59 protein-coding genes (2 of these 59 only partly in view) are annotated in these 55,469 nt (G+C 64.7%); 15 read left to right on the top strand and 44 right to left on the bottom strand.

What is annotated here, in order from left to right:
• Positions 1–650, top strand: partial view of an MBL fold metallo-hydrolase gene (locus LB564_RS15905; protein WP_224539071.1) — the 3' portion only. It extends 97 nt beyond the left edge of the window; only the last 650 of its 747 coding nucleotides appear in the window; its start codon lies beyond the left edge, outside the window; its stop codon occupies positions 648–650.
• Between the two features lie 3 nt (positions 651–653).
• On the opposite strand, the gene LB564_RS15900 is transcribed toward LB564_RS15905, so the two are convergent.
• A complete protein-coding gene (locus tag LB564_RS15900) occupies positions 654–1,838 on the bottom strand; it encodes a pyridoxal phosphate-dependent aminotransferase (RefSeq protein WP_224539069.1) in 1,185 nt (394 codons plus the stop codon).
• 83 nt (positions 1,839–1,921) lie between these two features.
• Here LB564_RS15900 and LB564_RS15895 point away from each other — a divergent pair, with 83 nt between their 5' ends.
• From LB564_RS15895 to denD, 4 genes are all read left to right on the top strand, one after another.
• On the top strand, positions 1,922–2,608 hold the full coding sequence (locus tag LB564_RS15895; protein WP_224539067.1) for a GNAT family N-acetyltransferase: 687 nt from the start codon (positions 1,922–1,924) through the stop codon (positions 2,606–2,608).
• Positions 2,609–2,622: 14 nt separating this feature from the next.
• A complete protein-coding gene (locus tag LB564_RS15890) occupies positions 2,623–3,597 on the top strand; it encodes a cation diffusion facilitator family transporter (RefSeq protein WP_224539065.1) in 975 nt (324 codons plus the stop codon).
• Positions 3,598–3,686: 89 nt separating this feature from the next.
• Positions 3,687–3,899: a hypothetical protein gene (locus LB564_RS15885; RefSeq protein ID WP_027043097.1), complete on the top strand. Its 213-nt coding sequence runs from the start codon at positions 3,687–3,689 to the stop codon at positions 3,897–3,899.
• Between the two features lie 12 nt (positions 3,900–3,911).
• Positions 3,912–4,889: a D-erythronate dehydrogenase gene (gene denD / locus LB564_RS15880; RefSeq protein ID WP_224539063.1), complete on the top strand. Its 978-nt coding sequence runs from the start codon at positions 3,912–3,914 to the stop codon at positions 4,887–4,889.
• A gap of 35 nt (positions 4,890–4,924) precedes the next feature.
• On the opposite strand, the gene LB564_RS15875 is transcribed toward denD, so the two are convergent.
• The 4 genes from LB564_RS15875 to LB564_RS15860 form a co-directional block, all read right to left on the bottom strand.
• Positions 4,925–6,109, bottom strand: a complete 1,185-nt coding sequence (locus LB564_RS15875) for a nickel/cobalt transporter (RefSeq protein ID WP_224539061.1) — start codon at positions 6,107–6,109, stop codon at positions 4,925–4,927.
• Entirely contained in the window at positions 6,106–6,774 is a 669-nt protein-coding gene (locus tag LB564_RS15870) for a DUF1007 family protein (RefSeq protein WP_140704446.1), read from the bottom strand. The genes LB564_RS15875 and LB564_RS15870 overlap by 4 nt, the downstream gene beginning before the upstream one ends.
• A gap of 178 nt (positions 6,775–6,952) precedes the next feature.
• Complete coding sequence (locus LB564_RS15865) at positions 6,953–7,852, bottom strand: LysR family transcriptional regulator (RefSeq protein ID WP_015315874.1); 900 nt, start codon at positions 7,850–7,852, stop codon at positions 6,953–6,955.
• Between the two features lie 104 nt (positions 7,853–7,956).
• A complete protein-coding gene (locus tag LB564_RS15860; RefSeq protein WP_224539059.1) occupies positions 7,957–9,153 on the bottom strand; it encodes an amidase in 1,197 nt (398 codons plus the stop codon).
• 542 nt (positions 9,154–9,695) lie between these two features.
• Here LB564_RS15860 and odc2 point away from each other — a divergent pair.
• Both odc2 and LB564_RS15850 read left to right on the top strand, forming a co-directional pair.
• A complete protein-coding gene (gene odc2, locus LB564_RS15855; RefSeq protein ID WP_140704449.1) occupies positions 9,696–10,829 on the top strand; it encodes an ornithine/lysine decarboxylase in 1,134 nt (377 codons plus the stop codon).
• A 140-nt stretch (positions 10,830–10,969) separates the two neighbouring features.
• A complete protein-coding gene (locus tag LB564_RS15850) occupies positions 10,970–11,539 on the top strand; it encodes a GNAT family N-acetyltransferase (RefSeq protein WP_140704451.1) in 570 nt (189 codons plus the stop codon).
• Positions 11,540–11,630: 91 nt separating this feature from the next.
• Here LB564_RS15850 and LB564_RS15845 read toward each other — a convergent pair whose 3' ends face one another.
• The 4 genes from LB564_RS15845 to LB564_RS15830 form a co-directional block, all read right to left on the bottom strand.
• Positions 11,631–11,915 carry an SCP2 sterol-binding domain-containing protein gene (locus LB564_RS15845; protein WP_140704453.1) on the bottom strand — a complete coding sequence of 95 codons (285 nt, stop codon included), beginning with the start codon at positions 11,913–11,915 and terminating at the stop codon, positions 11,631–11,633.
• A 197-nt stretch (positions 11,916–12,112) separates the two neighbouring features.
• Positions 12,113–12,634, bottom strand: a complete 522-nt coding sequence (locus LB564_RS15840) for a hypothetical protein (RefSeq protein ID WP_140704455.1) — start codon at positions 12,632–12,634, stop codon at positions 12,113–12,115.
• A gap of 29 nt (positions 12,635–12,663) precedes the next feature.
• Complete coding sequence (locus LB564_RS15835) at positions 12,664–13,089, bottom strand: hypothetical protein (RefSeq protein WP_140704457.1); 426 nt, start codon at positions 13,087–13,089, stop codon at positions 12,664–12,666.
• Between the two features lie 13 nt (positions 13,090–13,102).
• Positions 13,103–13,645 (bottom strand): rod-binding protein, encoded by a 543-nt coding sequence (locus LB564_RS15830; RefSeq protein WP_140705028.1) that lies wholly within the window; start codon positions 13,643–13,645, stop codon positions 13,103–13,105.
• 417 nt (positions 13,646–14,062) lie between these two features.
• On the opposite strand from LB564_RS15830, the gene LB564_RS15825 reads away from it, so the two are divergent.
• The gene (locus LB564_RS15825) at positions 14,063–15,079 is read left to right on the top strand and encodes a glycosyltransferase family 8 protein (RefSeq protein ID WP_224539057.1); all 1,017 of its coding nucleotides are present in this window, start codon (positions 14,063–14,065) and stop codon (positions 15,077–15,079) included.
• A 98-nt stretch (positions 15,080–15,177) separates the two neighbouring features.
• On the opposite strand, the gene LB564_RS15820 is transcribed toward LB564_RS15825, so the two are convergent.
• From LB564_RS15820 to flhA, 3 genes are read right to left on the bottom strand one after another with little or no spacing between them, the layout of a single operon-like run.
• A complete protein-coding gene (locus LB564_RS15820; RefSeq protein ID WP_224539055.1) occupies positions 15,178–15,558 on the bottom strand; it encodes a hypothetical protein in 381 nt (126 codons plus the stop codon).
• Between the two features lies 1 nt (position 15,559).
• A complete protein-coding gene (gene fliR, locus LB564_RS15815; RefSeq protein ID WP_224539054.1) occupies positions 15,560–16,312 on the bottom strand; it encodes a flagellar biosynthetic protein FliR in 753 nt (250 codons plus the stop codon).
• A complete protein-coding gene (gene flhA / locus LB564_RS15810) occupies positions 16,309–18,396 on the bottom strand; it encodes a flagellar biosynthesis protein FlhA (protein ID WP_224539052.1) in 2,088 nt (695 codons plus the stop codon). The genes fliR and flhA overlap by 4 nt, the downstream gene beginning before the upstream one ends.
• A gap of 114 nt (positions 18,397–18,510) precedes the next feature.
• Between flhA and LB564_RS15805 the strand changes: the two genes are divergently transcribed.
• Both LB564_RS15805 and LB564_RS15800 read left to right on the top strand, forming a co-directional pair.
• Complete coding sequence (locus LB564_RS15805; RefSeq protein ID WP_224539050.1) at positions 18,511–18,810, top strand: putative quinol monooxygenase; 300 nt, start codon at positions 18,511–18,513, stop codon at positions 18,808–18,810.
• A gap of 195 nt (positions 18,811–19,005) precedes the next feature.
• Positions 19,006–20,787, top strand: coding sequence for a chloride channel protein (locus LB564_RS15800; protein ID WP_140704469.1), 1,782 nt, complete (start codon positions 19,006–19,008; stop codon positions 20,785–20,787).
• 23 nt (positions 20,788–20,810) lie between these two features.
• On the opposite strand, the gene LB564_RS15795 is transcribed toward LB564_RS15800, so the two are convergent.
• From LB564_RS15795 to LB564_RS15640, 32 genes are all read right to left on the bottom strand, one after another.
• Positions 20,811–22,454 carry an MFS transporter gene (locus LB564_RS15795; protein WP_224539047.1) on the bottom strand — a complete coding sequence of 548 codons (1,644 nt, stop codon included), beginning with the start codon at positions 22,452–22,454 and terminating at the stop codon, positions 20,811–20,813.
• A 197-nt stretch (positions 22,455–22,651) separates the two neighbouring features.
• Complete coding sequence (asnB, locus tag LB564_RS15790; protein WP_224539045.1) at positions 22,652–24,520, bottom strand: asparagine synthase (glutamine-hydrolyzing); 1,869 nt, start codon at positions 24,518–24,520, stop codon at positions 22,652–22,654.
• 188 nt (positions 24,521–24,708) lie between these two features.
• Positions 24,709–24,975 (bottom strand): flagellar biosynthesis protein FliQ, encoded by a 267-nt coding sequence (gene fliQ / locus LB564_RS15785; RefSeq protein ID WP_224539043.1) that lies wholly within the window; start codon positions 24,973–24,975, stop codon positions 24,709–24,711.
• A 13-nt stretch (positions 24,976–24,988) separates the two neighbouring features.
• Positions 24,989–25,396 (bottom strand): flagellar hook assembly protein FlgD, encoded by a 408-nt coding sequence (flgD, locus tag LB564_RS15780; RefSeq protein ID WP_224539042.1) that lies wholly within the window; start codon positions 25,394–25,396, stop codon positions 24,989–24,991.
• Positions 25,396–25,839, bottom strand: coding sequence for a flagellar biosynthesis repressor FlbT (gene flbT, locus LB564_RS15775; protein WP_224539039.1), 444 nt, complete (start codon positions 25,837–25,839; stop codon positions 25,396–25,398). Before flbT ends, flgD begins: the two co-directional genes overlap by 1 nt.
• Positions 25,836–26,183, bottom strand: a complete 348-nt coding sequence (gene flaF, locus LB564_RS15770; protein ID WP_140704481.1) for a flagellar biosynthesis regulator FlaF — start codon at positions 26,181–26,183, stop codon at positions 25,836–25,838. Before flaF ends, flbT begins: the two co-directional genes overlap by 4 nt.
• Before the next feature lie 32 nt (positions 26,184–26,215).
• Positions 26,216–27,259, bottom strand: a complete 1,044-nt coding sequence (locus LB564_RS15765) for a flagellar hook-associated family protein (protein WP_224539037.1) — start codon at positions 27,257–27,259, stop codon at positions 26,216–26,218.
• A 3-nt stretch (positions 27,260–27,262) separates the two neighbouring features.
• On the bottom strand, positions 27,263–28,717 hold the full coding sequence (flgK, locus tag LB564_RS15760; protein ID WP_224539036.1) for a flagellar hook-associated protein FlgK: 1,455 nt from the start codon (positions 28,715–28,717) through the stop codon (positions 27,263–27,265).
• A 27-nt stretch (positions 28,718–28,744) separates the two neighbouring features.
• The gene (locus tag LB564_RS15755) at positions 28,745–30,004 is read right to left on the bottom strand and encodes a flagellar hook protein FlgE (protein ID WP_224539033.1); all 1,260 of its coding nucleotides are present in this window, start codon (positions 30,002–30,004) and stop codon (positions 28,745–28,747) included.
• 79 nt (positions 30,005–30,083) lie between these two features.
• On the bottom strand, positions 30,084–30,752 hold the full coding sequence (locus LB564_RS15750; protein ID WP_140704489.1) for a response regulator transcription factor: 669 nt from the start codon (positions 30,750–30,752) through the stop codon (positions 30,084–30,086).
• 224 nt (positions 30,753–30,976) lie between these two features.
• Complete coding sequence (locus LB564_RS15745) at positions 30,977–31,564, bottom strand: transglycosylase SLT domain-containing protein (protein WP_224539229.1); 588 nt, start codon at positions 31,562–31,564, stop codon at positions 30,977–30,979.
• Positions 31,494–32,858: a flagellar hook-length control protein FliK gene (locus LB564_RS15740; RefSeq protein WP_224539031.1), complete on the bottom strand. Its 1,365-nt coding sequence runs from the start codon at positions 32,856–32,858 to the stop codon at positions 31,494–31,496. Before LB564_RS15740 ends, LB564_RS15745 begins: the two co-directional genes overlap by 71 nt.
• Positions 32,855–34,225, bottom strand: a complete 1,371-nt coding sequence (locus LB564_RS15735; protein WP_224539028.1) for a chemotaxis protein MotC — start codon at positions 34,223–34,225, stop codon at positions 32,855–32,857. Before LB564_RS15735 ends, LB564_RS15740 begins: the two co-directional genes overlap by 4 nt.
• A complete protein-coding gene (locus tag LB564_RS15730; protein WP_224539027.1) occupies positions 34,222–35,601 on the bottom strand; it encodes a MotB family protein in 1,380 nt (459 codons plus the stop codon). The genes LB564_RS15735 and LB564_RS15730 overlap by 4 nt, the downstream gene beginning before the upstream one ends.
• Positions 35,598–36,215, bottom strand: a complete 618-nt coding sequence (locus LB564_RS15725; protein ID WP_224539024.1) for a hypothetical protein — start codon at positions 36,213–36,215, stop codon at positions 35,598–35,600. Before LB564_RS15725 ends, LB564_RS15730 begins: the two co-directional genes overlap by 4 nt.
• Positions 36,216–36,218: 3 nt before the next feature.
• Entirely contained in the window at positions 36,219–37,868 is a 1,650-nt protein-coding gene (gene fliF / locus LB564_RS15720) for a flagellar basal-body MS-ring/collar protein FliF (RefSeq protein WP_140704499.1), read from the bottom strand.
• A 130-nt stretch (positions 37,869–37,998) separates the two neighbouring features.
• The gene (locus LB564_RS15715; RefSeq protein ID WP_140704501.1) at positions 37,999–39,072 is read right to left on the bottom strand and encodes a flagellin; all 1,074 of its coding nucleotides are present in this window, start codon (positions 39,070–39,072) and stop codon (positions 37,999–38,001) included.
• Between the two features lie 274 nt (positions 39,073–39,346).
• Positions 39,347–40,342: a flagellin gene (locus LB564_RS15710; RefSeq protein ID WP_140704503.1), complete on the bottom strand. Its 996-nt coding sequence runs from the start codon at positions 40,340–40,342 to the stop codon at positions 39,347–39,349.
• 243 nt (positions 40,343–40,585) lie between these two features.
• A complete protein-coding gene (gene fliP / locus LB564_RS15705; protein WP_023770451.1) occupies positions 40,586–41,317 on the bottom strand; it encodes a flagellar type III secretion system pore protein FliP in 732 nt (243 codons plus the stop codon).
• Positions 41,314–41,808, bottom strand: coding sequence for a flagellar basal body-associated FliL family protein (locus LB564_RS15700; RefSeq protein WP_140704505.1), 495 nt, complete (start codon positions 41,806–41,808; stop codon positions 41,314–41,316). Before LB564_RS15700 ends, fliP begins: the two co-directional genes overlap by 4 nt.
• A 36-nt stretch (positions 41,809–41,844) precedes the next feature.
• Positions 41,845–42,549, bottom strand: coding sequence for a flagellar basal body L-ring protein FlgH (gene flgH / locus LB564_RS15695; RefSeq protein ID WP_140704507.1), 705 nt, complete (start codon positions 42,547–42,549; stop codon positions 41,845–41,847).
• Positions 42,546–43,127 (bottom strand): MotE family protein, encoded by a 582-nt coding sequence (locus tag LB564_RS15690; RefSeq protein ID WP_140704509.1) that lies wholly within the window; start codon positions 43,125–43,127, stop codon positions 42,546–42,548. Before LB564_RS15690 ends, flgH begins: the two co-directional genes overlap by 4 nt.
• 2 nt (positions 43,128–43,129) lie before the next feature.
• Positions 43,130–44,371 (bottom strand): flagellar basal body P-ring protein FlgI, encoded by a 1,242-nt coding sequence (locus LB564_RS15685; protein WP_140704511.1) that lies wholly within the window; start codon positions 44,369–44,371, stop codon positions 43,130–43,132.
• Positions 44,368–44,904 carry a flagellar basal body P-ring formation chaperone FlgA gene (gene flgA / locus LB564_RS15680; RefSeq protein WP_224539022.1) on the bottom strand — a complete coding sequence of 179 codons (537 nt, stop codon included), beginning with the start codon at positions 44,902–44,904 and terminating at the stop codon, positions 44,368–44,370. The genes LB564_RS15685 and flgA overlap by 4 nt, the downstream gene beginning before the upstream one ends.
• Positions 44,905–44,910: 6 nt before the next feature.
• Positions 44,911–45,699, bottom strand: coding sequence for a flagellar basal-body rod protein FlgG (gene flgG / locus LB564_RS15675; protein ID WP_140704515.1), 789 nt, complete (start codon positions 45,697–45,699; stop codon positions 44,911–44,913).
• Positions 45,700–45,709: 10 nt separating this feature from the next.
• Positions 45,710–46,033, bottom strand: a complete 324-nt coding sequence (locus LB564_RS15670) for a flagellar hook-basal body complex protein FliE (RefSeq protein ID WP_181173643.1) — start codon at positions 46,031–46,033, stop codon at positions 45,710–45,712.
• Positions 46,030–46,446, bottom strand: coding sequence for a flagellar basal body rod protein FlgC (gene flgC / locus LB564_RS15665; RefSeq protein WP_140704517.1), 417 nt, complete (start codon positions 46,444–46,446; stop codon positions 46,030–46,032). Before flgC ends, LB564_RS15670 begins: the two co-directional genes overlap by 4 nt.
• 2 nt (positions 46,447–46,448) lie before the next feature.
• A complete protein-coding gene (gene flgB, locus LB564_RS15660; RefSeq protein ID WP_224539020.1) occupies positions 46,449–46,829 on the bottom strand; it encodes a flagellar basal body rod protein FlgB in 381 nt (126 codons plus the stop codon).
• A gap of 68 nt (positions 46,830–46,897) precedes the next feature.
• Positions 46,898–47,731 carry a hypothetical protein gene (locus tag LB564_RS15655; protein WP_224539018.1) on the bottom strand — a complete coding sequence of 278 codons (834 nt, stop codon included), beginning with the start codon at positions 47,729–47,731 and terminating at the stop codon, positions 46,898–46,900.
• A complete protein-coding gene (gene fliI / locus LB564_RS15650) occupies positions 47,712–49,112 on the bottom strand; it encodes a flagellar protein export ATPase FliI (RefSeq protein ID WP_224539017.1) in 1,401 nt (466 codons plus the stop codon). The genes LB564_RS15655 and fliI overlap by 20 nt, the downstream gene beginning before the upstream one ends.
• 1 nt (position 49,113) lies before the next feature.
• The gene (flgF, locus tag LB564_RS15645; protein WP_140704525.1) at positions 49,114–49,839 is read right to left on the bottom strand and encodes a flagellar basal-body rod protein FlgF; all 726 of its coding nucleotides are present in this window, start codon (positions 49,837–49,839) and stop codon (positions 49,114–49,116) included.
• A gap of 2 nt (positions 49,840–49,841) precedes the next feature.
• Positions 49,842–51,659 (bottom strand): DUF1217 domain-containing protein, encoded by a 1,818-nt coding sequence (locus tag LB564_RS15640; protein WP_224539015.1) that lies wholly within the window; start codon positions 51,657–51,659, stop codon positions 49,842–49,844.
• Between the two features lie 138 nt (positions 51,660–51,797).
• On the opposite strand from LB564_RS15640, the gene motA reads away from it, so the two are divergent.
• The 5 genes in view from motA to flhB are tightly spaced (at most 43 nt apart) and all read left to right on the top strand, a layout consistent with a single transcriptional unit that may run on beyond the window.
• A complete protein-coding gene (gene motA / locus LB564_RS15635; RefSeq protein ID WP_224539013.1) occupies positions 51,798–52,673 on the top strand; it encodes a flagellar motor stator protein MotA in 876 nt (291 codons plus the stop codon).
• A gap of 32 nt (positions 52,674–52,705) precedes the next feature.
• Positions 52,706–53,653 carry a FliM/FliN family flagellar motor switch protein gene (locus tag LB564_RS15630; protein ID WP_318012809.1) on the top strand — a complete coding sequence of 316 codons (948 nt, stop codon included), beginning with the start codon at positions 52,706–52,708 and terminating at the stop codon, positions 53,651–53,653.
• A gap of 17 nt (positions 53,654–53,670) precedes the next feature.
• Entirely contained in the window at positions 53,671–54,057 is a 387-nt protein-coding gene (gene fliN, locus LB564_RS15625; protein WP_140704531.1) for a flagellar motor switch protein FliN, read from the top strand.
• A gap of 43 nt (positions 54,058–54,100) precedes the next feature.
• Positions 54,101–55,114: a flagellar motor switch protein FliG gene (locus LB564_RS15620; protein ID WP_224539009.1), complete on the top strand. Its 1,014-nt coding sequence runs from the start codon at positions 54,101–54,103 to the stop codon at positions 55,112–55,114.
• Between the two features lie 3 nt (positions 55,115–55,117).
• Positions 55,118–55,469, top strand: the start of a protein-coding gene (gene flhB, locus LB564_RS15615) for a flagellar biosynthesis protein FlhB (protein WP_224539007.1). It continues 731 nt past the right edge of the window; the window shows 352 of its 1,083 coding nt (coding positions 1–352); its start codon is at positions 55,118–55,120; the stop codon falls past the right edge of the window.

Below are 55,469 nucleotides of genomic sequence, written 5' to 3'. Positions count from 1 at the left end.
TCCATTCCTTTTTCAGGAGCAACATCTTTCATCTCCGCGGGCGCGACGTCGATCTCGTCATCGACGCCGGCATGGGGCTGGTGCCTCTCAAACCGCTGTTGAACCTGTCGCGTGGCAAGCCGGCCCTGGCCGTTGCAACGCACATCCATGTCGATCATGTCGGCGCGTTGAGCGAATTCGAGACGAGAGCCGGCCACCGCGCGGAGGCTGCTTTTTTCGCGGACATGGCCGATGAACACACACTGGCTCACCTTTTTCGCGCGCAACCGGAGGCCGTCGGCAGGTCACCAGGCGTGACATGGTCGCCGCTGCGTTTCCGGATCAAGCCGGCGCCGCTAAGCAGGATTCTGGACGAGGGCGACAGGATCGAGACCGGGGACAGGTCGCTTCGCATCCTGCATCTGCCGGGTCATTCGCCTGGATCGATCGGGCTTCTCGACGAAGAAAATGGCGACTTCTTCGCCGGAGATGCGATTTATCGCGGACGGCTGATCGACGATCTTCCAGGATCGGACGTGCAGTCCTACCGCAACACGATGCGGCGGCTTTTGCAGATCGAATTCAGCCGTGCCTATTGTGGACATGGCGAGGCGATCGACCAGGAGGAGCTGCGGTCGATCGCGAGAGCCTATCTCGATGGGACGAGCTGAAGCTCATTTCGCCAGAAACGCTCCGATCCGCTCCAGCGCGCGCAGGATGTTCTCCTCGGAATTGGCGTAGGAGAGCCGGATGTAACCTTCGCCGAGAATGCCGAAATCGGGGCCGCCGATCAGCGCCACGCCGGCCTCGTCAAGCAGAGCCGAGGCGAGTTTCTTCGCCTTCCAGCCGGTCTTCGACACGTTGGGGAAGGCATAGAAGGCGCCCTTGGGCGTGATGCAGGAGATGTTTGGCAAGGCATTCAGGCCCTCGACCACGATCTTGCGGCGGTTGTCGAAGGCGCGCATCATCCTGTCGACATCGTCCTGCGGGCCGTCGATCGCCGCGATGCCGGCGAACTGGCTCGGCGCGTTGACGCAGGACCAGCAATTGACCGCCAGCTTGCGCACCTTGTCGTAGAGATGGGCGCCCTTTTCGCCGTTCGGCCAGATCGACCAGCCCATGCGCCAGCCGGTCATCGCCCAGGTCTTGGACCAGCCATTGAGCACGATCAGCCGGTCGCGGATCTCGGGAAAGCCGAGCAGCGAGCAATGGGTCTCGCCGTCATAGGTCATGACATCGTAGATCTCGTCGGACATGATGGCGACATCGGGATGCTTCTCTAGCCCCTTGACCAGCTTCTCGATCTCGGCGCGCGGGGTGACGCCACCAGTCGGGTTGGCCGGCGAGTTGAGGATGAGGAGCCTGGTTTTCGGGGTGATCAGGGCCAGCGTTTCCTCGGCCGAGAAGGCAAAGCCGTTTTCCTCGCGCATCGGCACGGGAATGGGTGCCGCACCCGTGAATTCGATCATCGAGCGATAGATGGGAAAGCCCGGATCGGGGTAGAGGATCTCGGCGCCCGGCTCGCCGAACATCAGGATGGCGGCGAACATGGTCGGCTTGCCGCCGGGCATGATCATCACCGCCTCCGGCGAGACCTCGACGCCGGTGGTGGTCAGCGTGCGGCGCACCACTGCCTCGCGCGTCGCCAGCAGGCCGTTGGCCGGCGTGTAGCCATGGTGGCCGTCACGCAAGGCCTTGATCGCGGCTTCCACGATGTGCTGCGGCGTCTTGAAGTCGGGCTGGCCGATGCCGAGGTTGACGATGTCGCGGCCCTGGCTCGCCAGCGCCGTCGCCCGCGCCAATACCGCGAAGGCATTTTCCTCGCCGAGACGGTCGAAGGCCGAAATCGTGTGGAGCATTTTTCCCGTCCGTGTGGTTCTTGCTGTTGGGTCGCGTTTTTGTGAGCCTTGGCCCGCAAAAGTCAAACGGATTGGAGCTTTCGGTGTCGGAAAATCTTGCGAATTGGCAGCCACGCCCGCGACCCGAGCGCAAGGCGATCGACGGCCGCCATGTCAGGCTCGAGCCGCTGAGCGCGGCAAAGCACGGCGACGGCCTCTATGAAGCGTCTTCCGTATCCGATGTCGGTGGTCGCTTCGCCTGGCTGCCCGACTATCCGCCGGAGACGCGCGCCGCCTTCCAGCCCTGGCTGGACAAGGTCGAGGCCAGCGAGGATCCGTTGTTCTTTGCCATCATCGACAAGGCCAGCGGCAAGGTCGCCGGACGCCAGACGCTGATGCGCATCGATCCCGCTTATGGGGTCATCGAGATCGGCAACATCTATTGGGGACCGCTGATCTCGCGCAAGCCGGCGGCGACGGAAGCGCAGTTCCTGTTCATGAAATATATCTTCGACGAACTCGGCTATCGCCGCTACGAATGGAAGTGCAACAACCGCAACGAGCCGTCGAAGCGTGCCGCGGAGCGGTTCGGCTTCAAGTTCGAGGGCATCTTCCGCCAGCATCTCATCGTCAAGGGTGAAAACCGCGACACCGCGTGGTATTCGATCATCGACAAGGAATGGCCGGCTCTGCGCCAAGCCTATGAAGCCTGGCTCGATCCGGCCAACTTCGACGCCAATGGCCAGCAGAAACGCCGCCTGGAAGATTTTCGCGCGGAATTGGGCGCGTAACAGGAGTTTACCATTTGGCCCATAGCCACGATCACAGCGGGCACGACCATGGCGCTGGTCATGTGCATGGCTCGACCGACAAGAAACGCGTCCTGATCGCGGCCTGCCTGACCGCCGGCTTCATGGTTGCCGAGGCGCTCGGCGGCTTGCTGACCGGATCGCTGGCGCTGTTGGCCGACGCCGGCCACATGCTCGCCGACGCCATCGCGCTCGGCCTGGCCTGGTATGCCTTCCATCTGGCGGACCGGCCGGCGACAGGCCAGCTCACCTACGGCTTCGGCCGGGTCAAGACGCTGGTGGCCTACACCAACGGCATCGCCATTTTCGTCATCGCGCTGTGGATCGTCTACGAAGCGTGGGATCGCCTGCTGACACCGGCGCCGGTGCTGGGCGGACCGATGCTGGTGGTGGCGATCCTCGGCCTGCTGGTCAATATCGGCTCCTTCCTGGTGCTGCATGGCGGAGATCGCGACAACCTCAACATGCGCGGCGCCATCCTCCATGTGCTTGGCGACCTGCTCGGCTCCGCCGCCGCGATCGTGGCCGCGCTGGTCATCCTGACGACCGGCTGGACGCCGATCGACCCGATCCTGTCCGTGCTGGTCTCGCTGCTGATCCTGTCGACCGCCTGGTCACTGATGCGCGCCGCGGCCCACGTCCTGCTCGAAGGCGTGCCGCCAAGCCTTGATCGCGACCTGATCGCCAGTGACATCCAGGGGGCGGTCCAGGGCGTGCGCGAAGTGCATCATATGCATATCTGGTCGCTCGACGGGACAAGCAGCATGGCGACGCTGCATGCCTGTCTCAACGAGGGCGTCGATGCGCATCAGGCGGTCAGCGCCATCAAGAAGCGGCTTGCCAGCGAACACGGCATCAGCCATGCCACCGTGGAACCGGAATTCGGCCGGTGCGCCGACGAGGGCGACGACCACGAGCATGAGCATGAGCATGAGCATGGTGCGGCCCCGCATCATGGCCACTATCACTAGGCCCGATCGATGCCCATTGACCGGATCTGCCCCAGGAGTTCTCCAGCGTTGAAACTCAGCCCGATGAATGACCGCCGCTCCGGTGCGGCATGATGGACCGTGACACACGCAACGCGGCCATCGCGGCGGTCTGGATCATGCTTCTGTTCGGCATTGCCGCTTTCTACCTGCCGACCGTGATGTTGGCGCTCGGCAGTTTTTCGACCGTGCTGGCGGGTATATTCGGCACCGTCTTCGTGCTGGCATTTTTCTTGGTGTTCTGGCTGCGCGCGCGCACCCAGCGCAAAAATCAGGGCAAGTAAGGGATATCGGACATGCGCATTCTGATCACCGGCGCCGCGGGCATGGTCGGCCGCAAGCTCATCGCCCGGCTGGCCAAGGACGGCACGCTGCGCGGCAAGAAGATCACCGCGCTCGACCTGCACGACATCGTGCCGCCGCAGGCGCCTGAGATAGACGGCGTCAGCGTCGCACTGCACACCGGCGACTTGGCCGAAGCCGGCGCCGCCGAGAGCCTGGTCGCGTCGCGCCCCGACGTCGTCTTTCACCTCGCCGGCATCGTCTCGGGCGAGGCGGAAGCGAATTTCGACCTCGGCTACCGCGTCAACCTCGACGGCACGCGCGCGCTGTTCGACGCCATCCGCCTGGCCGGTTTTGCGCCGCGCGTTGTCTTCACTTCGTCGATCGCGGTGTTCGGCGCACCGTTCCCGGATGTCATTCCCGACGAATTCCATCCGACGCCGCTGACCTCCTACGGCACGCAGAAGCAGATGAGCGAGGCGCTGTTATCAGACTATTCCAGGCGGGGCTTTTTCGACGGCATCGGGATCAGGCTGCCGACGATCTGCGTGCGGCCCGGCAAGCCGAACAAGGCGGCCTCCGGCTTCTTCTCCGGCATCATCCGCGAACCGTTGAGCGGGCAGGAGGCGATCCTGCCGGTGCCGCGCTCGGTCGTGCACACCCATGCCAGCCCGCGCTCGGCGGTCAATTTCCTGATCCATGCGGCCGGCATCGGCGGTGCCGCCGTCGGGCCGCGCCGCAATCTGACGATGCCGGGTGTCGCCGTCAGCGTCGGCGAGCAGATCGAGGCGCTTGAACGCATCGCCGGATCGAAGACGGCAAGCCTGATCCGCGAAGTTCCGGACGAGACGATCTGGGCGATCGTCCAGGGCTGGCCGACCCGGTTCGAGGCGCGGCGCTCACGCGAACTCGGCTTCAGCGCCGAGGCGAGCTTCGACGAAATCATCCGCGCCCATATCGAGGATGAGCTCGGCGGCAAGATTCCCGGTTAGAGGTCCGCAGCCATCCGTTCGATCGTGGTGCAGGTCTAGACGCTGCCTGTCAGGCTCGCCGACAACAGCAGCAATCCGAACAGGAACACGAAGGCGGCGCCGCCGATCTCGACGATCGAGTGGATACGGTTGCCCATGCGGCCGTCGCCGGCGAAATAGACCGCCCAGTTCTTGGCGGTCACCGCCAGCGTCGCCAGCGCCGAGACGGTGATGGCGGTGCCGATCGACATGGCCAGCACCGACAGCAGGCCGCCAAGCCAGAGCCCGTTGAGCAGCGCGAAGCTGAGTACGATCAGCGCGCCGGAGCAGGGGCGGATGCCGACCGCCGCCACCGCCGACCATGCGGTGCGCCAATCGAAGCGGTCGCCCGACAGCAGCGCCGGATCGGGCGCATGCGAGTGGCCGCAGGTGTCGCAGACCTCGCCCGCATGGTCGTGATGCGCATGGTCATGGGCGCCGTGATCATGATGATGGTCATGCGCGCTGTGGTCATCGTGCGAATGATCATGGGCATGGTCGTGGTCGTCATGCACGTGAAGCGCGTGCGAATGGGCATGCGCCGAGTGGGCTGCGTGCGAATGGCCTGCATGGGAATGCCCGGCGTGAGAATGCCCGGCATGAGCCGCCGACAGGCTATAGGCCGGCCCCTTGCCAAACAGGCGCAGGACGGCGGGGCCGAGCTTGCGCCACAAAAGCCAGGCGCCGAAGAGGGTGACCAGGGCAAAGCTCATGATCTCCATGAACCAGGCCGCATCGGTCATCGAGATGGTGGTGCCGCGCAGGACGAAATAGGCAAGCAGCATCACCAGGATCGCCGTCAGGCCCTGCAGCAGCGCCGAGACGAAGGACAACAGGATGCCGCGCTTGAGCGCCACTTCGTTGGCCACCATGTAGGACGAAATGACGGCCTTGCCGTGGCCGGGGCCGGCGGCGTGGAAAATGCCATAGGCGAAGGACAGGCCGATGAGCACCCAGAGCTTGCTGTTGTCCTGGCGCATCGCCTTCATCGCCGTCGCCAGCGCGCGGTAGAATTCCTGCTGGCGCAAGTTGATCCACATCAGGATGTGGGCGAACGGACCGGTGGTGGGCGCCATGCCGTCATTGACGCCGATGCCGAGCGAACTCTGGGCGTGCGCCATGCTGGCGAAATGCATCGTGACAAAGGCGACGGCCAAAAGGCTGAACGCCAAGCGCAGGGATGGTTTCGTCACCGGATTCATCCTTCTGGCTGACAGGTCAGTTCGAGCTTGGTGGCAAAGATCTTGCTCATGTCGGTGCCTGTCGGGTCGTTGAAGAAGGCATCCGTCAGGGTCTTCTGGTTTTCCTTGATAGCTTCGTCCGGGTCCGGCCGAACGACCTTGCTGGTGCAGTTCGACGGCAGGCCTGCGACCGTGATGTTGGAGTCCTCGGTGAAGTCGATCGCCGTGTAGAAGGTGGGGTCGTAGACGCCTATGTCGATGGTGCCGGTCAGCTTGATCGGCACCTTGGGTTCGGATTCGAACAGGATGATCAACTGATCGTTGTCGAAATTGGCCATCAGATGCGGCGGCGGCACCATCGTCACGTCCTTGCCGTTCTGCGTGACGAGCTGGAAGTAATTGAACTCGGCCAGCGAGGCATGGACGGTGTCGGCGACCTCCTTCAGCTCCTTGTCGTCAAGCTTCAGGTCGGAGTTCTTGTCGAACTCCATCATCACCGTACTCGAAAACAGGTCGTCGAAGCGCCAGAGATGGCGCAGCGCTTTCACACTTTGGTGATCCGGTGACAGGATCACGTCGAGGCGTGCCTCGGCGAAGACGTGCGGATGCACCTCGGCCGGTCCCGTCGCGGCGAAAGTCGCCGCCAAGGCCGAAGCCAGCGTGATTGCGTGCCGTTTCAAATGCATTCGCGGTCGCGATTCCCTTGGCTTTCGAGAGCGTTGTCGAAGGTTACCAGAAAGGGGGCGAAATTGGGACTGTCGGCACATGTCACCCAAAAGTGCGCGGCTGTTCCGATGCAACGACCGGACGCTACCAGAATTCAAAGCGCATCGCGGCGCGACGCACCTCCAGGGCTGAGGCAGTTCAGGCGCTTTCGCGCGTCCTGAACCACTGCACCAGGAAGTCGACGAAAACGCGCACCTTCGCCGGCAGGTAACGGCGATGCGGATAGACGGCGAAGATGCCGCCGCCCGACAGGATGCGGTCGTCGAGCACCGCCACCAATTGGCCGCTCTTGAGGTCGGGCGCGGCGATGAAATCCGGCAGGATGCAAAATCCCAGCCCCGACAAGGCCGCGGCGCGCGCCGCCATCGGGCTGTTGACCTCGATCGGGCCCGACACGGCAATACTCACCGGATCGCCATTGTCGCCCTTGAACGGCCAGTTGTTCAGGCCGCGGCCATTGGTGTCGACGATGCAGGGCATGTGGCCGAGATCCTGCGGCCGCGTCGGCATGCCATGCTTGGCGATCAGTTCGGGAGAGCCGCACAGCTTGATCGAAAACGGCGCCAGCCTTCTGGCGATCAGCGACGAGTTCTCCAGGCGCGAGATGCGCACGGCGAGGTCGAAGCCTTCCTCGACCAGATCGACGAAGCGGTCGTCGAGCTGGATGTCGAGCACGATGTCGGGATACTGCTTGGCGAAGTCGATCAGCGACTGGCCGATCGGCGCGTCGGCGAAGGTGCGTGGCGCCGACAGCTTGATCCGGCCGCGCACGTCGCCGGAGGATTCGCGCACGGCGTCGGCCAGGCTGTCGACTTCGCGCACGATCTCCGAGGCGCGGCGGTAGTAGGTGTGACCGGCCTCGGTCATCGAGAACTGCCGGGTGGTGCGGTTCAAGAGCAGCGCGCCGAGCTCGTCCTCCAGTTCGCGCACATATTTCGACAGCAGCGCCTTGGAGCGGCCGATCTTGCGCGCCGCCGCCGAAAAGCCCTCGGCCTCGACGACGTCGATGAAGGCACGCATGCGGGTCAATGTGTCCATGGTTCAGGCCTTTTGTGCTGCGTCCAAAGCGCGGCGCGTCGAAACGAATTCATGCGACGCGCTTTGGGTGTTGTTTGATGCATGTCGTTGTCGCAAAACCGAGGTCACTTTTGCGCGACATGCATTAGAAGTTTCCGGCCGAGCCGTATCAGGGCAATGTCGCTGCCGGAAGGGCCAAGCAGCGACAGGCCGAACGGAGCGCCGGCGACCGAGCCGATCGGCAAGGTGATTTGCGGGAAGCCGGAGAGCCCGGCCAGGCACAGGAGATGCAAGGCGCGCTCGCGATAGGCCTGGAACTGCTCCGGCGTGCTGTCGACGTAGGGCGCGGGGCCCGGCACCGTCGGCAGGACCAGGAAGCCGTCCTTGCCGAGCAAGGCGTTCAGTTCGCCGCGGAACGTCAGCCGACGCACTTTCTCGGCCTGGGCCGTGCGGTCGTCGACGGCGCGGCCGAAGCCGAAACGCTCCTCGACGCCGGGTCCGAGGTCGCGCTCGCCGCTGGTGATCCAATCGCCATGCACCGCCCAGGCTTCCCTGGCCTGCAGCCGGCGAAAGCACCAGTAGAGTTCGTCCGGGGAGGAGCTGAAGCGCGTCGTCGGCATCGCCGGCACGCCGAACACCGCGCTCGCCAGCGCCTTCATTTCCGCATATTTGGCGAGCGCCGGGCGGGCGACCATTTCGTCCAGCCAGGCGAGCGAGAGCGGGCGGTCCAGGGAATGTTGGTGCGGGTCGCGGCCAAGCAGCAGCTTGCCGACGGTCTCGTAGGTCTCGATGTCGTCGGCGAACCAGCCGAACGTGTCGAAGCTCGGCGCCAGCCGCATGGTGCCGTCGAGGGAGATGCGGCCATGCGTGGTGCGCAGCCCAATCAGCCCGCAGAAACTCGCCGGCGCGCGGATCGAACCCCCGGTGTCGGACCCCGTGGCGATGTCGGCCAGCCTGCCCGCTACCGCCGCCGCCGACCCCGACGACGAACCGCCGGTGACACGGTCGGGTGCCGCGGGATTCACCGGAAACGGAAAATGCGCGTTCTGGCCGAACAAAGCGAAGGCGAGCTCGTCGGTCTGGGTCTTGCCGATGAAACGCGCACCGGCGTCGAGAATCGTCTGCACGGTGGGTGCCGTGCGCGAAGCGGCATGGCTTCCGGCGAATTTCTGCAAATTGCCGCAACCGGTGCGGTAGCCGGCAACGTCGTAAATGTCCTTGACCGCCAGCCGCAGCCCGGCCAGCGGGCCAAGTTCTGCATGCGCCACCGGCATCCGGCGAAGGTCGAGGAAGGCGTGGAGGGGGCCGTGCGTGCCTGTCATCGTTCGATATCCGGATACGGTCGCGCCAACATTGTTCGATGCCAGAAATTTTACAACCTGGGATACGATTTTTATTGATTGTGAAATGCTTCGCCCCTATATCGCGCTTGCCCAAAGTCGCACGTGCCTGTGGGTGTCCGCCGATCCTCGAATGGTGAGGGAAATCGGTAAGGTAACTGGAGCCAACCCCTCCAGTCGGTTTAGCGGCCAACCGCCAGACCGAGGACACCTTGAAGCAACGACGGTGCGGGCCTTTCTGGTTCTCTGCCGGTTGTCCAAAGACCGGGGTTACTGAAGAGGCACACCTTCATTGCCGGCAGTGCGGAACGGGGTTCTCCCAATCCAAGCCAAGGCAGACAAAGCGAACCGAAGCCGGGCAAGGCCAAGGTTCATCGCCGCGAGACGGCGTTTCATGGTTCCGGGGTCTCCACCGGCTGGTTCCATTGATTTTCCGTCCCGCCTTTGTTTGACCGCGTGTTCGCGAGGCCGACAGCCCGCGTCCGCACCCTTGCGCGCGCCGAAAGGCGTGATGGAGAAACCCGATGGCCACCCAGCGTATCCTCGACTTCCTCGCCACCCGACGTCCGTCCGGCCCCTGCCTCGTCGTCGACCTCGATGTCGTGCGCGACAATTTCCGCGCCTTCGAGAAGGCTCTGCCCGATTCCAAGATCTACTACGCGGTGAAAGCAAACCCGGCGCCGGAGATCCTGCGCCTCCTTGCTGCGATGGGCTCGTCCTTCGACACCGCTTCCGTTGCCGAAGTCGAGATGGCGATGGACGCCGGTGCGCCGGCGGACCGCATCTCCTTCGGCAACACCATCAAGAAGGAGCGTGACATCGCACGCGCCTACCAGCTCGGCATCAGGCTGTTCGCGGTCGATTGCGTCGAGGAGGTCGAGAAGATCGCCCGCGTCGCTCCAGGCTCCCGCGTGTTCTGCCGCGTTTTGACCGATGGCGAAGGCGCCGAATGGCCGCTGTCGCGCAAGTTCGGCTGCGTGCCCGCGATGGCCGTCGACGTGCTGCGCCATGCCAAGGGCCTCGGCCTCGACGCCTATGGCGTGTCGTTCCATGTCGGCTCGCAGCAGACGGACCTGACCGCCTGGGACCGCGCGCTGGGCGATGCCAAGAAGGTGTTCGCGACGCTGGCCGAGGAAGGCATCGTGCTCAAGATGGTCAATATGGGCGGCGGCTTCCCGACCCGTTACCTGAAGGACGTGCCGGTGGCGCAGGCCTACGGCCAGGCGATCTTCTCGGCGCTGCGCAAGCATTTCGGCAATGCGCTGCCCGAGACCATCATCGAGCCGGGCCGCGGCATGGTCGGCAATGCCGGCGTCATCAAGTCGGAAGTCGTGCTGATCTCGAAGAAGGCCGACAACGACAATGTGCGCTGGGTGTTCCTCGACATCGGCAAGTTCGGCGGTCTCGCCGAGACGATGGACGAGGCGATCCGCTACCCGCTGGTCACTCGCCATGACGGCTCGGAGACGGCACCTTGCGTGCTCGCCGGCCCGACCTGCGATTCGGCCGACGTGATGTACGAGAAGACGCCCTATCCGCTGCCTTTGTCGCTGACCATCGGCGACGAAGTGCTGATCGAAGGCACCGGAGCCTACACGACCACCTACTCGGCGGTCGCCTTCAACGGCTTCGAGCCTCTCCGATCCTACGTGATCTGACGGTTCTTTTTTCCGCGCGTTTTCGGCCACCACTTCGCCTGAAAATGCGCTGAGAACCGGTCAGGTCATCCGGCGCGGGCGCTTGTCGTCCGCCCGGCTTCGCTTGTGGAACAGATCTCCGCTCGCCAGGGATTGCGGAAATGGAAATGTCAGTTGAAATCGTAGCTCATGCGCCGGCTTTCGCCATGGTCGCCGAAGCCGTTGCCGACGTGGCGGCGCGCGAAGCCTTGCTCGATCGCGCCATGGGGCCGAAGCGCAAGACCAAGTCCTCGGAGAAGCTACGGCGCGGCCGTAGGCCCTCGGAAGGCCTTGCCTTCGTCGCGCGCGATGGGTCGGGCGGCGTGGCCGGCACGGTGCGGCTATGGGACGTCACGCTGGGCGAGGGCGGTTCGGCGGCGCTGCTGCTCGGCCCGCTCGCCGTCGATCCCTCGCTCAAGAGCGCCGGCATCGGCTCGGCGCTGATGCGTCATGCGATCGCGGAGGCCGGGCGCCTCGGCCACGCCGCGATCCTGCTGGTCGGCGACGCGCCTTACTATGGGCGCTTCGGGTTTTCGGCCGCCAGGACCGGTGCGCTCGCCATGCCTGGACCTTACGAGCGGCACCGCCTGCTGGCGCTGGAACTGGTGGAAGGCGCCCTCGACGGCGCCAAGGGCACGCTGAAGGCGTCCGGCCGCAAGCTCAAGGGGCAGGCGCCGACGCTGGCTGCGTGAGGCTTCAAGCTCGACCGCCATGCAAACAAAACGCCGCCTCGGAAAGGCGGCGTTTTGTCATCTCAAAGCCGCTTCTGGCGGCGACGTCCGTTCAGCCGATCAACTGGCTCAGAGCCATGGCGACAGTCATGTCGCCTTCGACCTTTATCTTGCCGGTCATGAACGCCATGGTCGGGTTCAGGTCGCCCGCGATCAGCGACTCCAGATCGTCGAGCGACAGCTTGATGGTGCAGTCGGTGGGAGCGTCCGTGGTCGAGACGGTCGCGCCGTCGATGACGATGACGCCGTCGCTGCCGGTGTCGAACTTCACGGAACGGTCGAAGCCGCTGCTGGCCACGCGCGACTTGATCTTCTCGGCAATATCCTGAACGCTCACGCTGTTCTCCCTGTCTGGTTGCATCTGCTGCATCGGTCACGCGACGGTACTTCGGCCCAGCCGAAGTCCATGCGACATCACTGGCGATCATGATCGCTGCCGCATATAGCTTTGGATTGACGTTTACGTCAACGCGAATTGCAGGAATTGTCTCGGACGCCGGCTGCCATCGGGACCACCAGCGCCGGGCCGATGGCTCAATGCGCGCTGACCGGCTTTGGCGTCTCGGGCGCCGTGGCGGCGGACTCCTGCCGGCGGCGCAGCCAATTGTCGCGGATCTCATCCTTGCTCAGGAAATTGATCTGATCGATCAGCACTTCATGCACCAGGGTTGCGCCGACGCGGGTGTTGACGGTGTCGCGGATCGCCGCGCGAAAGGCATCGAGGTCGACCGTTGCCTTCTTGGTGAAGTCGATCTGGGGATGGGCGTAGAGATAGCTGTAGACCTCGTCCGTAATCAGCGCCTCGGCGGGGATCGACAGCTTCTTTATCTGTTCCGGCTCGACGGTGTAGACGAGCTTGGCCAGGAAGTAGCCGTCGATCTTCGAATCGTGGATCAGCGGCACCGAAATGATGTCGGTCTTGACGTAGTCCAGCCCGCCCAGCATCGGCTTGGGTTTCTCGCCGACGCCCTGTTCACCGGCGGCCTGGAACGAATAGAACACCGCGCCGAGCGTGGCGGCGCAGATCCAGACCGCTATGGCGATGACTTTGATCATTTTGAACCCGAGCCCGGCATCGCCGCGCCCTAACCCTTCATCCTGCCGAACTCGCCGGCGGAGTAGGTGCCATCGGTCTCGGCGCGCTGGATGGCGCTGCGCAGCAGGCTGGCGACCTCGTTGACGGCGCTCAGGTGCGCCAGGATCGCGGCCTCGTTCTTCGCCAGCTTCTGGCGCAGCCGGGTCAGGCCCTCGCGGTGCTGCTCGAGGAATTCCGCTTCGCTGCCGCCCTTCATGGCCCGGGTCAGCTCGTAGAGATAGCGGCTCTTGCGGGCGTTCGACGCCTTGAGGTCATAGCTGGTGTCGTTGCGGATGCCGGCGGTTTCTTCCTCGACCACCTCCTCGATGCGGCCGATGATGGCGGCAAGGTTTCCAGGCCGCGCGAAAGGGGTCGGAGCGTCCGACGCGGTCGTGCGCGCGGGCAGCTTGGCGGTGAATTCCGAAGAGTCGGCCATGTGTTTCCCAGTCCTAGATCTTGATGTCTGTTTTTATGGTTGTCTCGTCGCCGGTCATCGACCTGGCGGCCTTGCGCTGCAGTTCCTGGACGAGCGAGGTGGACAGACGGGTCTGCTGATCGATCTCGGTCTTTTCCGGCCCATTCGAAACCGGGCCGATCGGAACCTTGCGCTTGCCGTCCATGTAGTGGTCGGCGAGCAGCGACTTGGCGATGCCGATGCCGCCGCGGTCGGCCATGACGTCGGCGACGCGCTCGGCGAGCTGCGATTTCCACATGTCGCCGGCGAGACCCGTGCCGTAGACGCCCTCGGTATCCTTGGGCAGCATGTTCTGGATGAAGGTCTGAAGGACCATCGCCTCGAACTTCTTGAACTTCTTGGCCGGGTCGGCCGTCGCGGCGGCCTTGTCAGCCGTCGCCCGCGACAGGATCGAGCCGGCATCGACCGAAGCCGCGCTGTCGACCGAAAACGTGCCGGCAACGCCGCCCGCACGCCTGGTCAGCGCGGCGCGCGCAGCCTCGATATCAGCCGGTTCCGCGGCTCGGGCGACATCCATCACGATGTCGCTGGGTGGAGAAATCGCCAAGAAAGTCCGCCTTTTGCCGGTTTTCCTTAGCTAGGACCATGCCTCAACAAGCTTGTGGCAGGCTTGCGGGGGGTGGGCTGCTTGACTCAAGCCAGACGCGGGGAACCAGCGACGCGGCCCGCTTCCCGTTGCGCTGTTGGCCTGGCTGATGCTGGTCTCGGCCGCCTTGCCGGTGACCTCGGCAGCTTTTGCGCCCACGGCGCAAATAAATTGGCGCCTCTGTCGATTAGGCTTGCGGCGCTTCCAATGTCACCAGTAGAGATCGCGGCATATGCTGCTCGCGCGCATATGCCGTCGGCACGCTCGCCGGTGGTAAGAAGCGCTATCTAACCGCTCCCGATCGACCGTAAGGGCGGCGGTGTCTGTCAGGAAATGAGGCGGATCAAGATGACCACCTGTCTCAGCGTCGCCCCCACCTGTCTCAGCGTCGCCCCCACCTGTCTCAGCGTCGCCCTTTGTGTCGACGGCGGAAATGTCGACCAAGCGGCCGTAACGATTGCTTCGGTGCTGGAGCATCTCTCGCCCGGGCCACCCCTGACGTTTCACGTATTTCATGACGCGCCACCCAGCCGTCGCTCCCGGCGCCTGGAAAGGCTGCGAGTGGACCCACATCGTGTGTTCGTGCGTTACGTCGAGAACCGGTTTCGCGACATGGCGCGCTTCGATCACGTCACGCCCGCGGCGTTGCTGCGGCTGCAACTCGGCGAGTTCCTTCCCGACCTGGATCGCGTTCTCTATCTCGACGCGGATATCCTGGCGGTGGCCGACATCCGGCCGTTGCTCGCTACCGATCTTGGTGGCGCGGTGGCCGGTGCCGTCCGGGATTTGGGCCTGCATGCGGCGCTGGCCGAGGAGGCGGCAACCGGCCGCCCCGACCATGTGCTCCATGTCCGCGACGCGCTCGGCTGGGACCCTGACGACTTCACCTATGTCAATTCCGGGATGCTGTTGCTGAACCTTGCCGCCCTTCGCCGCGAACGGTTCGGCGAGCGAGCGGGCCAACTCGTGCTCGACCATCCGCACAGGTTCCGCTGGCGTGACCAGGACGCCATAAATCTGCTGCTCCGAGGCCGCGTTGCCCTGCTGGATCCGCGCTGGAACACCATGGTCTGGCTCCTGGAGCGGGAGCCACGCCGGCACTATGTCGATATGGCCGCCGCGGCACTGCAGCGCCGCGATCCCTGGCTGTTGCATTTCTCCGGCGCCACCAAACCATGGGACAGTCTTGTCGACATTCCCGATTACCGTCGCTGGTGGCGCGCGGCGATCCGTACCTCGCCGCTCTGGGGCCTGAGCTGGGTCAGGCTGCTGCTCGCGACAGCGGTCGCGTCGGCGTGTGGGGCGATCCGGAGAGAACGCAGGCGCCTGCGCGCAAGGCTGCTCTCATCGAGTTCCACTCGATAAAGGCGCGGGGTCGTTCCACCGCGTGGTGGTCGTCCTGTCGATGCATGGCGGCAGCGACCTTTGAGGACATTTGCGGGGCCTGGGCTCAATCGCCGCGGCTATTCCTGCCGCTTCTGCGCGATCAGGTCCAGCCGCTCGCGGTCCGATCTCTCGCGCTCGTCGCGGTTGCGCACGTCCTTGTAGGCACGCTCCACCATGTTGGTGCGGGCGGTGGCGGCGGCGATAAGGCCGGCTTCCTGCCTGGCGCTTTCCAGGCTTGCCTCCTGGCGCAGAGCAGCCTGGGCGATGCGGCGATGATACAGGTCGGGGAACAGGCCGGAGAGGGAATCGTCCTGGTCGAAATAGCCGATCAATTCGCGGGCTTCGGTCTCGGCGGCGCTTGCCGCCGCCACGAAGGTGGCGTGGCGGGTCTCGTGCAGGGCCTTCAGCTGTTCCTGCACCTTGACCAGTTTCTTCAGGCGATCCTTGCGCGTGCTCATCTCACCTCGCCAGCGTGAGGTTGACGAAGCCGTCAACGAACAGCGACAGCATGGTGCCGACGGCGAAATAGAAGATCAGCATGCCGCCGGCCATCACGAAAGGCTGGGAAATGAAATAGATCGGGATCTGCGGCGTCAGCTTGTTGACGAAGCCGATCGTCAGATTGACCAGAATGGCATAGGCGACGAACGGGCTGCCGAGGCGGATGACCAGGAAGAACGTATCCGACACGGTGTCGGTGATGTCGACGAGGGCTGCCTGCGGATTGAAGAAGACGTTGACCGGCGCGACCGTGTAGGACGTCACCAGGGCCCTCACGATCTCGTGGTCGAAGTCGAAGACGAACAGCATCAGCAGCGCCGAGAACGAGATGATGGCGGCGAGCGCCGCTTGCGGTTCCGGCTCCTCGATCGCCGGTCCGCCGGAGCCGCCATAACCGACCAGCATGGCGATGGCCGAGCCCATGAAGCGCAGCCCTTCCATGTAGAGCCTGGTCATGGCGCCGATCAGCCCGCCGACCAGCAGCTCCGAGATGATCATCGGCACCAGGACCTGTGGACGCGGATCGACGAAGGGAAAGATCTTGTCCCACAGGAAGGCGAGCAGGCCCCCGGTGGCGGCGACCGCGACGAACAGCCTGACCTGCACCGGCACGCGGGCGCTGGACAGGCCTGGCATCAGCATGAAGCAAGCGCCGATGCGGCAGAAGGCAAGGAACGCCGCGATGACGACCGCCTGCGAGAGAATGTTCACGATATCGTCCCGAGCACCCTGATCTCGACGCCCTTGGCGATTTCGACATGGGAGAGCACCGGCAGCGTGGTGAACAGGCGCTCGATGATCATGCGCACATAGGGGCGCGCGTCGGGCGCGGTCACGAGCACGAAACGCTCGCCGGCTTCGAGGTGCTTCTTGATCGCCTTGGTGGCGTCCTGGCCGAACTCTTCCAGCTGGCGCGGATCGATGTCGAATTCGCGCACCTCGCCCTTGGCGTCGCGCTTGAGGCTCTGGTGGAAGGCGAGGTCCCAGCGGTTGCCGAGGCGCAGCACCTTGAGCACGCCGCCTTCCGAGAGGTCGCCGCAGATCTGCTGGGCCATGCGGATGCGCACATGCTCGACGATCTGCTCGGTGCGGCGCACATGCGGCGCGATCTCGGCGATGGCCTCGATGATCAGATGCAGGTTGCGGATCGAGACGCGTTCGGCCAGCAGCAGCTTCAGCACCGCCTGCAGGCCGGGATAAGAGATGTGGGTGGTGCAGATCTCGTCGGCGAGCTTGCGGTATTCCTGGTCCTGGCGTTCGAGCAGCGCCTTCATGTCCTTGTAGGACAGGAGCTGCGGCAGGTTGTTGCGGATGACTTCCGAGAGATGGGTGAGCAGCACCGACATGTTGTCGGCGAAGGTGAAGTTCTCGCGCTTCAGATCCTCGGCGAAGGTTTCCATAACGGAATAGGCGCGCATGCCGAAGGCCGGCTCGCGAATTTCCTCGCCGGGGATCTCGGGTATGTCGCGGTTGCCGAGCAGCACCATGATCTCGCCGACGCGCATCGAATATTCGGCGACCACGGTGCCGTGCACCTTGATCTGGTAGCTTTTCGGCGGGATGGCGAAGTCGTCGGCGACGCGGACTTCCGGCACGACGAAGCCGTATTGCTGGGCGAATTTCTTGCGCATCTTGGACATGCGGAAGACCAGTTCCTGATGCGAGACCAGGAGCCGGGTGGAAAGCTGCTTGCCGATCAGAAGTTCGATCTCGGCGGTGGCGAGCGAGGCCTTGACCGAATTCTTCTCCTCCTCGGCCTTGGTCGCCTTCTCCTGGTGCTTCAGCGCCTCGGCCTCGGCGACGGCGCGGTTGTGGCGCATCGGGATGACGTAGCCGAGTCCGGCCATGCCAGCGGCGAGCGCGAAGAACGGGAACAGTGGCAGGCCGGGCATCAGGCCGAGCAGCACCAGCAGTGCGGCCGCCACGTAGAGCGCGCGCGGGTGGGCGCCGAGCTGGCCGAACACGGCCTGGTTGGTCGAGCCGCGCGTGCCACCCTTGGATACCAGCAGGCCGGCGGCGAGCGAGACGATGAGTGCCGGGATCTGGGTGACGAGACCGTCGCCGACCGACAGCTTGATGAACACGTCGGCGGCTTCGCCCATGCCCATATTGTGCCTGATGTAGCCGATGGCGATGCCGCCGACGATGTTGATGGCGGTGATGATCAGGCCGGCGATGGCGTCGCCGCGGACGAATTTCGAGGCGCCGTCCATCGAGCCGAAGAAAGAGGATTCCTCTTCCAGTTCGCGCCGGCGCAACTGCGCGGTCTTGTCGTCGATCATGCCGGCCGAGAGGTCGGCGTCGATCGACATCTGCTTTCCGGGGATGGCGTCGAGGGTGAACCGTGCGCCGACTTCGGCGATACGCGTGGCGCCCTTGGTGATGACGATGAAGTTCACCACGATCAGGATCATGAAGACGATGAGGCCGATGACGAAGTCCGAGGCCATGACCAGCTTGGAGAAACCGGCGATGACATAGCCGGCGGCGTGCGTGCCCTCATTGCCATGCGACAGGATCATGCGCGTGGTGGCGATGTTGAGCGACAGGCGCAGCATGGTGGCGATGAGCAGCACGGTCGGGAACGACGAGAAATCGAGCGGCCGCTGGATCCACAGCGCCACCATCAGGATCAGCACCGACAGCGCGATCGAGAAGGCCAGCCCGACGTCGATGAGAAAGGCCGGGATCGGCAGGAACAGCACGGCCAGGATGACGACGATGCCGAGCGCGAAGAAGACGTCGCGACCGTTCTTGGCCACCGCGCCGGGCTGGATGCTTTCGCTGATCGCCATTCTCGTCCTCGAACCCATGCACTGCCGAGCATGCGACAGCCCGGCGAGGGTAGCTGGCCAAGCTTGCGCGAGGGTGGGAGAGTGCGGGCTCGATTCTCTGGCGAAGGATACTCCATGCTCCTGATCATCGGCACGATCCGCCTGCCGCCCGACAGGCTCGACGAGGCAAGGCCCGTGATGGAACGCATGGCCTCGGCCAGTCGCGCCGAGGACGGCTGCCTCGAATATTCCTATGCGCAGGATGTCTTCGAACCTGGCTTGATCCGGGTCACCGAAGTGTGGAGCGACAGGATTGCGCTCGATGCGCATTTCCGCGCGCCGCATCTTGCCGACTGGCGCGCGAGCTGGCCGGGGCTCGGCATCGGCGAGCGCAATCTGGTGCTCTACGAGGCTGGCGAGCCCATGCCGACCTGAGTGGGCCACGTCGGCGCCGGATCGGTGGGCGTACGCAACTGGCGGGCAGCCGTCGGCACTGGAGGCGGAGAAAGCCGGATCGAACGGTTCGCGGCCATATTGCGCCTTCGATGTCGGCATTGTGGTTGTCACGCCGTGCCGCCCGGCGTATCAGGCGGGTCTACCGTTGCCTTTTGATATCGGCGAGCCGCCCCGGTGCTTTCCAGGACCCAACCGCAAGTTTACGCCCGCCGGCTACGCGCGGTGCTTCTGAGATCAGTCCCTCTGCTCGAGGCGCGCGGCATCGCCGTGGTGATCCTGGCGGGCATTGTCGGCGTCGCGGCGGGTATACTGGTCACAGCGATGAGCCAGATCGTACAGGACCTGCACGGATTGCTGTTCGGCGTCCAGCCAGGCGGCCGGCTGTCGGGCATGTTCTCGCTCGCCAATCCGATGCAGGCGCTGGTCCCGGCGATCGGCGGCGTCCTGCTCGGGATATCGGTGGTCTGGCTGAGGATCCGCAAATTCCGCACGCCGGTCGACCCGATCGAGGCCAATGCCCTCTATGGCGGGCGCATGTCGCTGACCGATACCTTCATCATCGTCGTCCAGACGATGATCTCCAGCGGCTTCGGCGCCTCGGTCGGCCTGGAGGCCGGCTATACGCAGGTCGGCTCCGGCGTCGCCTCACGGCTGGCGCGCGCCTTCCGGTTGCGCCGCAACGATGTCCGCATCCTGGTCGGCTGCGGCGCCGCCGGCGCCATCGCGGCGGCCTTCGACGCGCCGCTGACCGGCGCCTTCTATGGTTTCGAACTTGTCATCGGAATCTACTCGGTCGCCAATGTCGCGCCCGTCATGACCGCGGCCATCTCGGCGTCGCTGACTGCCGAGGTTTTCGGCGGCGTGCCGTTCCCGCTCGAGCTTGCAGGGCTGCCGCAGCTCACCGCCAGCCAGTATGTGCCGTTCCTGCTGCTCGGTCTGCTGGGCGGAGCGGCCTCGATCGCCATCATGCAACTGGTGACGTTGATCGAACGCGGTTTCAACAGGCTGTCGGTCGATGCCTCGCTGCGCCCCGTCATAGGCGGTGTCCTGGTCGGGCTGCTGGGGCTGATCACGCCGCAGGTCCTGTCCAGCGGCCATGGCGCGCTGCATCGCGAGTTCGCCATGAATTATGGGCTGGCGGTGGTGGCGAGCGTGTTCGTGTTGAAGCTGGCGGCGTCCGCCATCTCGCTGGGCTCGGGCTTTCGCGGCGGACTGTTCTTCGCCTCGCTGTTTCTCGGCGCGCTGCTTGGCAAGGCGTTTGCCGGCGTCATGGCGCTGGTCTCGCCGGCGACCGGCATCGACCCTTCCGTCGCCGCCGTCGTCGGCATGACGTCGCTCGCTGTCGGCGTCGTCGGCGGTCCGCTGACCATGACCTTCCTGGCGCTGGAATCGACCCGCGACCTGACGCTCACCGGCGTGGTGCTGGCGGCCTCGATCATGGCGGCGATCCTGGTGCGCGAGACCTTCGGCTATTCGTTCTCGACCTGGCGCTTCCATCTGCGCGGCGAGACCATCCGCAGCGCCCACGACGTCGGCTGGATGCGCAGCCTTACCGTCGGCTCGATGATGCGCGAGGACATCAAGACCGTCGATGCCTCGACGACGCTGGCCGCCTTCCGCAAGGAGTTCCCGCTGGGTTCGGCCCAGCGCGTGATCGCGGTCGACCCGGGGGATGAGTATGTCGGCGTGCTGATCGTGGCCGAACTGCACAGCGATCCCTCCGGAGGCGAGGTGCCGGTGCGCGATCTTGCCCAGTACAAGGATGCGGTCCTGGTGCCCAGCATGAACGTGCAGGCGGCCGCCGAGACCTTCCAGCGCGCCGGGGCGGAGGAACTGGCCGTGGTCGAGGATTTCGCCGACCACATCGTGCTCGGGCTGCTGACCGAGGGCCATTTGATGCGGCGCTATGCCGAGGAACTCGAAAAGGCGCGCCGGGATCTGTCGGGCGAGGGGTAGGGCGCCCGCGGTCTCCGAACGCGTCAGTGCTCGATCGGTCCCTTCGCCGGCACCAGCGCCGTGCCGGCGGTCGTCGGGCGCTCGATCACGCGGCGCACGCGCGGCGGCTCGTCGCCAGAGTGCAGCGCCCGCAAGCGTTCGCCGACCATGGCATCGGCCTGGGTGATACGGCCATTGTGCCTGACATATTCGAGCCAGGTCGGCGTGTGGTAGTGCTCGATCCATATCGTGGGATTTTCGAGATCGCGCGCCAACGTCCAGTTGCGGGCTCCGTCACGGCGGCGGATGCGGCCGCGTTCGGCCATGGTGGCAAGGAATTCCGTCTCGTCCTCGTGCCGGATCACATATTCGATCATGATGGCGATCGGACCGCTGCGCGGCTTCAGGTCGAGCGCCAGGTGCGGTTCCTTGAAGCGATTGAGCGGGTCGAGGTTGAGGATCTGCTGCTGCGGTAGCGGCAGAACGAAGCCGATGGCGCCGCCGGCCAGCATGGCGACGGCAGCCGCGATCAGCGCGGTCTCGGCGCCATGCGCGTCGGCGACGACACCCCAGATCCAGCTGCCCAGCGCGATGCCGCCGAAGGTGGCGGTCTGGTAGACCGACAGAACCCGGCCGACCACCCAGCGCGGGGTCGCCATCTGGACGGTGACGTTGAAATGGGATAGCGCGATCACCCAGCAGGTGCCGCCGATGAGCAGGCCGAGCGAGGTCTGCCAGGCATGCTGGCTGATCGCGGCATTGAAGGCGCAGAGGGCGAAGCCGGCGAAGGCGCAGCGAACCATCGTCTCGCTGGAGAGCAGTTGCCGCAGCCGCACGCTGATCAACGCGCCGCCGACGGCGCCGATGCCGAAGGCGCCCAGCATGACGCCGTAGGTGAGCGCGTCGCCCTTGACGACGTCGCGGGCCACCAGCGGCAGCAGCGCCAGCACCGCGCCGGCGCTGAAGCCGAAGGCGGCCCCCCTGACCAGCACCTTGCCGATGTTGGGCGACATGGCGACGTAACGCAGGCCAGCACCCATGGCCGCCCCCAGCGACTCGCGCGGCAAGGTCGAGACCGGCACCTCCCGCTTCCAGCGCGCCATCACCACGATCAGGCCGATATAGCTGATGGCGTTCGCCGCAAAGGCGGCCGCCGCGCCGGCGGCCGCGACGATGATGCCGCCGATCGCCGGGCCGACGCTGCGCGTCAGGTTGAAGCCCATCGAGTTCAACGCGACGGCGGCGGGCACCTTGTCGCGCGGAACCATGTCGCCGACGGAAGCCTGCCAGGACGGGCTGTTGAGCGCCGTGCCGCTGTCGATCAGGAAAGTGAAGGCCAGAAGCGTCCAGGGCGTGAGCAAGTCGTAGTAGGTGAATACCGTCAGCAGCACCGAGACGACCAGCATGAAGGTCTGCGCGACCAGCATCACCTTGCGGCGGTCGAAACTGTCGGCGATGGCGCCGGCCACGAGCGCGAACAGCATGATCGGCAAGGTGGTCGAGGCCTGGACCAGGGCGACCTGATAGGGCGAGGTGGCGATGGTGGTCATCATCCAGGCGGCGCCGACGCCCTGGATCAGGCCGCCGAAATTGGAGACGAGACTCGCGCCCCAGACCGCGCGGAAGATGCCATGCCGGAATGGCGCCAGCGCCGAGACGCTTTCGCTATCCGGCTTTTCGTCAATCATGGGTGGATTCCTGCCACGGCGTGCTGATCCTTGCGGGGATCGGTTTCCCCGCATGATCTGCCGAAACTATGGCATCGCCGCACAAAGGGCGAATGCCCTTGCAGGGAAGATCATGGTCCAACAAAGGGATAGCGAAGGGCCACGCTTTCACCGCCATCGCAAAACCGCTTTGCCGCCCTGGCGCCCAGCGTGTCGTTTCACCGCGTCTTGGCGACGGCCGCATGCAGTGCTTCGGTCAGATGCCCGGTGGATTGACCGCCGGCATGGAGACGCAGGAAAAGCTCCATTCCTACCAACCGAAGCCGCGAGGCCTGGTCGCGCCTGGCCAGGTCGATGAGGTCCGCTACCGAAGATGCCGGCCACTTCATCGCATCGCGCAGATAGCCGCCATGCAACAGGGTCTCCGTGCCGGCGGTGAAGTTCGCCGATACCTGGAAACCATTCTTCCTGGCCTTCACGTTCTGAAGTGGAATGTGTTTTTCCGCTACCTTCTTCAAAAGCCACTTTCCCTGCTTCTGGCGGAATTTGTGTCGCCGGGGCAGATGGATCGCGAAGTCGATCAGCCGGTTCTCGAGGAACGGCACCCTGAGTTCCACCGAGGCCGCCATGCTCAGCCGGTCATGCCGGTTCAGTAAGTCCTGCAGATGCGAATACATGTCGTGAAGGCAGCATCCCAGAAAGGCGCGGTCGCCAAGCGGCGTGACTGGCTCCAGCCGGTCGAAGATCCTTGCCTGAAGGAAATTCAATTCCGGCGAAAGCGCCCTGAGCACGATGTTGCGATCCCAGGCATGGCCACCTGCGATCGATGTGCGGAAGGGGGCATGACGCTGGCGCTCGAATTTTCGGATCAGGTTGCGCTTCGAAACAAACAGCCGCCTCGGCCAGGACCAGGCCCGCCACACTTTCAGGCTGGCTTCCTGCCAGTCGTAGCCGCCAAACAGTTCGTCGGCGCCTTCACCGGTCAACAGCACCTTGATGCCGTCGGCCCGGCACTGCTCGGCGAGCGCGAGCAGGCAGACATGGCTTGCATGCCAACCATCGCTTTCCAAATGCCAGATGGTCTTCGGCCAGAGGTCGAGGAACCGGTCCTTGTCGACCGGCACCCTGTTCAGCGGCACCTGGGCGTGGCTGGCGGTGCGCTGGGCGTCATTAGCCTCGCTGTGGCCAATGCCGGGATCGACGACATAGGCTGTCATCTCCGGCCTGAACCGTTTGGCCAGCGTGGTGACGAGGCCGGAATCGACGCCGCCGCTGCAAGCGGCGGCAAGGCTGGTATCGGCGATGCAGTGGAGCCCGACGCTGTCCTCGATCAGCGTTTCCAGCGTCGCCATATGGTCGGCGTCGCTGGCCGTGTCGCCGACGATGCGGGCGGCGTCGAGTACATCGAGGACATGCCAGAAACAGTGCTTCTCAATGCCGGCATCGCTGATCTTCCACAGGCCGGCCGGCGGCAGCCGCTCGATGCCCTGGAACAGGCTGGAGCAGGAGTCACGGCTCTGCCAGGCCAGGCGCAAGGTGATCTCGCGCGCATCGACGCTCCGCGCGACGCCGTCGCAGGCGAGGATCGCCTTGTCCTCGGAGGCGAACAGGATCCGCTCATCCATCTCGGCCACCGACATCGGCTTGATGCCGAGACGGTCGCGCGCGAGCCACAGGGCGCCGGCACGGGCGTCGAAATAGGCGATGGCGAACATGCCGTCGAACATCGGGATGGCCTTGTCCGGGCCCCAGTGGTGCAGTGCTTCGAGAACCACCTCGGTATCCGAGACCGTCCGGAACCGTCGGCCTTCGGCTTCCAGCGCGTCCCGCAGCGAGCGATAATTGTAGACCTCGCCATTGTAGACCAGCACGCCTTGGCCACAGGCGGTGAGCATCGGCTCGCGCGCCTGCGCGGACAGATCGATGATCGAGAGCCGCCGGTGACCGAGCGCCAGCCGGCTGTCGTTCCAGCTGGCATGGTCGTCGGGCCCGCGATGGGCCAGCGCCTGCATCATGCGGGCGACGTCGGCTATGTCGCCGCCGCTGATCGGATCGCGCTTGCGCCAAACGCCGGCTATGCCGCACATGGCGTGCCGGCCGGTCCGGCGTGGTCCAGAAATCCGTGAGACGTCATCGAGACAACACCGCTATGCCCGCTTGGTAATTCGCCGGATCATGGAGCGGCACTCTAGCCGCAACGCGGCCGCCCGCAAGCTGCATTCCATCCGGGCGCGAGACTGGACGGAAGGCCGTCGCGCAGTTTTTCTGGACTTGCTCAGAAGCCGTTCTGGATACGCTCGAAGATGACATTGGTGAAGGCCGATATCTGGCCGCCGATGAAGGGACCCGTAAGCGCCACCACCAGCATGATGGCGACGATCTTGGGCACGAAAGTCAAGGTGATTTCCTGGACCTGCGTCAACGCCTGGAGCAAGGCGATGCCGATGCCGACCGCCATGGCGACCATCACCACCGGAGCGGACGCGGTCAGCACCGTCCACACCGCGTACTGGACGATGTCGAGAGCGTCGGCCTCATTCATGTGGGCGGTTGGCCTAGCTCGCCGGCTTGATCGATACGCCCGCGCCGACGGGGACCGTGGTGCCATCCTGCAGCACTGCGATCAATCCGTTGCTGCCAAGCGTGACCGACGCCACCGTGCCGGTGGTTTTGCCGTCGGCCGAGGTGATGTTGCGGCCTATGAGAGCGTCGGCCTGCGACAATGCCGAAGACTGCATGATCTGGTCGAGCTTGGTGTTGGTCTGCACCGACTGCTCGACCTGCGAGAAGGTGGCGAGCTGGGCGACGTACTGCGTCGAATCCATCGGCTTGGTCGGATCCTGGTTCTTCATCTCGGCGATCAGAAGTTTCAGGAACGAATTGTAGTCGACAGCGGTCTTGGCGGTCTGCGTGGTGGTCTGGTTGGTGCCAGCCGGTATCGTCGTCGTCATGTCCACGGTCATCAGTATCGTGCTCCCACGGCCAGCGGGCGCGCGGCGCCCGGAACTTCGTCATTGCCGCCAAGCGCGCGGCGCTCGAGAGGGTAAAGCGCGCGGATCGCCTTCAGGGCCTCGTAGATGTGATCCTCGCCCACCATGCGGTCGATCTGTTTCAGCGCGCCGCCGATCTCGGCGTCCTCGAAACTTGCAATCAGCAGCGGTAGCGAGCGGCGGAACATCTCGCGCGCTTCATCGGCGCCGGCAGGGTTCATCAGCATGACCTGGACGATGAAATAGAGTTGCCGCAACGGCGTCGACGCTTCGTCGGCCTGGATGACATGGTTCTCGAGCAGGAATTGCACGTCGTTCATCAGCTCGATGGTGACCTTGCGATCGACGCGAATGACCGCGCCGTTGATGTAGATCTTTTCGTTGGGCTTCAGCGATATCTTCAGCGTGTTAGTCATTGAATGCCGTCGCGGATGATCTGGGATACTTCGATCAGCCCCTCGAAATTGTCGGTGCGGCCCTGGCGGATGTCCTCGGCCTCGCGCAGCAGCCACAGGCCGATGGAAATCAGGTTGGCACGCAATTCCTTGGGCAGCGCATTGTCGCTGGAGCCAAGATCCTCGACGAAGACCGTCCAGACGCGGTTGGTGAAATGCAGTGCTTCCACGGCCTCCATCGAATCCTGCCCGGCCGCCGCGGCGGCCGACAGCATGTCGATCGAGCGCGTCAGGAGCTCGCGCTCACGGTCCTTGGCGTCCGTGACGGAGGTGCTTTGGACGTCGGCGTAGGAGAATTGGTACATCGTTGGCTCTACCGTTCCGGTTCAGAGTGCTTTCAGGTCAGGTAATTCAACAGGCTGAGCTGCTGCAGGCGCGCCGTCAGAGCGAAGGACGTCTCGATATGCTGCGTCAGATCGGCGACGCGGGTCGCGGCTTCCGCCGGATCCACGGCCTCGAGATCGAGGATGTGGCGCTCGAACAGGTCGACCTGCGTCTTCATGCGGTCGTTGGCGTCGGAGACGCGCTTCTGGACGATGCCGGTTTCGGATTGGACCTGGCCGATGCCGCTCAGCGCCTCGCCGACCAGCAATTGTGAACGGCTGACGATCGTGTCTTTCGCCGCCTGGCTTATGTTGGTGGACATCAGGCTCGAAACCATTGCCGCCGCCATCGCGAGTTTCTTGATACCATCGCTGTTGGCGCTGGTCGAGGTCGCGGTGGTTTCGTTGAGCGCGATGCGGCTGACAATCTGCTGGTCGGTCGCGTTCGACATGTTGGCCTGCCAGCCCGCGCCGAGGAACTGCGGCGTGACATCGTTGGTGATGAAGTCGTCCATCTGGGCGGCGGTGATGTTGGCCGCGGCCGGGTCGGCTGGCGTGAAGCCGAATTTGGCGACGAAGGAAGCGTCGAAGGCGGCCTTGGCCGGGGAGCCGGCCGCCGTGAAATCGTTGATCGGCTTGACGTCGGTGTTGGTGCCGGCGAACAGATATTCGCCGTTGACGCTCGTGTTGAGGATCGAGGCAAGCTGCTGGATCGCGGTCTGGCCGGTCGATTGGGTCAGGCTGTCGGAGTTGTCACCAGACGATGCGGTTGTGAGGCTGGACAGGAAAGTCTGCGCGACATTGGAGAGCTGGCCGAGCGAGGTCTGGGTCGATGAAAGCCGGGCGGCGACCAGCCCGTTGGAATCGATGACCACGTTCAGCCGGTCGAGATCACGCGAGAAGGTGACCGACTGGGCCGTGCGGCCGCCCAGTGCCAGGCCGACATCGGCGACCTTGCCGGTCGAGGATTCCTTGGTGGCTTTGACGAGGTCTGCCTGCATGCGCATCTGCTGGTAGCGCATGGCGTTGGTAAGGGCGGCCGAGGAAACTGAGGTCATGGATTATCCCACCGCGTTCAACAGGGCCGTCATCATATCGTCAACGGTCTTCATCATCCGGGCCGATGCCTGGTATGTGTGTTCGAGATCGAGCATCAGCGACATTTCCTGATCGACATTGACGCCGGTGGCATTGGACAGCGCCTCGGCACTGCGCTGCGCCAGCGCTTCCTTGGCATCCGACGCGGTCGACGCCTGCTGGCGCATGGCCTGGAGCCAGCCGATGGAATTGGCGGCATAGTCGGAAACGCTGGACGTCGCCGAAATCCCGGCGGCGGAATCGAACGTCATTGGCTGGTCGAGTCGGTCGCCATAGGCAACCAGAAGGCTGGAATAGGATGCCCCGCCACCGGTGTTGGCGACATAGGCAACACCGTTGGCGCCGCCGTCGCGCAGCAATGTCGGATTGCCGCCAACGCTGGGGTCCATCGCCGCGTTGATGCTGATCGAACCGGCAAGGCCGTTGACCAGCGTGCCCGCGGCCGGAACGGCCGGCGCGCCGGACCATGTGAACAGGCCGGCGGCGTTGGGCAGCGAAGGCGCGGTCTCGGCAAAGGCCGTGATCAGGCCGCGCGCGGTCTCGTCGAGTTGGCCCTGCATGGTCGAGGCGACGCCGTCGCGCAGTTGCAGCAGGCCGGCAAGCTTGCCGCTGGCGCTGGTGTTGCCGCCGGCACCCGCCGAGACGGGCACGTTGTCGATGTAGACGGTGTTGCCGGCCGCTCCGGCGGCATAGCCGGCCGACGGCGTGAAGCTCACCGTGCGCGGGATGGTCTCGAACAATGTGGTGCCGTCACCCGTGGTGATGACCATGTCATTGTCGCCGCGCGTGAAAGTCGAGATCGGAACATAGTCGGCGATCTTCTTCAGCAGCGCGTCGCGTTGATCGAGCGCGTCGGAAACATCCGTGCCTGAACGGGTTCCGGACATGACGGCCTGGTTGGCATCCTGGAACCGGCCGAGCAGTGAGTTCAGGTCCTTGACCGCGGTGTCGATCTGACCGTCGGTCTGGGTGCGGAAAGCCTGAATGGCCTGGGAGCCTTCGTTCAGGGAGCGCACGACCTGCCTGGCGGCGTCGATGACGGTAGAGCCGAGATTCTGGTTGGACGGCGAGGTGGCGTAGAGCTGCAGCTGCTGCTGCAGATTGGCGATGGCGGTCGAGGGCGAAGACGCATTGTCGACGCCATTGACCGCGACGTCCAGCTGATCCATGCCGCTGAAGAGCGCGTTCTGGCCGCTATAGGCCGACAACGCGCCGAGGTTCTGGCGAAACAGCAGGTCGTTGGTCACGCGCTGGATATCGACCACCCGGGCGCCCGGCGTCGTACTGGAGACGACGGCGATGCGGCGCGCATAGTCCGGATTGGCGGCGTCCGAGACGTTGCGCGTGACAACGCTTGTCTGCCGCGAGGTGGCCAGAAGCGCCGATTGGGCGATACTCAATGCGGAGGAAAGCGACATGCTGGTCTTTCACGGGCGAAGCCCGGTTTATCTCTTCAGGTTGACAAGGACGTCCATCAGGTCGGAACCGGTCTGGAAGACTTTCGAATTGGCGGTGTAGCTGCGCTGTGCCGCGATCATGTCGGTCAATTCCTCGGCGATATCGACGTTGGAATTTTCGAGCGCTCCCGAGATGATCGAACCGGCCTTGCCTTCATTGGCAAAGCCGACACGGATCGCACCGGAATCGGTGCCTTGCGCGTATACGTTGCCGGGCAGCGCCTTGAGCTGGTCGGGGCTCTGCACGTCGGCCAGCGGAATCTTGTAGAGGGGCTTGGAGGTGCCGTCCTTGTACTGGGCGTAGATCGTGCCATCCTTGCTGATCTGGATCTTGTCGATGGTGCTCGGCGCATTGCCGTTGACCTGGGCGTCGGAAACGGTGAATCCGGTCCCGAGCTGGGTCAGCTTCGACAGGTCGAGATCGAGGCTGGCGCCGCCCGGCACGGTGAATGTGACGCCGGTGGGGGTGCCGCTGAGCTTGCCGGTGGTGGTGTCGAAGGTCAGGTTGGCCGAGCCGAGCGCGCCGCCGGCGGCATAGGGGAAACCAGTTCCAGGCGTTGCCTTCGACTGATCGAAGACTGCTACCTCCCAGGTGCCGGCACCGGTATTGGTGAAATAGACGTCGAGCAGCTTCTTGTTGCCGAGGTTGTCATAGGCGACCATCGACGTTTTCTGCGTGTACTGAGCGGTGGCGGCGTTGGCGCTGGGCAGGTTGGCGGCGACGACCGGTGTCGCACCCGCTGGCAGATTGCCGCTGAAAGTACCCGCGGTGCTCGGGGTTGCGGTCAATCCCTGGTCGGAGATGACAACCGGCTCCAGACCTTCGAAGCCGTTCACCGTCGCTGCCGGCGTGCCGTTTGCGTAGCTGTAGGCCATCAACTGGAAGCCCGCGGCATTGACCAGCCTGCCTTGCGCGTCGGGAACGAAGGCGCCGGCGCGGGTCAGGAAAGGCGTGCCGCTCGGATCCTGGACGACAAAGAAGCCGTCGCCGCTGACGGCAAGGTCGGAAACCGAGGTCGTGTATTGCAGCACGCCCGGATCGCTGACCGCCTGGCGGATCGTCGTGGTGACGCCGCCGGAGTTATAGGCACCGCCGGTCGACGGCATGATCAGGGTTGAGAACTCGGCCGAGGACCGCTTGTAGCCGGTGGTGTCGGAGTTCGCGATGTTGTCGGCGGTTGTCGACAGGCGGTTGGCCTGGGCGTTCATGCCGGAAACGCCGGTCCGCATCATTCCGTAGAGGCTCATCGAGATGTCTCCGCAATATCCATGCCACTGGCTTCGAGGCTACGCGTCCTGTCTTGCGCGAGGCTGGCGCGGGACCGCATCAGAACACGAGCCGGTAGCCGAGGAAGCGCTTGGAATCGATCGGGTCGGTCCCCAGCTTCTCGCGCAGCTTCTTGCGCAGTTTGCTGATGTGGCTTTCCACCACGTTCTCCTCGACCTCCTCGTCGAAGATCCCGTAGATGGCGTTGAACACCTGGGTCTTGGTGACGCGGCGGCCGCGGTTGCTCGCCAGATACTCCAGGATACGGCGTTCGCGGCGCGGCAAGGGCAGCGGCTGGCCGTCGATTTCGGGATCGCGGCCGTCCATGAAGATGCGCATGGCGCCGATCTCGGTATAGGCGACGTCCTCGCTGGCGCGGCGGCGGATGGCGGTGATGCGGGCCAGGATTTCTCGGATGTGCACTGGCTTGCGAATGACGTCGTCGACGCCGCTCTCGAACAACCGCAGCGTGTTTTCCAGCGAATGTTGCTCGCTGAGCGCAATGACCGGAGCTCCGGTACGGTCGCGGATCTGGCGTGGCGAGATCGCGCCGTCACGACAGTCGCCGATCAGGAAGGCTCGCACCGACCGCAGATCGGTATCGGCGGCCGAGTTGACCCACTCGCCGAATTCGCCCGGAGCGAAACCGGCGCAGGCGATCCCCTCGCGGTCGAAAAGTGAATTATAGCCCGCTGTTACGAGCTCTCGCTCATCAACGATAACGATCATCGGCCCCGCCTTCCGAATCAGCTCATCTGCCCCGTGGGGAAAGGCGTAACCGCTGGCGGGAATCCTGAACAACCGTCATTTCTTGTAACTAGTTTCTTGGGAGTCTGGAATCGTGTCGGTTGCATTAGCGTGCAGCCAGATATGCTTGCGGCTCCAAGTCTTGACCAAGTCGTGCCGGCAGCTTCGCAGCCAGGGGATTGATGTATTAGAAGCAGAAAATGCGCTTACGGGTTGCAGAAGGTACGAGCGTTCGTCGTCCATTTGCCAAAGCCGGTGGCGACCATGTTGGCGATGACCCTGCAGACATAGACCTTCTGCGCCGGATCGTTGTCGGGACCGGCATGATAGCGGGCGACGGCCATAGACCAGGTCTCGTGGCGGGCATGGAGGCTGGCCAGGAAGCGCGCCGCATAGTCGACATTCTGGCGTGGGTCGAGCATGTCCTCGACGCTGCGGAAATGCGAGGCGTGGTAGTGATGGTTGATCTGCATGCAGCCGAGATCGATCAGCGTCTTGCCCTCGCGCTGGGCGTTGGCGAAGGCGGCAAGCGCTTCGGTCCGGCTTCTCGGGAAGACTGCTTTTCCCTCTATATTCAAGGCGTTAGGTTGGAGGCTGCCCTTGTTGCCGGTTTCCGTCAACCCGACGGCGTAGAGGATGCCGGCGGGCACGCCATAACGGTCGGCGGCACGCAAGATCTCGGGCTCGCAAGGATTGGTGGCGGCGCCGGCGTTGTTGGCGAGGCTAGATAAATATATCGCCGCCAGCGCGCTCGCGAGAAGGCGAAGCGGCGCGGCCGTGTGCTTGCGCTTCATCATGGCTACCCCTTGCGGATTGCTGACCGGACTGCTGGCCGCCGGCTCCACCATTGCCGCCGCCGGGATTTCCGGGCTGGAAGGATGACGGATCGCGGCCGGGCGCCGCGCTCAGGGACGCTGCGGTTTCCGGGCGGGTTGTAGAGAGAACTGCTATCGAGGGTTGCATGATGGTCACCTTATCAACCTCGAAGCCCAGCCCGCGCAGCGACTTGACGATCGCCTCGCTGTCGCTCGAAAGCCGGCGATAGGCATCGTGTGTTTCAGGCTTCAACTCAATCGACAGTTGTTCTCCGGAGAGCCGCAGATGGGCCGTGACCATGCCCAGTTCGGCCGGGTGAAGTTCGATCTTCAACACATGTGTCGGAACGGCAACAGAGCCCGTCAGTTGAGCGCTCGCGGAAGCCGTCGAGAGCGTCTGGCCCGGGCCGCCATCGGCTGAAATCGCGCCGATCACGTTGAGGGCCGCCTGGCTCATCGGTGCCTGCGGCGGCGCGGGGAAGCTGCGCTCGGAAACGACGTCGACGCGTGTCGCCCCCGACAACTGTTTTCCTGGCTCGGATCGCAATGAGGACTGAAGGTCGGCGATGGATTTCAAGTGCGGCGCGGCCTGTTTCGTCTCCACGCCCGGCACCTCCGTTGGCGCCGTCTCGGGCAGCGGGCCGGCCGCGATCATGCTGTCGTGCCTTGGCGCGCTGGCGGCATCGCGGACGAGCTTGCCGTCGAGCTTGGTCAACGGCCCGTCGACGAGCGATACGCGTTCGGATTTGGACATGGATTCGAGATCGCCAAGCCCGGCGGCGGATTTCTGCCGATCCGGCGGAAGCTGTCCATCGATAGCGGCGTCCTGTCCTGTTCCAACCGCGCTCGGGTCGGCCGATTTGGCCGATGTCGAGAAATGGCGCAGGTCATGAAACGCCATCAGCAGGGGCAGATGCTCGTCGAGCGGCGTCGCGCCGGTGTCGGTTGCCAACGCATCGGCATCCTTTTCCGTCGCGGCGTCCTTGCCGTCCTTCGTGTATTTCGCGGTCTGCGATCCGGTCGGCCTTGTCTTGGCGGTAGGCGTCGGCTCGTCCTCGCCCGCCTTTGCCGCAAGTTCCGCGGCAAGCCTGTTCCAACGCGGATCGCGCGAGCTTGCCTCGGACGGTGGCTGCTTTTCCGAATGGGCCGGACTTGCGTTGCCATGCACCATTTTGCCGAATCCGGAATCGTCCATCTTTGCGGACGCGGCCGGCTGCTCGGCCGTGCGCGCGGCGGTAAATCCTGGCTGGGCCGGGCCGAGGCTGGGGGTCATTTTGGGGCGGCTCCAAGCATCTGGTCGATCAGGTCGAGCTGTCGACGGGTTTTCGTCATGGCGGCGTCGGTCGGGTCGGCCGTGTCGGTGCTTGCCGCAGCCGCCGGCGCCGATGCGGGCAGGACGGTTGCCGCCTCGGTTGCGGGTGCCGATGCGCTCGGCGTTGCCGCTGCCGCGTCCAGGGATGGCGCAGCCGCCGGCTGTTCGGAAACGGCACCCTCGACGGGCGGCAAGCCGGCGGCATCGGTGGTCGACGCTGCGGCAGTCTCGGATTCGGGCGATGGGACGGCCGGGGCGAGCGCCGGACTCGGGGTCGGAAGCGAAGCGGGTGGCGCCACCACTTCGCCGGCGATGGCCTGGGCCGCGTCGAGCAAGGCGCGATCGCCGTCCGACAATTTGGCGCGGTCGATCTTGCCCAGTTTGGCGCGCACGTCCTCGATCGTGTCGGAGGTCACGGTGGACAGGCTGGAATAGAGCAGGGCGCGCGGATCGCCCTGATTGGTGTTGCCGTCGCGGCCCTGTTCGGCCCGAGCCGCGGCGAAGGCCGACAAGTCGCTCATGCCGTCGATCGCGGCACGGCGAGCGATGCGCAGATAGATCACCTTCTCACGCTCGGCATCCATCATCGAGGTGATGTCCGCCAGCTTGTCCTGGCTGATCGACATGTGCAGCGCGATGACGCCGGAGACAAAGGAGTCGGCGAACTGGCTGGCGTAAGGCGAATAGAGGTAGCGCTCGACATATTGGGTGGAGGCCCGCGCGAACCGTGCCGCGTCGCCTTGCGTGACGGCGATGCCGACCGAGCGCCGTAGCGCCGCTTCCTCGACCAGCGTGCCGGGGCTGAGCAGCTTGGCCTCATCGAGCAATGTGAGTGCGGCCGCCGGCTGGTCCGTGGCAAGCAGCGACCCTTTGACCAGAGCGAGGAATGCGCCGAGATCGCCGGGCAGAGTCATCGGGTCGATCGGCTTCAAGGCTTCGATCGCCTCGCCGGGCCGGCCGTTCAGATAGTCGATCACACCCTTGGCGATGGCAAGGTTCCGTGGGTCGGAGGCGGCCCGCGACACGGCCGCCTCGACGGTCACCGGATTGCCGCCGCTCATGCCGTAGACGAGGAGCGCGCGAAAATTCCTGGCATCCTTGAAATCCTCGGCGTCCGCCGCGCGCAGCCGCGCATCGGTCATCTCGAGCAGCTTGGCCTGCATCGGCATCGCGGCATGATCGCCGGCCGCGATACGGTCCTGGACGAGCTGCAACGAGCGTACCAGCTGATAAGGCTGCAGCGTGTCCTGGGCGAGGCCCGCCGACGGACAAGCCGTGGCCAGCAGCAACAGGCCCATCAGGCGGCTGGTGAGCGCCGCCCGCTTCATCCGCCGGTCGCCATCAGGATCTCGATGCGGCGGTTGGCCGCCGACAGCGGATCAGCGGCATCCTTGGGCTGGCGATCCGCGAAGCCGGCAACCTCGGTGATGCGGCGTTCATCGACGCCGCCACGCACGAGCATGTAATAGGCGGAGTGTGCGCGCGCCGTCGACAGCCGCCAATTGTCGTAGCTGGCACTGCGGAAGGGACGCGCATCGGTGTGGCCGTTGATGCTGATGGTGCCTTTCTGGCTGTTGACGATCCGGCCGATCTTTTCCATCGCCAGTACCAGCTCGCGGCTCGGCACCGCCGAGCCGACCTCGAACATGCCGAAGTCGAGCTGATCGGTGATGGAGATGACGACACCCTTGTCGGTGGCTTCGACCGAGACACCATCATGCAGCTTGTCGCCGGGCTTGAAGGCATCGGCGAGCTGCTGCTTGACGTTGGCGGCCGCCTTCAGCGCGGCGGCGGTCGGAGCCTTGTCCGTCGCCTCCGATTTCGCGGCCTCCTGTTTCGCGGCGTCCGTGCTCGCCTTGGCCACATCCGCGGCCTTGCCGTCTGCGGCCTTGGTGTTGCCCGCCTTGTGATCGCCAGCCTTGCCGTTGTCGGCCGTGACCATAGTCGTGGCGGCGTCCTTGACCTCTCCTGCCAAGGGCTCGAGCGGTGCATCCTTGACGGGCGGCGCCGGCGGCACGGCCTTGACCTTGGCGGCCTCAGTCTCGGCCTGCTTGTCGCCGGGCTTCAGCGGGTCGCCCTCGATGCTGGGACGCTGGGCGCTCGCCTCGGCGCCGGGCGCGGCGACCTGCTGCGACCAGAAGTCCGGTTCGAAGGGATCGCGGTAGGAAGCGCCGCCGGAGGCGCCGGTCGCCGGGCCGGAATTTTGCGCGCCGCCATCGCCCTTCTGGCTGACATTCTGCATGACGCCGGTATCAGTGGCGATCTCCGAGAGAACCGCATAGGGGTCGGCGAACAGATGCTCGTCGGACTGTAGCGACTGTTGCGGCTCCTGCTTGTCCTGTTTGCGGTTGGATGAACCGGCCGCGCCAATGCCGTCCTGTCCCGCCTTGGTTGTCGCTTCCTGCGCGTCGTCGGCCGTCAGCCCGGCCGTGCGCGGTCCATTGCCGAGATCCTTGAGGCCCTTGCGGCTCGACTCGCGGTCGACCAGCTTGACGGGGTTGAAGTAGCTGGCGACGGCCGTCTTGGTCTGTTCGTTGGCGGCATTGATCAGCCACATGACAAGGAAGAAGCACATCATCGCGGTCATGAAGTCGGCGAAGGCGATCTTCCAGACGCCGCCGTGATGACCCTCGTCGTGGTCGTCATGGCCGCGCCGCACGATGATGATCTCGTGCCTGCCATGATCGGCTTCGGCGGCGCTCATGACAGGACCTCGGACAGGGTTGCCGACCATTCGGCCATACGCGTCTCGAACACGGCCTCATCGATGGTGACGGTCAGGTCGAAGCCGGGCGCCTCGATGAAGTCGAGATTTGCGGCGCGGGACCCAAGCGAGGCCTTCAGCGTTTCGAACAAAGAGAGCGGCCCGCGGACGGCGATGCGCACCGCCTCGCCATCTCCCACGGTTTCGCGGATCGCGCTGGCGAGCGCTTCAAGCGAGCGCTGGCGCAGATCCTCGCTGACAACGCCGCCGATGATGCGGGCGACGGTGGCGGCGACAAGATCCGTCACGCGCGCCTCCATGGCGTCGATGCACGACGAGACCGCCTTGCCGACATCGCCGCCAAAACTGTCGAGAAAAGCCTTCGCCTCCTCGGCGTTTGCCTGGCGTTCCGCTTCCAGCGCCGCTTCATGGGCCGCGGCAAGCCGTTCGCCAAGTGCTGCCTCCGCCTGGGCGACCGCTTCGGCGATCAGCGTGCCGATATCGGCAGGCGGTGCCGCCGCCTCGGGCTTTTGCTCGGCGGGCTGCGGCTGGCTGGCACGTTGCGCGCGTGTGCCGAAATCCGGGAGGAGATCGAAGAGGGCTGCGGAGGGCATGGTTTACGCCGCGACTTCCTGGGCCGCCCATTTGCGCAGGATCTGCGCGGTGCGTTCCTCGTTGATGTCGACCATGCGGGCAAGCCGTTCCTGCGGCGCCGGCCTGATCTTCTGCCGCAAATCGTCGAGCGGTGTGGCGCCGGCTCGCGTGCCGGGCAAGGCGCCGATGGCGGCGCCCGCATCGGCGGAGGCGGCTGCCTCCGGCGTGGGCAACGATCGCTGCACTTCATCGAAATTGGGCCCTGCCAAGGCGGGCGTCGCCTTGGCCGTCAGCGCGGCCGCCATCGGCCGCAAGCCGAAGAAGGCGACCAGGAACACCACGACGATGAAGGCGCCGGCATTGATCAGCGTGCCGGCATGCTGGCCGATGGAATCCAGCATTCCGGCCTGCGGGATCGCCTCTCCGTCCAGCCCGTCGATGAACTCCACCGCCGAGACGTCGATGACGTCGCCGCGCTTGTCGTCGAAGCCCGTGGCGGAGCTCACCATTTTCTGGATTTCGGCGACGCGTTTGGCGATCTGTTCGGGCGTCGCATCCTTGCCCAGGATCGTCTTCAGCCGGTCCTGGTTGACGACGACGGCGATCGACATCTTGGTGACGGTATAGCCGTTGGAGACAGTGGCGATCTTCTTGGAGTTGATCTCGTAATTGGTGATCTCCTCCTTGCGGTCGTTCGCCGAGGAAGTCTGCGGACCTTCGGTGCTGGTCGCCTGGGTCTCCGGCAGGTTCTGTTCGACGCTGGCCGGGGTGGAGGCCTGTTTCTGGTTGCTATTCTCGTTGGCGCGCACCGACTGCACCGAGCGTTCGACGCGCGACTCCGGATCGAAGATCGTCTCCTCGGTCTGACGGGTATCGGTGTTGACGTCGGCCTTGACGCTGGCGCGGAAATTGTCCGGGCCGAGATAGGGCGTCAGCGCGCGGCGGATGTTGTCGCCGATCTGCGCCTCCACCGTCTGCTCGACGCCGAGCGTGCGGGCGGCGCTGGTGTTGGAGGGATCATCGCCCGCGGCCAAAAGGTTGCCGTTGGAATCGAGCACCGTCACCTTGTCGGCCGACAGGCCGGGGACGGCGGCGGCGACGAGGTGGCGGATCGACATTGCGCTCTTCTCCGCGTCGATGCCGGCATAGCGGATGACGACCGAGGCGGAGGGCTGCTGTTCGTCGCGGCGGAAATTGGCGCGCTCGGACATGACGATGTGGACGCGTGCCGCCTTGATGCCTGATATGGACTGGATGGTGCGGGCGATCTCGCCCTCGAGCGCGCGCACCCGGGTGATCTGCTGCATAAAGGAGGTGAGACCCATCGCGCCGACATTGTCGAACAGTTCGTAGCCGGCATTGGCGCTGGTCGGCAGGCCCTTTTCGGCAAGCAGCATGCGCGCCTGCGCCGTGGTGCCTGCCGGCACCAGCACGGAGGTTCCGTCGGCGCCGACGTCGAAGCCGATACCGGCCTCGCCCAGCACAAGGCCGATCTGGTTCACGTCGGAGCGGTCGAGCCCGACATAGAGCGTGTCGTAGGCCGGGCGGTTGAGGTAGACCGAGGCAATGCCGATGACGCCCATCACCAGGACAGCGATGCCCGCCAGCATGGCCAGGCGCCTGACGCCAAAGCCGCGAAGATTCGAGATGATGCTCTGGATCTGTTCCGGCACGGTTGAGCGACTCCCAGCATGACTTGTCCGCCGGAACACTAGCCCTCGAAGCTTGTGCGAAAATGAAATCGGGCCGCGCTTGCGGCGCGGCCCGGAATTGCAAGTAGAACTATCCGTCAGCTAGGCCGGACTAGCCGTTCTTGAACAGCGACAGGATCGACTGCGAGGAGCTGTTGGCGATCGACAGCGACTGGATGCCGAGCTGCTGCTGAACCTGCAGCGCCTGGAGGCGGGTCGATTCCTTGTTCATGTCGGCATCGACGAGCTGGCCGACGCCGCGGTCGATGGAGTCCATCAGGCTCTGCGTGAAGGTCTTCTGCAGATCGATGCTGCTTTTGGCCGAACCGAGGATTGTGGCGGAGTCGGTCAGCTGGCTCATGACCTTGTCGATCTTGCCGACCATCTGGGTAATGATGTCGTCGGTCACGCCGGCCGCCGTGATGTCGAGATTGAAGGCCGAGACGTTGTCGATCTTGGTGGCGGTGCTCGCCGCGGCCGCGGTCTGGCCGGCGGTGTTGGCGGCGATGTCCGTGGCGCCGCCGGCGAGTGCTGTCGAATAGGCGTTGTCGTACAGGCTCTGGGCGGCGGCCGTGGAGTAGACCGAGGTCTGACGGTCGAGCGTGCCCTGGTTCTTGACGGCGGTGGAGAGACCGGAATCGAACAGCTTGGTGCTCTCGACATCGATGTCGATCGTGCCGAGCGAGATGGCGCCAGACGAGGAGCGATTGAACGATGAGACGATCTTGGCGTCGGCCTGGACGCCATCGTTGGCAGCGCTGACCTGGGTTGATGTCACAGAGAGGTAATTCGAACCCGAAAAGGTCGCGGCATCGGCAAATGACTTCATCTGCGCCTGAAGGGCCGTGATCTCGGTCTGCGTCTTCGCCTTGTTGGCAGCAGTCTGGCCAATGGTCGAAAGCAGCTTGGTCTTGATCTTGCCAATCGTATCCAGCGCATTGTTCATGCCGGTGTAGGCGGTGTCGACCTTCGAGGCGCCGAGGCCAAGCGCGTCCTGCACCGTCGAGAGCGCCTGGTTGTCGGAGCGCATCGTCGTGGCGATCGACCAGTAGGCGGCGTTGTCGGAGGCCTCGGAGACCCTGTAGCCCGTCGAGATTCGGGACTGCGTCTGCTCGAGCGATTTGTTGGTGGCGTTAAGGCTTTGAAGTGCGGTCAACGCAGCCGCGTTCGTCATGATGCTCGCCAAGAAACTCGCTCCTTTTTCAGGCCGGTCTTTCTCAAAACCGGCGTTGCCCTCGCGAGCCGCTCGACCCGCCCGTGGATTGCCGCCGCCCCGATGGCCGATTCGGCAAACCGTTGTAAGTCATTGGTTAACCATGACTAGCGCGTTATGGTTAACGGCTTGTTAAAAGCCAGCTTTCGAGGGTTAAGAAACGAGGGTTGCGCGGGGCTGGAGCAAACGCAAAACGGGCCGCGCTTTTGGCGCGGCCCGTTTGCCTGTTTTGGTCGGTCGAAAGGGATCAGCCGCGGAAGAGCGACAGGATCGACTGCGACGAGCCGTTGGCGATCGACAGTGCCTGGACGCCGAGCTGCTGCTGAACCTGCAGGGCCTGGAGGCGGGTCGATTCCTTGTTCATGTCGGCGTCGACGAGCTGGCCGACACCGCGATCGATGGAGTCCATCAGGCTCGAGGTGAAGGTCTTCTGCAGGTCGATCGAGCTCTTGGCGGCGCCGAGCTTGGTCGCGGCGTTGGTCATGCCCTTCAGCGCGGCGTCGACGACGTTCATCATCGCCTGGATCTGGGTATCGCTCGCAGCCGTGGTGCCCGAGAAGATCTTCAGGCTGGCGACCGAATAGGTGTCGGTAGCCGCCGCAGCGGCGCCCAGGGTCGGGTTCGAGGCCGCGGCCGCGACGCTGCCGTCGGTGCCGAGGCGGTCGGCGTCGAGGATACCCTTCGACACGCCCGTAGCGGTGCCGGCTTCATACAGCTTGATGCTTTCCACGTTGACGTCGATCGTAGAGATCGAAACCGCGCCGGTGGCGCTGCGGTTGAAGGCCGAAACGATCTTGACGTCGGCCGCGGTCGTGGCGGTCGCGCCGCTGTTGACCGACAGCATGTTGGTGCCGGAGAAGGTGGCGCCGTCGGCATAGGCCTTCAACTGGTTCTGAAGAGCGGCGATTTCGACCTGGGTCTTTTCCTTGGAGGCGTCCGTCTGGCCGTAGGATGCGGTCAGCTTCTGCTGGATCTGGTTGATGGTCGTGATCGCGCTGTCCATGCCGGTGTAGGCGGTGTCGACCTTCGAGGCGCCGAGGCCGAGCGCGTCCGAAACGGTGGACATGGCCGAGTTGTCGGAACGCATCGTGGTGGCGATCGACCAGTAGGCGGCGTTGTCCGAAGCCTGGGAGACGCGGTAACCCGTCGAGATGCGGGCCTGGGTGGTGTCGAGGTTCTTCTGGGTGGCGTTCAAGCTCTGCAGAGCGGTCAACGCCGAAGCGTTGGTCATGATACTGGCCATGGCTACTCGTACCTTGTTTTACAGGGTGTTTTTTGCATACCGGTGTGTCCGGTATGACGGAGCGGCATCATGCCAATGACCGTTGCGTTTGGGTCACCCGCCATCTGCGAGCGACTATGGCGGCGAGTCCCTACCAAAGGACTAAACCGGACGGTTAATCGAAAATAATTCGGAGAAAATTCGATGACGCGACGCGCCGTCCGGTTCCTCGGGCAGGCGGCTTACCATGCCGGGCGCGGAGGATCAGGTGAAAGAGCGCACCAGGCTGCCGACGAGCAGGTTCCAGCCGTCGATCAGGACGAAGAACAGGATCTTGAACGGCAACGACACGACCGTGGGCGGCAGCATCATCATGCCCATCGCCATGGTGATGGTCGCCACGATCAGGTCGATGACCAGGAATGGCAGCACGATCAGGAAGCCGATCTCGAAGCCGCGGCGGATTTCGGAGATCATGAAGGCCGGGACCAGGATGCGCAGGTCGACCGTCTCCTTGGCAACGGTCTGGCCGCGTTCGCGCGCGAGGTCGGCGAAGAGGTCGAAATCCTTGTCGCGCACATTGTGCAGCATGAAGGTGCGGAACGGATCGGAAATCTTCTCGAAGGCCTCGGTCTGGCTGATCTGGTTGTCCATCAACGGCTTGACGCCGGTGTTCCACGCCTGATCGAAGGTCGGCGCCATGACATAGAAGGTCATGAACAGCGACAGCGAAATGAGGATGAGGTTCGCCGGCGTCGATTGCAGGCCGATGCCGGCACGCAGGATCGAGAAGGCGATGACGAAGCGGGTGAAGCTGGTCACCATGATCAGCAGCCCCGGCGCCACCGACAAGACGGTAAGCAGGCCGAACATCTGGATGATGTAACCGACGGTGGCGCCATCGGCCTTGCCGATGCCGCCAAGGTCCAGTTGCTGGGCCGCCGCGACGGAGGTGGCGGCACCGATCAGTGCCGCGGCAAGGAGGAATTTTCTCATTCGAGCAGCAATGTCCTAACGAGAACCTGTTTGACGTGCCCCTGACTGCGGATCGAGGCGCGTTCGTCGAGATCGGCCTTCAGGTGCTGGAAGCCGCTGGCGCCTTCGATCTGGTGCATCTTGAGGGTGCGCACGAAGGCCAGAAGATCCTGCTGGATATCCTCCGCCATCGCCGGCGGCTGTGGAACGTCATAGACCACGGACACTTCCATCCTGATCCAGGTGTCCGCGGGCGAGGCGATGTTGGTGGTGATCGGCGCCAGTGCGACGAGCGTCGGCCCGGTGCCAGGCTGTTTTTCGGCTTCAGGCTGGGGGACCTTGCCCTCATTTTCAGGCGCAACGGGCACCGATGATGGTGCGCCGACGCCCTTGAGGTAACCGCCCGACATCCAGCCCATGCCGATGGCGGCCACGGTAACCATGGCCAGCATGGCACCCTGGACGGCAAGGGAAGGACCCTTGCGAGGCTGAACCTGTTCGACATTGGCCACGGTGCTGCGCTCTCCAATCCCCCAGAAGGCCAAAAACTAGAACGGAAGAACCTGATCGAGGACCTGCTGGCCATATGCCGGCTGCTGGACCTCGCTGACGCGGCCACGGCCGCCATAGGAGATGCGTGCCTCGGCGATGCGTTCATAAGAGATGGTGTTCTCCGCGCCGATATCGGACGGGCGCACCATACCGGCGATGGTGAGCACCCTGAGCTCGTAGTTGACGCGCACTTCCTGTGAACCCCTGATCATCAAATTGCCGTTGGGCAGGACCTCGGTGACCACGGCCGCGACATTGAGCTCCAGGTTTTCGGAGCGCTTGATTTCGCCGTCGGCGTTGGTTTCGGTGCTGGAGCTCAAGCCGGCGTCGCCTTTGCCGCTCGTGCTGTTGCCTTCCCATCCGAGCGTGACGTCATAGCCCAGCTTGCGCGCGGCGGTGCGGCTCCGGTCGTTCTGGTTCTTGAAGTTGGCCTTGTCGTTGAGCTTGATCCTGACGGTCAGGATGTCGCCTTCGCGCAGGGCCCTCGGATCGGTGAACAGCCGGCTCTGGCGGTCGTCCCATAGCGAGAACTTCTTGACCGGGGTGGCGGGCGGCTGGGGATAGCTGTAGGGCGCTACCCCGTCGCTGCCGATGCCGGACCCGACCGGCGACAGCGCCGGTTCCCTGCCGATCTCCTTGAAGTTGGTGCCGCAGCCGGACAAGGCTGCCGCCGCGCACAGGATGAGCATTCTGCGGATCATGACGGATCTACCCTTCGGGCTGCGCTGGCCATGATGCCGGTGAGCGTCGCCGCCGCCTTCTGGTCCATTTCGTTGAGGATGACGCCGGCCTTGCGTGAATCGAGCTTCATCAGGATGGCAGCGGCCAGGTCGGCGTTGACGATCGCCAGGCGTTCGGCCGCCGCGTCAGGCTTCATGCCGGCATAGATCTTGACGACGCTGTCCTCCGCCCGCGCCAGAAACACCTCGCGCCGCTTCAGCCAGCTTTCATATTCGGCCTTCTTTGCATCGAGGGCCTTCATGCGCTCGTCGATGCCGGCCTGGAGCTGTTTCAGCTCTTCCGCCTGCAAGGCATAGCGGCGGTCGCGCGCGGCGTCGGCGATGTTGGAGCAGAAGCGCTCGATCTCGCTCTGGTCCGGCGCTTTCTCCCGCGTCAATTGCAGCGGCGCCACAGCGGGCTGCGCTCCGGGCAGAACCTGGCGGACGGTGTCGTCCGCGCGCGCGCTGCCGAGAGCGGCCAAGGCCATCAGCGCGACCGCAAACAGGATGGCACCGGAGCGGTGTCTTGCACGGGACGGGGGGGAGGAGATCATCGGCATGGCTATTGGAGAACCAGGTCGGCTTGCAGGGCGCCGGCCGACTTGATCCCTTGCAGGATGGCAATGATGCCGTCCGGCTTGACGCCGAGACGATTGAGGCCGGAAACGAGGGTTTGTAGGTCGGGTCCGTCGAGCACGGCGACGCGGGCGTTGGGCCGGCTGGCATCGATGGCGGTGAACGGTTCGACGGCGGTTTCGCCCTTGGAGAAGGGTTCGGGCTGCACGACGCGCGGCGCTTCCGTGATGCGCACCGTGAGCGTGCCGTGGCTGATGGCGACACGCGAGATCTTGACGTCGTTGCCGATGACGATGGTGCCGGTGCGCTCATCGATGACGACGCGGGCCGGCGTGTCGGATTCGACCACCAGATTCTCGATCTCGGCATAGAAGCGGGCCGCCGAGACGCTCTTCGGCCGCCTGATCTGCACCGTGCGGGAATCGCGCTCGGCCGCCACGCGCATGCCGAAGCGCTGGGCGGTATAATCATTGATCGCGTCGGCGATGCGGATGGCGGTCGAAAAATCGGGATTGCGCAATTGCAGCGTCAGAGTCGACTGGTCGTCGAACTCGGCCTTCACCTGCCGCTCGACGATGGCGCCGTTCGGCACCCGTCCGGCGGTCGGCACGCCTTGCGTCAGCTGCTCGGCCTGGCCCTGCGCGGTGAAACCGGAAACGATGACCGCGCCCTGGCCGACGGCGTAGATCTCGCCGTCCGCCGCCTTCAGGGGCGTCATGATCAGCGTGCCGCCGGCAAGCGAGGTGGCGTCGCCCATGGAGGAGACGTCGATGTCGATGCGGGCGCCCGACTGCACATAGGGCGGCATGTTGGCGGTGACGATGACGGCGGCGACGTTCTTGGCGCGCGCGCTGCCGCCTTCGGTGGCGATGCCGAGATTTTCGAGCATGGCGCGGATCGACTGTTCGGTGAACGGCGAGTTGCGCAGGCTGTCGCCGGATCCGGCGAGCCCGATGACGAGGCCGTAGCCGACGAGCTGGTTGTCGCGCGAACTCTGGAGTTGCGCGATGTCCTTGATGCGCGAGGCGACCTGGCCCGGCGGCAGTTGGCTCGGCCCGGGCGAAACGCGGAACATGCGCGTGGTGGTGGCCGGATCATATTCCGGATCGTTGTAGACACCGCCATTCCTGGCGGCGAGTTCGCGCTTGGCCTTTGGCGTCAGGCCGTCGGCCAGCGCCGGCTGCAGGCCAAGCGCCGCCGCGAGCAGAAGGGCAAACGGCCGCATCATGAAGCGCCGACCTGGACGGTGCCGTCGGCCATCACCGTGCCGGAGAGGATCTTGCCGCTGTCGCTGTTGCGAACCTTGATGAAGTCGCCGGCCGAACCCGGCTGCAAGGTCACGGCCGTGGCCGTGATCGTCAGCCCGCCGGCCGCGAAGAAGACCTGGACGGCGGCACCCTGCTCGACAAGCCAGGCCTCGCGGATGGCGGCGGACGGGATGTAGCGACCGGGCAGCAGCGTGCGCTTGGCGATCTTGCCCTGGAGTTCCTCGGAACGGGTCGCCACCGCATCGGGTTTGTGTTTGCCGGCGATGAGGGTGACCTGTTTCAGGGCGGCGAGTTCGATGGTCTCGCCGGGATAGATAACGCGGTTGGGGATCAGCACGACCTCGCCGGCAGGCTGGCTGCTGGCGATCTGGGTGGCAGACTGCCCTGCCGATTGGCTTGCCGAATCCTGGGCGAAAGCCGGCATGCCGCCGCCCACCAGCGCAAGGACCAGCGCGGCGCGGCGGAATGCGGAGCAGGATATCGGCATGGCCATCATCCGTTACCTGATGTTCTTGGAGACGACGGAGGCCATGTCGTCGGCGGCCTGGATGACCTTCGAATTCATCTCATAGGCGCGCTGCGCCGAGATCAGCTCGGTGATTTCCTTGACGGGGTCGACGTTGGAGGCTTCGAGATAGCCTTGCTGGATGGTGGCGAAGCCGGGATCGCCGGGCACGCCGACATTGGCCGGACCCGAAGCCGTCGTTTCCTGGAAGAGATTGTCGCCCAGCGGCGCCAGGCCCGCCTCGTTGGCGAAGTTGACGATCTGGAGCTGACCGAGGTTCTGCAGGTCGGTCTGACCGTCGATGCGGGCAAAGACCTGGCCGGTCTTGTTGACGATGACCTCGACGGCGTCGACCGGCACGGTGATGGCCGGAATGACGCTGGCGCCGTCGACCGTCACCAGCTGGCCGGTGGCGTTGGTGTTGAAGGCGCCGGCGCGCGTGTAGAGCGTGCCGCCATCGGCGCCCTCGATCTGGAACCAGCCCCTGCCGGTGAGCGCCATGTCAAAACTGTTGCCGGTGCTGGTCAGTTCGCCCTGTGTGTGGACGTTGCGCACGGCGGTGGTCTTGACGCCGAGACCGATCGAAACGCCTTCCGGCACCAGCGAGGCGTTGGAGCGGTTGGGCACGCCTTGCGTGCGGTCGACCTGGTAGAGCAGGTCGGAGAATTCGGCACGCGCCCGCTTGTAGCCCGTGGTGTTGATGTTGGCGATGTTGTTGGCGATGACTTCCAGATTTGTCTGCTGGGCGTTCATGCCGGTGGCGGCGATGGCGAGTGCTTTCATGGCCTGCTCCTCAGATACCCATGCGACTGACTTCGAGATAGGCCGAAACGACCTTGTCGCGGATGGCGACGGCGGTTTGCAGCGCCTGCTGGGCGCTCATCACGGCATCGACCACCTGGCGGGTATCGGCATCGCCCTTGAGCGCCTGCAGCGATACCTGCTCGGCATTCTGCAGCGTGTTCACGGTCTTGGAGGCGGCCTGGCCCACCGCTTCGGCGAAAGAGGTTCCGAGGTTGCCCGATGCCGCCGGCGCAACGCCGCCTTGCAGCAGGTCGGTCGTCGTGTCGCCCAGCCCAGGCTTCAGGTTAAGCGCGCCGATGCCGTTGACGATCATTGGTTCCTCATCAGGTCGATGGTCATTGAAATGAGGTCACGCGCCTGCTTCACGACTTGCAGGTTGGCCTCGTAGGAGCGGTTGGCCTCGGTCATGTCGGCCATTTCGATCAGCACGTTGACATTGGGCATCTTGACGTAGCCCTTCTCGTCGGCGGCCTCGTTGCCGGGCTGGAATTCGACGGGAAAGTTGCTCGGGTCGCGGTCGATCGAGTTCACCTCGACCGTGGAACTGCCGGAGGCCCGGTCGAGTTCGGAGACGAAGCTGATGGTCTTGCGGCGATACGGGTCCGCGCCGGGCGTGGTGCCTGTCGACTGGGCGTTGGCGAGGTTTTCAGAAACCACGCGCAGGCGCTCGGACTGGGCACCGAGGCCTGATGCTGCGACTTTGAGGGCTGCGGTCAGTGCGTCCATGATCAGCTCTTCACCGCCATCATCATCATCGAGTGGAATGCCTTGACGATGGCCGTGTTGAGCTCGAAGGAGCGGCGCACCTCGCCGGCCTTGAGAAGCTGGTCTTCAAGCATGACCGTGTTCTTGGACGGCATGATCACGCCGTCGTCTTCCTGCGGCTTGATGGAGAAGCCGGCATTGGTCGCCGCGTTGCCGAGATGGCCGGGCTCGGTGATCTGGAGCGACACGGCGGTGCGGTCGAGCACCTTCTCGAACGGCTCGACGTCGTTTGCCGTGTAGCCCGGCGTGTTGGCATTGGCGATGTTGCCGGCGACCGCCGACTGACGCACCGACAGCCACTGCGCTTGCTTGGCGGCGAGATCGAAAAGGGAAACGGGCTCCATGGGAATCTCCGGGCATGTGCTCGAAGACTAGGCCGTCAGTCTTGCGCGGACCTTGCGGATGGTCGGCCTTACCGGGAAAGCTCGATCACCTGGTTGGCGCTGGTGAGCATGACCCATTTGCCATTGCGCTGCTCGATCGCCGATACCTTGCTGGAATCCGGCAGCGTCGAACCGCGCTGGACCATCCACAGGCCGGTGTCGTCCTCGATCATGGCCCGGCCGTTGGCGACATGGACCATGCGAAACTTCGCGATGTCGGCGGGGAAGGGCTGGTCGCCGGGCGGCTCCGATTTGGAATCGTCCTGCACCGTGCCGGTGGCAAACAGGTCGACACCGGCGTTGGGAACGTCCTTGGCGGTCAGTGGCGCGCTTCGCTCGGCGACCACGCCGCCGCCCGCACGTCCCGAATTGGTGCCTGTGCCGCCGAACTTGATCGCCTGCACGCCGAACTGGTCCTGATTGAAGAAGATGTACCAGGGAAACAGGGCGCAGATCAGGCCAAGGGTGACGCCGAGGGCGGCGATGACAAGATCGCTGCGCCGGTCCGCCTTCTTTCTCAATCTCGGAAATTGCGCCTTTGGCGGTTGCGGCCATTCGGCGGCGGAAAAAAGGTCTTCGATCAGCGTTTCACGGCTTGCCTGGGTGATCTCGGGAGCGCTGACACCGGGAACGATGGGCATTGAGGAATGGGAAGGCCGGACCAGAACGGGTTCGGATCTCGGCAGAGCCGGTTTGACGGCCCTGGCCAGAACAGCCGCGGTCCTGGCGGCAATGGCGCTGGCGACATTTGCCTTGGCGAGCCTGGCCTCCTCCGCCCGAGCCTGCTCGGCGGCGTTCGCCTCGGCGATCATCTCGTTCAGGAGGCGCTCGGTGTACTGGCGTTCAGTCTCCTGGTTCGGCATTCTGCTTTCCCTTGAGATGGCGGGCAAGGTCGGAGAACGGATCGGCGGACGGACGGTCCCTGGGCGATTGCGTCAGCGCCTCATAGATCACGGGCACCTGGCGCACGGCCATGTCGAGTTCGGCGTCGACGCCGCCCTGATAGGCGCCGAGCAGGCGGATGTCGCGCGTGTCCTCGAAGCGGGAGATCATCGATTTCAGCCGCGTCACCAGGGCTCGCTGTTCGACGCTCCAGGCCTTGCCGGCCAGCCGCGATATGGACGACAGCGGATTGACGGGCGGATAGCGGCCCTGTTCGGCGATCGCGCGGTCGAGCACGACATGGCCATCGAGGATGCCGCGTACGGAATCGGCGACCGGATCATTGTGGTCGTCGCCATCGACCAGCACGGAAATGATGGCGGTGATCGAGCCTTTGCCTTCGGCCCCGGGTCCGGCGCGTTCCAACAGCTTGGGCAGTTCGGTGAAGACCGAGGCGGGATAGCCGCGCGCGACCGGCGGCTCGCCCGTTCCCGTCGCCACCTCGCGCAGCGCGTGCGCGAAGCGGGTGATCGAATCGAGCACCAGAAGCACACGCTGGCCCTGGTCGCGAAAATGTTCGGCCACGCGCATGGCGGTGTCGGGCGCGCGCCGGCGCATCATGGCGCTCTCGTCGCTGGTGGCGACGACGGCGACGGTCTTGGCCATGCTGTCGCCGATCGTGTCCTCGAGGAATTCGCGAACCTCGCGGCCGCGTTCACCGATCAGCGCCACGACGACGGTGTCGAACGCGTCGGCGCCGGCGAGCATGGCAAGCAGCGTCGACTTGCCGACGCCGGAGCCGGCGAAGACGCCCATGCGCTGGCCGAAGCACAGCGGCGTGAAGATGTCGATGACCTTGACGCCGGTCATGAAGGCGGTGCCGACGCGCTGCCGCGCCATGGCGCCGGGTGTCGCGCCGGCCGCCGACACGTCGGCGCCCCTGACCAGAGGCGGACCGCCATCGATCGCCCGGGTGAGCGCGTCGATGGCGCGGCCGCGCCACGAGGCGTGCGGCGCAACCGCCAGCGGCCCCCTGCGGAACACGGCATCGCCGATGCCGGCGTCGGCGCTGCGCTCGAAGGGGGCGATCACAATCTCGTCGCGGCTGATCTTGACGATCTCGCCGCGGCGCGTGCCGGCCTGGCCGCGCTGCTCGACAATGTCGCCGAGCCTGGCGAAGTCGGACAGGCCGCGTACCTTGTAATGCGTCGATGTGACTTCGGTGACAAGGCCGCCGCGCTTGACCAGCCCGTCGCCGTCGCCGAAGCGCCTGATAACCCGCTCCAACGCGGCAAGCCGATGCTCCGGCGCCGGCTGGAGCTGTCTTTCGGGTGCGCGAATGGATGGCTGCTCCGGCGACATGCTACGACTTCGAGCCGAGCGTCTTTATCGCCTCGTCGGAGGAGGAATCGGTCTGCCGCATCAGCGCGGCGGTGTTCTCGAAGGCGCGCTGGACCATGATCAACCGCGTCATTTCCAGCACCGGATTGACGTTGGATTCCTCGACGAAACCCTGGGCGACGCCGATGTCGGAGCGGTCGGTGACCGGCTCGGGCGTGCGTGCTGGCACAATGCCGGAATTGCCGTAGCGCACGAAGTTCTCGCCCGGGTCGAAATTGTAGAGGCCGATCGAGCCGACGAGCTGGTCGTTCTGGCGCAGCGAGCCGTCGGAGCCAGCCTTGGGCGGACCGTTGCGGGGATCGAGCTGGATCGGCGCGCCGCCGGCGTCGAGCACCGGGTGGCCCTCCACCGACATCAGCTCACCATTCTCGTTCATAGAGAAGCGGCCGTCGCGGGTCATGACGGTGCCGGCCGGCGTGTCGATGGCGAACCAGGCGTCGCCCTGGATGGCGAAATCGAACGGGTTGCCGGTCTCGGTCATGGCGCCGTGGGCTCCAGACAGAAAGGTCTTGCCGGAGGAGGCGAACGAAACCGATTTCTGCCCGGTACCCGACACCACGTCCTCGAACTTCACGCCGGTGGCGCGAAAGCCGACGGTGTTGGCGTTGGCGACATTGTCGGCGATCGTGTCGAGCCGGCGCTCGAGGGCCATCTGCGCGGAGAGGGCAACGTAGAGACTGTCTCGCATGATCAGAACTTCAATTTCTGCATGGCCATCATCAGGTCGGTGGATATGCCCGATGTGACCGGTTTGGCGAAAAGCACGCTGATCGATGTCACCGCCGGCGAGGTCGGGTTGTTGATCTCGTACATGCTGGTGAAGCGGGTCAGGAATTTGTTCAGTTTCACGGGGTCGGTGAAATCCGAGAGGTCGAGCTTCTGCTCGAACAGCTGCGCCTGCTTGTCGATGTCGGCGGTGGCGAAGGAATCGGGCAGTCCGAGCGCGGTGCGCACCACGCTGGCGAGCGCGGTGTCGGCCAGCACGTCGTACCAGCTGGTGATGTCAGGCGCCTTGCGGTTGAAATAGAGCGCCAGCCGCACGCCTTCATTGGTCTTGCCGGCATCCTCCTCCAGCGTTTGGCGCATGTACTTGTCGACGGTCGGCTGCTGCGCGGCATTGATGGTGGTGGCGGCCTCGCCGTATTGTTCGAAGTTGAAGGCGGTGGCGAGCCCGGCATAGGCCTTGTTCGCCATCTTGTTGGCGACGCTGTCGGCGTCGCGAACGCCGCCGGCCAAGACGCTGCGGATGAGATCCTTGCTTTCCGTCGCCGGATCGAGTCCGTAAGCCGACAGCGCATAATTGTACAAGCGGCTGTTGGCCATCAGGTCGTCGATGGATTTCACGTTGGTGACGTTCGCAAGGTAGTAGGCGGTCTCCGACTTGATGGCATCCGCGTTGGGCGGGATCAAGCCAAGCGTCGACCCCGTGGTGTAGATCTTCGGCGTGTCTTTCAGCACCTCGTCGCGCGACGTTGTCTGGTCGCCATATTGGGCAAAGTTGAACGCCGTGACGAAGTTGGCGTAGCGTTTGTCCGTCAGCTTGTTTGCCGGGCTGTTCGGATCGCTGACGCCTCCCGCCAGCATCGTGCTGATCTGCAACGGCGTTTCGGTCGATGCATCCAATCCATAGGAAGCCATGGCGAAGGTGAGCAGCCGCTTGTCCGCCATGAGGTCGTCGATCGACTTCGCCTTGGAGATGTTTGCCGCGTAATAGTCCGCCTCGCCCTTGATATATTCGGCGCTCGGCTCGACCAATTTCAGTCCGGTTCCGGCCACATATCCTTGCGGCACCGCCTGCTGGACGGCATCGCGCGTGGTCGTCTGGTCGCCATACTGGGCGAAGTCAAAGGCCGAGACAAAGTTGGCGTAGCTCTTGTCGGTCAGTTTGTTGGCGGGACTGTTGGGGTCGCTGACGCCACCTTCGAGCATCGCCCTGACGGTTGCGGCCGGTTCGGTCTCCGCGTCCAGGCCGAACGCGGCCATCGCGTATGTCAGCAGACGGCTGTTGCCCATCAGGTCGTCGATCGACTTAACCTTGGAGATGTTGGTGACGTAGTAAGAGGTTTCGCTCTGGTAGTAAGCGAGCCCCGTTTGCGAGGCGCCGATCTGGACCTGCAGCGCATAGTTGCCCGTGACCAGTTGCTGGGCCTTGTTGTAGATGGTCGCATTGGCGCCGTTGGCGGCGAAGTTGAAGGCGCTGACAAACGCGGCGTAGCGCTTGTCGGTCAGCTTGTTGGCGAAACTGTCGGGATCGGTGACGCCTTCCTTGAGCGCCTTGACCATGAACGCCTTGGCGTAGGCCATGTCCTCGAGCCCGTAGGCCTTCATGGCGTATTTGAACAGCCGGTCATTCTTGACGAAATCGTCGATCGATTTCACCTTGGTGATGTTGGCCAGATAATATTGCGTCTCGCGATCGACCGTCGGCTGTTGCTCGATGCGGTCGATCGACTTGTTGATGTCTTTGGTGATCAACTGGTAGCTGGTATAGGTACTGAGCAAGTGCACGCCTCCGGCCGAAGCTATGCCAGCACAATAAGCCCACTTCCTTGCGCGAAACTGAATCGCGTCCAGCGTTCGGATTCAAGCCTCACACAAGGCACGGGGACTATCCCTTGCTCGACGTGAAATGCGGAAGGACCGGTCGTGGGCATTCTGATTGGACTTGTGGTGACGCTCGGCTGCGTCCTCGGCGGCTTCATGGCCATGGGCGGGCATCTGCACGTGCTGGTCCAGCCGTGGGAAGCCGTGGTCATCTGCGGCGCGGCGCTCGGCACCTTCCTGGTCGCCAATCCGATGAAGACGGTCAAGGATACCGGCAGGGGTATCCTGGAAGCCTTCAAACAGGCGGTGCCGAAGGAGCAGGACTATCTGGAAACGCTCGGCGTGCTGCACAGCCTGATGCGCGAGCTGCGCTCCAAGTCGCGCAGCGAGGTCGAGGCGCATATCGACAATCCGGAGGAGTCGGCGATCTTCCAGGCCTTTCCGACCGTGCTCAAGAACCACGACCTGATGAATTTCATCTGCGACTACTGCCGCATCATCATCATCGGCAATGCCCGTTCGCACGAGATCGAGGCGCTGATGGACGAGGAAATCCAGACCATCAAGTCCGACAAGATGAAGGCCTATCACGCGCTGGTCGCGGTCGGCGACGGCTTGCCGGCGCTGGGCATCGTCGCGGCCGTGCTCGGCGTGGTCAAGGCGATGGGCGCGCTTGACCAGTCGCCGGAAATTCTCGGCGGCCTGATCGGCGCCGCGCTGGTCGGCACCTTCCTCGGCATCTTCCTGTCCTATGCCGTGGTCGGACCCGTCGCCACCAAGATCAAGACGGTGCGCGAGAAGAAGAACCGCCTCTACATCATCGTCAAGCAGACGCTGCTGGCCTATATGAACGGCGCCCTGCCGCAGGTGGCGATCGAGTTCGGCCGCAAGACCATCTCCTCCTATGAGCGGCCGACCATCGATGCCGTCGAGCAAAGCACGATGAACACCGGCACCGCCGAGAAGAAGGCCGCTTGAGCGATGCGCGACAGATCGGTGCCAACGCGGCCATGACCAGTCCGGGCAGTCCCGCGCAAGCGCGCTCGCTGATCATCGAGCGTCTGGTCGGCGACAGCGGCGAGGCCGACCAGGTCATCGACGCCGGCCGCGCCATGGCCGAACGCGCCGTGCCGCTGCTGCAGAAGGCGCTCTCGAGCGAGCTTGGCGCTCCCGTGATCGTCGACCTCAGGGCCGTGGAGGTCAGCCGTGTCCCCGAGGCGCGGTCGCGCGCCGGCGAGACCTTCGCCATGACCGTGGTCGGCTCGCAGGCGTCCTCGGACGCGATGACGCTCGTCATCGATGCTCCGGCGATCGCGATCATCGTCTCGACGCTGTTCGGCGGCGACCCGGATATGCCGGTGTCGCCGATCGAGCGCGACCTGTCGTCGATCGAGGCCGATGTCTCTACCATGGTGTTCCAGGAGGTGGCGCAGGCGCTGAACGGATCGGGGCGCCGCTCGCTCGAACTGCGGCTGCCGGTACCGCGCGCCATGTCGGGCATCGAGGCCAGGCGGCACGTCTTGCGCGACGGTGCCGCGATCCGCATCGTCCTCGGTATTTCGACGTCGGTCGACAGCGGCTCGATCACGGTGACCATGCCGCAGCGTATCGTGCTGGCCGGCCGTGACGGCACGGCCGGCGTTGGCGAGGACGATCCCGGCGCCAGTTGGCGGGCGCGCTTTTCGGAAGAGGTGATGCGCTCGACCGTGGCGCTCGAAGCGACCATGCCGCTGACGCGGCTGACGCTTGGAGATCTCGCCAAACTCGAAGTGGGCCAGGTCATCGATTTCGACGAGACGGCGCAATCACGGGCTCGCCTCGGCGCGCGCGGCCAGACGCTGTTCGTATGCGAGTTCGGCAAACTGGGGCAGAATTACACCGTCCGAATCAGGCATCCTTTCGATGCCGGGCAGGATTTCATCGATGGGCTCATGCCGGCCGGTGCCGGGCGCGCCTGAGCTTTTGGAGACGACGCATGGCCAAGACCAAGGTAGAAGCAGAGCCCGACCAGCCGGACGAGCAGCTCGATCGCGCCATCGAGGAATTGCGCGGGGTCCTGCACGAAGAAGAGCAGCGCCCCGAGATGGCGGCCAGGGCCGCGGCATCGGCAAATTCAAGCGTCATCATGAACATCCCCGTCGATGTCCAGATCATCCTCGGCAGCACCGAGATGGCGGTCGCCGATCTGATGGCGCTGCAGAAGGGGTCGACGGTCGCGCTCAACCGCCGCATCGGCGAGCCGGTCGATGTCGTGGTGAACGGCCGCAAAATAGCACGTGGCGAGATCACCGTGCTCGAAAGCGACCCTTCGCGCTTCGGCATCAGGCTGACCGAGATCATCGCCGGCACGAAGGGCGCCTAGACATGGATCGCGGAGCTCGCCGGTGGCAGCGGAGGCGCAAGGCATGACGACGCCGCTGACGACCCTGACGCGCGCGCAGAAGGCGGCCGCCATATTGGTGGCGATGGGCAAGCCGTCCGCCAGCCGCCTGTTGAAATTCTTCAAGCAGGAAGAGCTGAAGGCGCTGATCGAGGGCGCCCGGCTGCTCCGGACCATTCCGCAGAGCGATCTCGAGCGCATCGTCGCCGAATTCGAGGCCGAGTTCACCGAGGGAGCGGGGCTGCTCGATTCCGCCGACAGGATGGACACGATCCTCAACGAGTCTCTTTCGCCCGAAGAGATGAGCGCCATCATGGGCAACAAGAAGCCGGAGGCCGCACCCGAAGGGCCGCCGCCGATCTGGCCCGACCTCGAAAAGCTCGAACCGTCGCGGCTGGGCGCCTTCCTGGCGGGCGAACATCCGCAGACGGCGGCCATGGTGCTGTCGAAGCTGGCGCCGCAGGCGGCCGCGAGCGTGCTTTTGACGCTGACCAAGCCGATGCGCGGCGAAATCATCAAGCGCATGGTCACGATGGCCAATGTGCCGCCCGCCGCCACCAGGATCGTCGAGAACCGGCTGCGCGCCAGCGTGCTGTCGGATACTTCGACCAAGGACACGTCGGCCGGGCAGGCGCGCGTCGCCAGTGTGCTCAACGAGCTGGAGAAGCCCCTGCTCGAAGAGGTCATGCAGGATCTCGAAGCCGCCGGCACGCCCGACCTCGACGGTGTGCGGGCCCGGCTGTTCGCGTTCGACGACCTGCCGCTGCTCACCCAGAAGGCGCGCGTGCTTTTGTTCGACGGGCTGTCGACCGAGCTTGTCACACTGGCACTGCGCGGCACGTCGGCGGCACTGGCCGAAGCGGTGCTGTCGGCGATCGGTGCGCGCTCGCGGCGCATGATCGAGGCCGAACTCGGGCAAGGGTCGGAGGGCGTCCCCGCCGCCGACATCATGGCGGCCCGCAAGACGATCGTGACGACGACCATCCGGCTGTCGCGCGAAGGCGCATTCGAACTTCCCTCGACGCAGAACGCCGCCTAAGGCATGGCCGAAGCCGTCGACAAGGACTCGAAAACCGAAGAGGCGACGGAAAAGAAGATCCGTGACACCGTCGAACAGGGCAAGTTGCCCCATTCGAGGGAAACCGCGATCCTGGCCTCCTTTGTCGCCATACTCGTGTTCACGGTCTTTTATGCCAAGGACGCCATCGTCGAGCTCGGCATGTTCCTGTCGATGTTCCTGGAGAAGCCCGAGGCCTGGCCGATGGACACCGAGACCGATGTCATCGAGCTCTACAAGATCGTCATGCTGGAAGTGGGCCGTGCCGTCGTCAGCCTGCTGGTGCTGCTGACGGTCGCCGGCATCGGCGCCTCGGTGCTGCAGAACATGCCGCAAT

The sequence above is a fragment of the Mesorhizobium sp. ES1-6 genome, from assembly GCF_020164775.1.
Classification (GTDB): domain Bacteria; phylum Pseudomonadota; class Alphaproteobacteria; order Rhizobiales; family Rhizobiaceae; genus Mesorhizobium.
This window is presented reverse-complemented; position numbering and strand designations above follow the sequence as displayed.

What these genes read in the sequence shown, in the direction of transcription:
- LB564_RS15725 (WP_224539024.1), bottom strand. Translation starts at nt 36,215, where the DNA reads ATGCCCTCCGCAGCCCTCTTCGATCTCCTCCCGGATTTCGGCACACGC.
- LB564_RS15820 (WP_224539055.1), bottom strand. Translation starts at nt 15,558, where the DNA reads ATGAGCACGCGCAAGGATCGCCTGAAGAAACTGGTCAAGGTGCAGGAA.
- flgH (WP_140704507.1), bottom strand. Translation starts at nt 42,549, where the DNA reads ATGATCCGCAGAATGCTCATCCTGTGCGCGGCGGCAGCCTTGTCCGGC.
- LB564_RS15765 (WP_224539037.1), bottom strand. Translation starts at nt 27,259, where the DNA reads ATGACCTCAGTTTCCTCGGCCGCCCTTACCAACGCCATGCGCTACCAG.
- fliP (WP_023770451.1), bottom strand. Translation starts at nt 41,317, where the DNA reads ATGAGAAAATTCCTCCTTGCCGCGGCACTGATCGGTGCCGCCACCTCC.
- flgC (WP_140704517.1), bottom strand. Translation starts at nt 46,446, where the DNA reads ATGGACGCACTGACCGCAGCCCTCAAAGTCGCAGCATCAGGCCTCGGT.
- LB564_RS15870 (WP_140704446.1), bottom strand. Translation starts at nt 6,774, where the DNA reads ATGCATTTGAAACGGCACGCAATCACGCTGGCTTCGGCCTTGGCGGCG.
- LB564_RS15685 (WP_140704511.1), bottom strand. Translation starts at nt 44,371, where the DNA reads ATGATGCGGCCGTTTGCCCTTCTGCTCGCGGCGGCGCTTGGCCTGCAG.
- odc2 (WP_140704449.1), top strand. Translation starts at nt 9,696, where the DNA reads ATGGCCACCCAGCGTATCCTCGACTTCCTCGCCACCCGACGTCCGTCC.
- LB564_RS15755 (WP_224539033.1), bottom strand. Translation starts at nt 30,004, where the DNA reads ATGAGCCTCTACGGAATGATGCGGACCGGCGTTTCCGGCATGAACGCC.
- flaF (WP_140704481.1), bottom strand. Translation starts at nt 26,183, where the DNA reads ATGTACCAATTCTCCTACGCCGACGTCCAAAGCACCTCCGTCACGGAC.
- flgK (WP_224539036.1), bottom strand. Translation starts at nt 28,717, where the DNA reads ATGTCGCTTTCCTCCGCATTGAGTATCGCCCAATCGGCGCTTCTGGCC.
- LB564_RS15865 (WP_015315874.1), bottom strand. Translation starts at nt 7,852, where the DNA reads ATGGACACATTGACCCGCATGCGTGCCTTCATCGACGTCGTCGAGGCC.
- LB564_RS15690 (WP_140704509.1), bottom strand. Translation starts at nt 43,127, where the DNA reads ATGCCGATGATCTCCTCCCCCCCGTCCCGTGCAAGACACCGCTCCGGT.
- fliQ (WP_224539043.1), bottom strand. Translation starts at nt 24,975, where the DNA reads ATGAATGAGGCCGACGCTCTCGACATCGTCCAGTACGCGGTGTGGACG.
- fliI (WP_224539017.1), bottom strand. Translation starts at nt 49,112, where the DNA reads ATGTCGCCGGAGCAGCCATCCATTCGCGCACCCGAAAGACAGCTCCAG.
- LB564_RS15620 (WP_224539009.1), top strand. Translation starts at nt 54,101, where the DNA reads ATGACGACGCCGCTGACGACCCTGACGCGCGCGCAGAAGGCGGCCGCC.
- LB564_RS15875 (WP_224539061.1), bottom strand. Translation starts at nt 6,109, where the DNA reads ATGAATCCGGTGACGAAACCATCCCTGCGCTTGGCGTTCAGCCTTTTG.
- LB564_RS15710 (WP_140704503.1), bottom strand. Translation starts at nt 40,342, where the DNA reads ATGGCCAGTATCATGACCAACGCTTCGGCGTTGACCGCTCTGCAGAGC.
- LB564_RS15795 (WP_224539047.1), bottom strand. Translation starts at nt 22,454, where the DNA reads ATGATTGACGAAAAGCCGGATAGCGAAAGCGTCTCGGCGCTGGCGCCA.
- LB564_RS15740 (WP_224539031.1), bottom strand. Translation starts at nt 32,858, where the DNA reads ATGACCCCCAGCCTCGGCCCGGCCCAGCCAGGATTTACCGCCGCGCGC.
- flgG (WP_140704515.1), bottom strand. Translation starts at nt 45,699, where the DNA reads ATGAAAGCACTCGCCATCGCCGCCACCGGCATGAACGCCCAGCAGACA.
- LB564_RS15825 (WP_224539057.1), top strand. Translation starts at nt 14,063, where the DNA reads ATGACCACCTGTCTCAGCGTCGCCCCCACCTGTCTCAGCGTCGCCCCC.
- flgB (WP_224539020.1), bottom strand. Translation starts at nt 46,829, where the DNA reads ATGGAGCCCGTTTCCCTTTTCGATCTCGCCGCCAAGCAAGCGCAGTGG.
- LB564_RS15850 (WP_140704451.1), top strand. Translation starts at nt 10,970, where the DNA reads ATGGAAATGTCAGTTGAAATCGTAGCTCATGCGCCGGCTTTCGCCATG.
- fliN (WP_140704531.1), top strand. Translation starts at nt 53,671, where the DNA reads ATGGCCAAGACCAAGGTAGAAGCAGAGCCCGACCAGCCGGACGAGCAG.
- LB564_RS15735 (WP_224539028.1), bottom strand. Translation starts at nt 34,225, where the DNA reads ATGAAGCGGGCGGCGCTCACCAGCCGCCTGATGGGCCTGTTGCTGCTG.
- LB564_RS15805 (WP_224539050.1), top strand. Translation starts at nt 18,511, where the DNA reads ATGCTCCTGATCATCGGCACGATCCGCCTGCCGCCCGACAGGCTCGAC.
- LB564_RS15835 (WP_140704457.1), bottom strand. Translation starts at nt 13,089, where the DNA reads ATGGCCGACTCTTCGGAATTCACCGCCAAGCTGCCCGCGCGCACGACC.
- flbT (WP_224539039.1), bottom strand. Translation starts at nt 25,839, where the DNA reads ATGACTAACACGCTGAAGATATCGCTGAAGCCCAACGAAAAGATCTAC.
- LB564_RS15670 (WP_181173643.1), bottom strand. Translation starts at nt 46,033, where the DNA reads ATGATCGTCAACGGCATCGGCGCGCTTAACCTGAAGCCTGGGCTGGGC.
- LB564_RS15655 (WP_224539018.1), bottom strand. Translation starts at nt 47,731, where the DNA reads ATGCCGAACCAGGAGACTGAACGCCAGTACACCGAGCGCCTCCTGAAC.
- flhA (WP_224539052.1), bottom strand. Translation starts at nt 18,396, where the DNA reads ATGGCGATCAGCGAAAGCATCCAGCCCGGCGCGGTGGCCAAGAACGGT.
- LB564_RS15840 (WP_140704455.1), bottom strand. Translation starts at nt 12,634, where the DNA reads ATGATCAAAGTCATCGCCATAGCGGTCTGGATCTGCGCCGCCACGCTC.
- LB564_RS15745 (WP_224539229.1), bottom strand. Translation starts at nt 31,564, where the DNA reads ATGAAGCGCAAGCACACGGCCGCGCCGCTTCGCCTTCTCGCGAGCGCG.
- LB564_RS15750 (WP_140704489.1), bottom strand. Translation starts at nt 30,752, where the DNA reads ATGATCGTTATCGTTGATGAGCGAGAGCTCGTAACAGCGGGCTATAAT.
- flgD (WP_224539042.1), bottom strand. Translation starts at nt 25,396, where the DNA reads ATGACCGTGGACATGACGACGACGATACCGGCTGGCACCAACCAGACC.
- LB564_RS15885 (WP_027043097.1), top strand. Translation starts at nt 3,687, where the DNA reads ATGATGGACCGTGACACACGCAACGCGGCCATCGCGGCGGTCTGGATC.
- asnB (WP_224539045.1), bottom strand. Translation starts at nt 24,520, where the DNA reads ATGTGCGGCATAGCCGGCGTTTGGCGCAAGCGCGATCCGATCAGCGGC.
- LB564_RS15860 (WP_224539059.1), bottom strand. Translation starts at nt 9,153, where the DNA reads ATGACAGGCACGCACGGCCCCCTCCACGCCTTCCTCGACCTTCGCCGG.
- flgA (WP_224539022.1), bottom strand. Translation starts at nt 44,904, where the DNA reads ATGGCCATGCCGATATCCTGCTCCGCATTCCGCCGCGCCGCGCTGGTC.
- LB564_RS15830 (WP_140705028.1), bottom strand. Translation starts at nt 13,645, where the DNA reads ATGGATGTCGCCCGAGCCGCGGAACCGGCTGATATCGAGGCTGCGCGC.
- LB564_RS15730 (WP_224539027.1), bottom strand. Translation starts at nt 35,601, where the DNA reads ATGAGCGCCGCCGAAGCCGATCATGGCAGGCACGAGATCATCATCGTG.
- flgF (WP_140704525.1), bottom strand. Translation starts at nt 49,839, where the DNA reads ATGCGAGACAGTCTCTACGTTGCCCTCTCCGCGCAGATGGCCCTCGAG.
- LB564_RS15630 (WP_318012809.1), top strand. Translation starts at nt 52,706, where the DNA reads ATGACCAGTCCGGGCAGTCCCGCGCAAGCGCGCTCGCTGATCATCGAG.
- denD (WP_224539063.1), top strand. Translation starts at nt 3,912, where the DNA reads ATGCGCATTCTGATCACCGGCGCCGCGGGCATGGTCGGCCGCAAGCTC.
- LB564_RS15900 (WP_224539069.1), bottom strand. Translation starts at nt 1,838, where the DNA reads ATGCTCCACACGATTTCGGCCTTCGACCGTCTCGGCGAGGAAAATGCC.